This window comes from Pseudomonas indica NBRC 103045 (genome assembly GCF_002091635.1).
In the GTDB taxonomy this organism is placed as follows: domain Bacteria; phylum Pseudomonadota; class Gammaproteobacteria; order Pseudomonadales; family Pseudomonadaceae; genus Pseudomonas_M; species Pseudomonas_M indica.
Map to the genome: position 1 here is coordinate 108,903 of NZ_BDAC01000013.1, position 57,671 is coordinate 166,573.

General features: G+C 61.2%; 48 protein-coding genes and 4 pseudogenes (1 of these 52 only partly in view). 43 read left to right on the forward strand and 9 right to left on the reverse strand.

Annotated features, from left to right (window positions below; translation table 11 throughout):
- Positions 1-191: 191 nt before the first annotated feature.
- A complete protein-coding gene (locus PIN01S_RS16430; protein WP_244505931.1) occupies positions 192-872 on the forward strand; it encodes a polysaccharide lyase family 7 protein in 681 nt (226 codons plus the stop codon).
- A gap of 42 nt (positions 873-914) precedes the next feature.
- Here PIN01S_RS16430 and dapC read toward each other — a convergent pair whose 3' ends face one another.
- From dapC to map, 3 genes are read right to left on the reverse strand one after another with little or no spacing between them, the layout of a single operon-like run.
- Positions 915-2,111 carry a succinyldiaminopimelate transaminase gene (gene dapC, locus PIN01S_RS16435; protein WP_084336963.1) on the reverse strand — a complete coding sequence of 399 codons (1,197 nt, stop codon included), beginning with the start codon at positions 2,109-2,111 and terminating at the stop codon, positions 915-917.
- Positions 2,112-2,166: 55 nt separating this feature from the next.
- Positions 2,167-4,866, reverse strand: a complete 2,700-nt coding sequence (locus PIN01S_RS16440; RefSeq protein WP_084336965.1) for a [protein-PII] uridylyltransferase — start codon at positions 4,864-4,866, stop codon at positions 2,167-2,169.
- Between the two features lie 41 nt (positions 4,867-4,907).
- Positions 4,908-5,690 (reverse strand): type I methionyl aminopeptidase, encoded by a 783-nt coding sequence (map, locus tag PIN01S_RS16445; protein ID WP_084336967.1) that lies wholly within the window; start codon positions 5,688-5,690, stop codon positions 4,908-4,910.
- Between the two features lie 261 nt (positions 5,691-5,951).
- Between map and rpsB the strand changes: the two genes are divergently transcribed.
- From rpsB to ispD, 24 genes are all read left to right on the forward strand, one after another.
- Positions 5,952-6,692: a 30S ribosomal protein S2 gene (gene rpsB / locus PIN01S_RS16450; protein WP_084336969.1), complete on the forward strand. Its 741-nt coding sequence runs from the start codon at positions 5,952-5,954 to the stop codon at positions 6,690-6,692.
- A 122-nt stretch (positions 6,693-6,814) separates the two neighbouring features.
- Positions 6,815-7,684, forward strand: coding sequence for a translation elongation factor Ts (gene tsf, locus PIN01S_RS16455; protein ID WP_084336971.1), 870 nt, complete (start codon positions 6,815-6,817; stop codon positions 7,682-7,684).
- A 213-nt stretch (positions 7,685-7,897) separates the two neighbouring features.
- Positions 7,898-8,641: a UMP kinase gene (pyrH, locus tag PIN01S_RS16460; protein WP_084336973.1), complete on the forward strand. Its 744-nt coding sequence runs from the start codon at positions 7,898-7,900 to the stop codon at positions 8,639-8,641.
- Positions 8,638-9,195, forward strand: coding sequence for a ribosome recycling factor (gene frr, locus PIN01S_RS16465; RefSeq protein ID WP_084336975.1), 558 nt, complete (start codon positions 8,638-8,640; stop codon positions 9,193-9,195). The genes pyrH and frr overlap by 4 nt, the downstream gene beginning before the upstream one ends.
- A gap of 14 nt (positions 9,196-9,209) precedes the next feature.
- Positions 9,210-9,965: a polyprenyl diphosphate synthase gene (gene uppS / locus PIN01S_RS16470; protein WP_084336977.1), complete on the forward strand. Its 756-nt coding sequence runs from the start codon at positions 9,210-9,212 to the stop codon at positions 9,963-9,965.
- Complete coding sequence (locus PIN01S_RS16475; RefSeq protein ID WP_084336979.1) at positions 9,965-10,780, forward strand: phosphatidate cytidylyltransferase; 816 nt, start codon at positions 9,965-9,967, stop codon at positions 10,778-10,780. Before uppS ends, PIN01S_RS16475 begins: the two co-directional genes overlap by 1 nt.
- Positions 10,777-11,967 (forward strand): 1-deoxy-D-xylulose-5-phosphate reductoisomerase, encoded by a 1,191-nt coding sequence (gene ispC / locus PIN01S_RS16480; protein ID WP_084336981.1) that lies wholly within the window; start codon positions 10,777-10,779, stop codon positions 11,965-11,967. The genes PIN01S_RS16475 and ispC overlap by 4 nt, the downstream gene beginning before the upstream one ends.
- A 15-nt stretch (positions 11,968-11,982) precedes the next feature.
- Positions 11,983-13,335 (forward strand): sigma E protease regulator RseP, encoded by a 1,353-nt coding sequence (gene rseP, locus PIN01S_RS16485; protein ID WP_084336983.1) that lies wholly within the window; start codon positions 11,983-11,985, stop codon positions 13,333-13,335.
- Between the two features lie 74 nt (positions 13,336-13,409).
- Entirely contained in the window at positions 13,410-15,773 is a 2,364-nt protein-coding gene (gene bamA, locus PIN01S_RS16490; protein ID WP_084336985.1) for an outer membrane protein assembly factor BamA, read from the forward strand.
- A 33-nt stretch (positions 15,774-15,806) separates the two neighbouring features.
- Positions 15,807-16,310, forward strand: coding sequence for an OmpH/Skp family outer membrane protein (locus PIN01S_RS16495; protein WP_084336987.1), 504 nt, complete (start codon positions 15,807-15,809; stop codon positions 16,308-16,310).
- Positions 16,311-16,312: 2 nt separating this feature from the next.
- Positions 16,313-17,371, forward strand: coding sequence for a UDP-3-O-(3-hydroxymyristoyl)glucosamine N-acyltransferase (gene lpxD, locus PIN01S_RS16500; protein ID WP_084336989.1), 1,059 nt, complete (start codon positions 16,313-16,315; stop codon positions 17,369-17,371).
- 150 nt (positions 17,372-17,521) lie between these two features.
- Positions 17,522-17,962, forward strand: a complete 441-nt coding sequence (gene fabZ / locus PIN01S_RS16505) for a 3-hydroxyacyl-ACP dehydratase FabZ (RefSeq protein ID WP_084336991.1) — start codon at positions 17,522-17,524, stop codon at positions 17,960-17,962.
- A complete protein-coding gene (gene lpxA / locus PIN01S_RS16510; RefSeq protein ID WP_084336993.1) occupies positions 17,959-18,735 on the forward strand; it encodes an acyl-ACP--UDP-N-acetylglucosamine O-acyltransferase in 777 nt (258 codons plus the stop codon). The genes fabZ and lpxA overlap by 4 nt, the downstream gene beginning before the upstream one ends.
- A 3-nt stretch (positions 18,736-18,738) precedes the next feature.
- Positions 18,739-19,902: a lipid-A-disaccharide synthase gene (lpxB, locus tag PIN01S_RS16515; RefSeq protein WP_084336995.1), complete on the forward strand. Its 1,164-nt coding sequence runs from the start codon at positions 18,739-18,741 to the stop codon at positions 19,900-19,902.
- A 12-nt stretch (positions 19,903-19,914) separates the two neighbouring features.
- Positions 19,915-20,556, forward strand: coding sequence for a ribonuclease HII (gene rnhB / locus PIN01S_RS16520; protein WP_084336997.1), 642 nt, complete (start codon positions 19,915-19,917; stop codon positions 20,554-20,556).
- A 166-nt stretch (positions 20,557-20,722) separates the two neighbouring features.
- Positions 20,723-22,141, forward strand: coding sequence for an alanine/glycine:cation symporter family protein (locus tag PIN01S_RS16525; protein WP_084336999.1), 1,419 nt, complete (start codon positions 20,723-20,725; stop codon positions 22,139-22,141).
- Positions 22,142-22,243: 102 nt separating this feature from the next.
- Positions 22,244-25,765: a DNA polymerase III subunit alpha gene (dnaE, locus tag PIN01S_RS16530; RefSeq protein ID WP_084337001.1), complete on the forward strand. Its 3,522-nt coding sequence runs from the start codon at positions 22,244-22,246 to the stop codon at positions 25,763-25,765.
- 127 nt (positions 25,766-25,892) lie between these two features.
- Positions 25,893-26,843, forward strand: coding sequence for an acetyl-CoA carboxylase carboxyltransferase subunit alpha (locus PIN01S_RS16535; RefSeq protein WP_084337003.1), 951 nt, complete (start codon positions 25,893-25,895; stop codon positions 26,841-26,843).
- Positions 26,844-26,940: 97 nt separating this feature from the next.
- Entirely contained in the window at positions 26,941-28,257 is a 1,317-nt protein-coding gene (tilS, locus tag PIN01S_RS16540; RefSeq protein WP_084337005.1) for a tRNA lysidine(34) synthetase TilS, read from the forward strand.
- A 158-nt stretch (positions 28,258-28,415) separates the two neighbouring features.
- Positions 28,416-30,047 (forward strand): CTP synthase, encoded by a 1,632-nt coding sequence (gene pyrG, locus PIN01S_RS16545; RefSeq protein WP_084337007.1) that lies wholly within the window; start codon positions 28,416-28,418, stop codon positions 30,045-30,047.
- Positions 30,044-30,889: a 3-deoxy-8-phosphooctulonate synthase gene (gene kdsA, locus PIN01S_RS16550; protein ID WP_084337009.1), complete on the forward strand. Its 846-nt coding sequence runs from the start codon at positions 30,044-30,046 to the stop codon at positions 30,887-30,889. Before pyrG ends, kdsA begins: the two co-directional genes overlap by 4 nt.
- 154 nt (positions 30,890-31,043) lie before the next feature.
- Positions 31,044-32,333 (forward strand): phosphopyruvate hydratase, encoded by a 1,290-nt coding sequence (eno, locus tag PIN01S_RS16555; RefSeq protein ID WP_084337011.1) that lies wholly within the window; start codon positions 31,044-31,046, stop codon positions 32,331-32,333.
- A 139-nt stretch (positions 32,334-32,472) separates the two neighbouring features.
- Positions 32,473-32,754: a cell division protein FtsB gene (gene ftsB / locus PIN01S_RS16560; protein WP_090257105.1), complete on the forward strand. Its 282-nt coding sequence runs from the start codon at positions 32,473-32,475 to the stop codon at positions 32,752-32,754.
- Positions 32,751-33,458: a 2-C-methyl-D-erythritol 4-phosphate cytidylyltransferase gene (gene ispD, locus PIN01S_RS16565; RefSeq protein WP_084337015.1), complete on the forward strand. Its 708-nt coding sequence runs from the start codon at positions 32,751-32,753 to the stop codon at positions 33,456-33,458. Before ftsB ends, ispD begins: the two co-directional genes overlap by 4 nt.
- A 12-nt stretch (positions 33,459-33,470) precedes the next feature.
- Here the strand turns inward: ispD and PIN01S_RS16570 are convergent, their stop codons facing one another.
- The 3 genes from PIN01S_RS16570 to PIN01S_RS16580 form a co-directional block, all read right to left on the reverse strand.
- On the reverse strand, positions 33,471-34,631 hold the full coding sequence (locus tag PIN01S_RS16570; protein ID WP_084337017.1) for a baeRF3 domain-containing protein: 1,161 nt from the start codon (positions 34,629-34,631) through the stop codon (positions 33,471-33,473).
- A 55-nt stretch (positions 34,632-34,686) separates the two neighbouring features.
- Complete coding sequence (locus tag PIN01S_RS16575; RefSeq protein WP_084337019.1) at positions 34,687-35,001, reverse strand: HPF/RaiA family ribosome-associated protein; 315 nt, start codon at positions 34,999-35,001, stop codon at positions 34,687-34,689.
- 115 nt (positions 35,002-35,116) lie between these two features.
- Positions 35,117-36,010: a LysR family transcriptional regulator gene (locus PIN01S_RS16580; protein ID WP_084337021.1), complete on the reverse strand. Its 894-nt coding sequence runs from the start codon at positions 36,008-36,010 to the stop codon at positions 35,117-35,119.
- A gap of 101 nt (positions 36,011-36,111) precedes the next feature.
- Here PIN01S_RS16580 and PIN01S_RS16585 point away from each other — a divergent pair, with 101 nt between their 5' ends.
- From PIN01S_RS16585 to rpoS, 9 genes are all read left to right on the forward strand, one after another.
- Positions 36,112-37,224, forward strand: a complete 1,113-nt coding sequence (locus PIN01S_RS16585) for an S-(hydroxymethyl)glutathione dehydrogenase/class III alcohol dehydrogenase (protein ID WP_084337023.1) — start codon at positions 36,112-36,114, stop codon at positions 37,222-37,224.
- A gap of 78 nt (positions 37,225-37,302) precedes the next feature.
- Positions 37,303-38,163, forward strand: coding sequence for an S-formylglutathione hydrolase (gene fghA / locus PIN01S_RS16590; protein WP_084337025.1), 861 nt, complete (start codon positions 37,303-37,305; stop codon positions 38,161-38,163).
- A 111-nt stretch (positions 38,164-38,274) separates the two neighbouring features.
- Positions 38,275-38,748, forward strand: coding sequence for a 2-C-methyl-D-erythritol 2,4-cyclodiphosphate synthase (gene ispF / locus PIN01S_RS16595; RefSeq protein WP_084337027.1), 474 nt, complete (start codon positions 38,275-38,277; stop codon positions 38,746-38,748).
- The gene (gene truD, locus PIN01S_RS16600) at positions 38,745-39,803 is read left to right on the forward strand and encodes a tRNA pseudouridine(13) synthase TruD (RefSeq protein WP_084337029.1); all 1,059 of its coding nucleotides are present in this window, start codon (positions 38,745-38,747) and stop codon (positions 39,801-39,803) included. The genes ispF and truD overlap by 4 nt, the downstream gene beginning before the upstream one ends.
- Positions 39,791-40,540 carry a 5'/3'-nucleotidase SurE gene (gene surE / locus PIN01S_RS16605; protein WP_084337031.1) on the forward strand — a complete coding sequence of 250 codons (750 nt, stop codon included), beginning with the start codon at positions 39,791-39,793 and terminating at the stop codon, positions 40,538-40,540. Before truD ends, surE begins: the two co-directional genes overlap by 13 nt.
- A gap of 41 nt (positions 40,541-40,581) precedes the next feature.
- Complete coding sequence (locus PIN01S_RS16610; RefSeq protein WP_170837176.1) at positions 40,582-41,217, forward strand: protein-L-isoaspartate(D-aspartate) O-methyltransferase; 636 nt, start codon at positions 40,582-40,584, stop codon at positions 41,215-41,217.
- Between the two features lie 18 nt (positions 41,218-41,235).
- Complete coding sequence (locus tag PIN01S_RS16615) at positions 41,236-42,174, forward strand: polyprenyl-phosphate transporter (protein WP_084337035.1); 939 nt, start codon at positions 41,236-41,238, stop codon at positions 42,172-42,174.
- Positions 42,174-43,064, forward strand: coding sequence for a peptidoglycan DD-metalloendopeptidase family protein (locus PIN01S_RS16620; RefSeq protein ID WP_084337055.1), 891 nt, complete (start codon positions 42,174-42,176; stop codon positions 43,062-43,064). Before PIN01S_RS16615 ends, PIN01S_RS16620 begins: the two co-directional genes overlap by 1 nt.
- Before the next feature lie 102 nt (positions 43,065-43,166).
- Complete coding sequence (gene rpoS, locus PIN01S_RS16625) at positions 43,167-44,171, forward strand: RNA polymerase sigma factor RpoS (protein ID WP_084337037.1); 1,005 nt, start codon at positions 43,167-43,169, stop codon at positions 44,169-44,171.
- A gap of 581 nt (positions 44,172-44,752) precedes the next feature.
- Here rpoS and fdxA read toward each other — a convergent pair.
- Entirely contained in the window at positions 44,753-45,076 is a 324-nt protein-coding gene (fdxA, locus tag PIN01S_RS16630) for a ferredoxin FdxA (RefSeq protein ID WP_084337039.1), read from the reverse strand.
- Between the two features lie 139 nt (positions 45,077-45,215).
- Positions 45,216-47,789 (reverse strand): DNA mismatch repair protein MutS, encoded by a 2,574-nt coding sequence (mutS, locus tag PIN01S_RS16635; RefSeq protein WP_170837173.1) that lies wholly within the window; start codon positions 47,787-47,789, stop codon positions 45,216-45,218.
- Between the two features lie 118 nt (positions 47,790-47,907).
- Here mutS and PIN01S_RS16640 point away from each other — a divergent pair, with 118 nt between their 5' ends.
- From PIN01S_RS16640 to recA, 3 genes and pseudogenes are all read left to right on the forward strand, one after another.
- Entirely contained in the window at positions 47,908-48,411 is a 504-nt protein-coding gene (locus tag PIN01S_RS16640; protein WP_084337043.1) for a CinA family protein, read from the forward strand.
- A gap of 86 nt (positions 48,412-48,497) precedes the next feature.
- Positions 48,498-49,016 (forward strand): annotated as a pseudogene (locus PIN01S_RS16645) (ImuA'/RecA-like NTPase); the annotation flags it as partial.
- Between the two features lie 103 nt (positions 49,017-49,119).
- Positions 49,120-50,166 (forward strand): recombinase RecA, encoded by a 1,047-nt coding sequence (recA, locus tag PIN01S_RS16650; protein WP_019395734.1) that lies wholly within the window; start codon positions 49,120-49,122, stop codon positions 50,164-50,166.
- Positions 50,167-50,219: 53 nt separating this feature from the next.
- Here the strand turns inward: recA and PIN01S_RS26430 are convergent.
- Positions 50,220-50,359: pseudogene (locus PIN01S_RS26430) on the reverse strand (IS5/IS1182 family transposase); the annotation flags it as partial.
- A 176-nt stretch (positions 50,360-50,535) separates the two neighbouring features.
- On the opposite strand from PIN01S_RS26430, the pseudogene PIN01S_RS16655 reads away from it, so the two are divergent.
- From PIN01S_RS16655 to ltrA, 6 genes and pseudogenes are all read left to right on the forward strand, one after another.
- Positions 50,536-51,132 (forward strand): annotated as a pseudogene (locus tag PIN01S_RS16655) (IS1182 family transposase); the annotation flags it as partial.
- Positions 51,133-51,515: 383 nt separating this feature from the next.
- Positions 51,516-51,974 (forward strand): annotated as a pseudogene (locus PIN01S_RS16660) (transposase); the annotation flags it as partial.
- Positions 51,975-52,458: 484 nt separating this feature from the next.
- A complete protein-coding gene (locus PIN01S_RS16665) occupies positions 52,459-54,882 on the forward strand; it encodes a helix-turn-helix transcriptional regulator (protein ID WP_224429309.1) in 2,424 nt (807 codons plus the stop codon).
- A gap of 49 nt (positions 54,883-54,931) precedes the next feature.
- Positions 54,932-56,089: an NAD(P)/FAD-dependent oxidoreductase gene (locus PIN01S_RS16670; RefSeq protein WP_033864462.1), complete on the forward strand. Its 1,158-nt coding sequence runs from the start codon at positions 54,932-54,934 to the stop codon at positions 56,087-56,089.
- A 348-nt stretch (positions 56,090-56,437) separates the two neighbouring features.
- Positions 56,438-56,599, forward strand: coding sequence for a hypothetical protein (locus PIN01S_RS27170; protein ID WP_019395738.1), 162 nt, complete (start codon positions 56,438-56,440; stop codon positions 56,597-56,599).
- Between the two features lie 511 nt (positions 56,600-57,110).
- Positions 57,111-57,671: the beginning of a group II intron reverse transcriptase/maturase gene (gene ltrA, locus PIN01S_RS16680; protein ID WP_003459714.1), read on the forward strand. It continues 708 nt past the right edge of the window; the window shows 561 of its 1,269 coding nt (coding positions 1-561); the start codon lies at positions 57,111-57,113; its stop codon lies off the right edge, out of view.

The following is a 57,671-nucleotide window of genomic DNA, read 5'->3' on the forward strand; positions in this document are numbered from 1 at the left end:
GATTATGCCACGACATTGTGGCATGCGATGGATTCCCGTCCGCGAGGCGTCTGCGCCGCCGCCCGTCGGCGAGCGGTCAAGAAATCCACGTCATTACCGTTACGTCTGATACCACATTCGCCTCGCCGGGGGTTGGTCGGGGCGTTCTTCGTTGGCTTGCACGTTTTACCTGGATGCAAGGTGCGCAAGCCGTGTCCGTAATCGCCAACATGATCGATCTGAGCACCTGGAATCTGACCATTCCCGAGCAAGTCCCTGCCCAAACCATCGAAACCCGCCTGATGAAAGCCGGCTACCGCAGCCCGTATTTCTATCGTTCCGGCAACAGCCTGTTCTTCTGGGCGCCGGTGACCGGCACCACGACGAAGAACAGTGTCTATCCGCGCAGCGAGCTGCGCGAGACCTTTCCCGACGGCAAGCTGCGCAACTGGCTGTACAGCGAAGGCAACCACAGCCTGAAGGCGTCGCTGGCGGTGACCCAGGTGCCGTCCAGCGGCAAGGTGGTGATCGGCCAGGTGCATTCCAAGGACAACCCGACGCCGTACATCAAGCTGCAATACCGCGTCGAGCGCGGCGTCGGCTATGTGAACGTGGAGTTGCGGAATAAACCGGCGGACGCCAAAAGCCCGGTGGTGATGACCTACAAGAGCATGCCGCTGAATACCCGCTTCAACTATTCGATCGACATCTCTCGCAAGGGCGATCTCAAGGTGGCGATCAACGGCCTGACTTATACCGGCAAGGTCGATCCGGCCTGGGCCGGCAAGCGCTTCTATTTCAAGGCGGGCGTCTACACGCTGGATAACGTCGGACCGGCGACCGAAGGGGGCCGCACGGTCTTCCACCAGCTCAGCGCAACCCACACGAAGTGAGGGAGAACCGGGCGCGGCTGCTCGATTGGCCGCGCCCGAACATCAGGCGTGACGCAGGAAGTCGCGGATACGCTCCGCCGCCTCGACACATTCGGCCAGCGGGGCGACCAGGGCCATGCGCACCCGGCCGGCGCCGGGGTTGACCCCCTCCACCTCGCGCGACAGGTAGGAGCCGGGGACCACGGTGACATGCTCGCGGGCGAACAGCTCGCGGGTGAAGGTGGCGTCTTCCATGGGCGTCTTCGGCCATAGGTAGAAGCTGCCGTCCGGCCGCTGCACATCCAGCACCGGCGCGAGGATATCCAGCACGGCATCGAACTTCTCGCGATACAGCGCGCGATTGGCACGTACATGCACCTCGTCGTTCCAGGCGGCGATGCTGGCCAGTTGGGTGTGCACCGGCATCGCACAGCCGTGGTAGGTACGATAGAGCAGGAAGGCCTTGAGAATGTCGGCATCGCCGGCGACGAAACCCGAACGCAGCCCCGGCAGGTTGGAGCGCTTGGACAGGCTGTGGAAGACCACGCAGCGCTTGAAGTCCTGGCGACCCAGGGCGGCACAGGCGCTGAGCAGGCCGGGCGGCGGGTTCTGTTCGTCGAAGTAGAGTTCGCTGTAGCACTCGTCGGCGGCGATCACGAAGTCGTGTTCGTCGGCCAGGGCGATCAGCTTCTTCAAGGTGTCCAGCGGGACCAGCGCACCGGTGGGATTGCCCGGCGAGCAGAGGAAGAGAATCTGGCAACGCTGCCAGACCTCGGCGGGAACCGCGTCGAAGTTCGGGTTGAAGCCGTTTTCCGCCAGGCAGGGCAGGTAGTGGGGCTGGGCGCCGGCGAGCAGCGCCGCACCTTCGTAGATTTGATAGAAGGGGTTGGGGCTGACGACCAGACCGTCGCGGCTGCGGTCGACCACGGCCTGGGTGAAGGCGAACAGGGCCTCGCGGGTGCCGTTCACCGGCAGCACGTGGCGCGCCGCATCCAACCAGCCGGCGGGTACGCCGAAGCGCCGCTCGCACCAGGCGGCGATGGCTTCGCGCAGTGCCGGCAGACCCAGCGTAGTCGGATAGACCGAAAGCATTTCCAGGTTGGCGGCCAGGGCCTCGGCGACGAAGCTCGGCGAGCGATGCTTGGGTTCGCCGATGGACAGCGCGATTGGCTTTTTCTCTGCCGGTGGCTGGGCGCCGGCGAGCAGGGCGCGGAGTTTTTCGAAGGGGTAGGGCTGCAAGGCGTCGAGTGCGGGGTTCATCATTGTTTTCCTGGCCGCGGGCGGCAGCGGCCTGCCGCCGTGGGTATCTGGCTGTTCAAAAATGGATCCGGGTCGGTGCCGACTGGCCGTTGGCCTCGGACAACTGGGCCACGATGGCCTCCTGCAGGCGCATGCACAGGTCCGGGTCGGACAGCGGTTGGTTGTTCGCGTCGGTGACGAAGAATACGTCCTCGACCCGCTCGCCGAGCGTGGCAATCTTCGCGTTCTGCAACGACAGGTCGAAATCGAGGAATATCTTGCCGATCCGTGCCAACAGACCAGGGCGATCCGGCGCGGTAATTTCCAGCACGGTCACCGGGCGCTGGGCGTCGTTGTGGATGGTGACCTGCGGGGCGAAGGCGAAATGCTTGAGCTGGCGCGGCACCCGGCGCTGGATGATCGCCGGGTAGTCGTCGGGATTCTTCAGCGCGTCGATCAGGCCCTCGCGAATCTGTTTGATCCGCGCCGGGTTGTCGCCGATCCGCCCGCCCTCGGTGTCCAGCACGATGTAGGTGTCCAGTGTGAACTGGCTGGTCGAGGTGATGATCCGGGCGTCATGGATGTTCAGGTTGAGCTGGTCCATGGCTGCCACGGTCACGGCGAAGAAATCGTGCTGGTCCGGGGCGTAGATGAAGATCTGGGTAGCGCCTTCGAACTCGCGCTGGGCGGTCTCCTTGATCAGCACCAGCGGGCCGTCGGTGGCCGGGTGCTGGATGATCGCCTCGGTATGCCAGGCCACATCGCCGGCGGTGTGGCGGAGGAAATAGTCGTCGCCGAGCTGCGACCAGAGCTGCTCGGCATCGTCCGGGTCGATGCCGCTGCGTACCAGGATGTCCAGGGCGGCGCTCTGCGTCTGGCGAATCTGCTCTTCGCGGTCCAGCGGGTTTTCCAGGCCACGGCGCAGGGCACGCTTGGTCTCGGTGTAGAGCTGGCGCAGCAGGCTGGCGCGCCAGGAGTTCCACAGGCTCGGGTTGGTGGCGTTGATATCGGCCACGGTGAGCACGTAGAGATAGTCCAGGCGGGTCTGGTCGCCGACCCGTTGGGCGAAGTCGAAGATCACCTGCGGGTCGGAGAGGTCCTTGCGCTGCGCGGTGGTGGACATCACTAGGTGGTTCTGCACCAGCCAGGTGACCAGGCGGGTGTCCCAGGTCGGCAACTGGTGGCGTACGCAAAAGGCCTCGGCGTCCTGGGCGCCCAGCTCGGAGTGGTCGCCGCCGCGGCCCTTGCCGATGTCATGGTAAAGGCCGGCGAGGTAGATCAATTCAGGCTTGGGCAGCTTGTCGATCAGCTTGCTGGCCAGGGGGAATTTCTCCGCCAGCTCCGGCCATTTCAACTTGCGCAGGTGCTTGATCAGGTTGAGGGTGTGCGCATCGACCGTATAGATGTGGAACAGGTCGTGCTGCATCTGGCCGACGATATGGCCGAACTCCGGCAGGTAGCGGCCGAGGATGCCGTAGCGGTTCATCCGCCGCAGGTTGCGGTGGATGCCCTGGGATGACTTGAACAGCTCGATGAACAGGCTGGTGTTGCGGATGTCGGTGCGGAAATCGTCGTCGATCAGGTGGCGATGGTCGCGCAGCAGGCGGATGGTGTCGGCGCGCACTCCCTTGATTTCCGGGTGCTGGGCCATCAGCACGAAGACTTCCAGGATGGCGAAGGGCGTGCGTTTGAAGACTTTCTCGTGGGTCACTTCGATGTAGCCGTCGCGCAGCTGGAAGCGGCTGTTCAGCGGCTGGGCCGGCCCGCTTTCGCCGGCGCGCAGGATAACTTCCTCGAAGTGCTGGTTGATCAGCTCGCTCAGCTCGGCGATGCCCATCACCACGCGGTAGTACTTCTGCATGAAGCGCTCGATGGCGCGCTTGGGGTCGCTGTCGTCGAAACCGAGCAGGCCGGCCACCTTGCGCTGGTGGTCGAACAGCAGGCGGTCTTCGGCCCGCCCGGCGAGCATGTGCAGGGCGTAGCGCACTTTCCAGAGGAATTCCTGGGAGCTGGAGAGCAGGGCGTACTCGCCTTCGGTAAGGAAGCCCTGGCCGACCATGGCGTGCAGGTTGAGCGTGCCGTACTGCCGGCGCGCCACCCAGAGGATGGTCTGGATATCGCGCAGCCCGCCCGGCGAGCCTTTCACGTTCGGCTCGAGGTTGTATTCGGTGTCGTTGTACTTGGCGTGTCGGGCCCGCTGTTCTTCGCGTTTGGCCAGAAAGAAATGCTTGCTCGGCCACATATGGGCGCTGTTGGTAGTCTCGAGCATTGACTGGCGCAGGCGTTCGGGGCCGGCGATGGTGCGGCTTTCCATCAGGTTGGTGATCACCGTCAGGTCGGCGCGGGCCTCTTCGGCGCACTCCGCCACCGAGCGCACGCTCTGGCCGACTTCCAGGCCGATATCCCAGAGCAGGGTGAGGAAACCCTCGATCGGCTCGCGGAAGATTTCGTGGTCGTCGCTTTCCAGCAGGATCAGCAGGTCGATATCGGAGAAGGGATGCAGCTCCCCACGTCCATAGCCGCCGACCGCGACCAGCGAGATATCGGCGTCTTCGCTCCAGTCGAAGCGATCCCAGGCAGCATTGAGAATCTGATCGACGAACCAGGCGCGATCTTCCACCAGACGGCGGATGTCACGTCCGGACTGGAAGCGCGCGTCCAAGACTTCGCGGGCCTGGCGGATCGCCTTCTTGAACGCGGCGATGGGGCTGGACTTCAAGGCCAGTTCCGCCTGGAACTGCCCGCGGTCGAACAACTCGGGATCCACCTGCGGCATGGCGGGCCTTCCTCTTATATGACGCGATGACGGAGCGGCGATCAGGCCGAGGTGCGCGGAATGGTGTCGTCGCTGCGCAGGGTGAAGATCTCGTAGCCGTCGGCGGTCACCAGGATGGTGTGCTCCCACTGCGCGGACAGCTTGCGGTCCTTGGTGATCGCCGTCCAGCCGTCACCCAGCAGGCGGGTTTCCGGGCGGCCCTGGTTGATCATCGGCTCGATGGTGAAGGTCATGCCTTCCTTCAATTCCATGCCGGTGCCGGCACGGCCGTAATGCAGGACTTGCGGCTCTTCGTGGAAGACCTTGCCGATGCCATGCCCGCAGTATTCGCGGACCACGGAGAAACCGTTCTTCTCGGCGTGCTTCTGGATCACTTCGCCGATATCGCCGAGGCGGGTGCCCGGACGGACCAGTTCGATGCCTTTATACATGCACTCTTGGGTTATGCGGCTCAGGCGCTCGGCCCACTCCGGCACCTTGCCGACCATGAACATCTTGCTGGTGTCGCCGTGATAGCCGTCCTTGATCACGGTCACGTCGATGTTCAGCACGTCGCCTTCCTTCAATGCCTTCTCGTTGGGAATGCCATGGCAGACCACGTGGTTGACGGAGGTGCAGATGGACTTGGGGAAACCCTTGTAGTTGAGCGGGGCGGGAATGGCTTTCTGTACGTTGACGATGTAGTCGTGGCAGATGCGGTCCAGTTCCTCGGTGGTGACGCCGGGCTTCACGTGCTCGCCGATCATCTCCAGCACGTCGGCGGCCAGCCGGCCGGCTACGCGCATTTTTTCGATTTCTTCGGGCGTCTTGATGGTGACGGTCATTCGGACTCTCTGGGCGCTCGGGCGCAAGGCAAAAACGGGGAAAACGCGATTCTAGCAGACCGTGCCCTGCCGGCCACCCTGCCTGCCGGCCATCGCTGCGGGTTTCGCCGGGCGGTCTTCTGTGGTATAAAACGCGCCGCTTTACGGGCAGCAGGCCCTGAAGCCTTAACCCACACACGTATCGACACGGTATCCTGGGTGCCCGCGAGGGTTGGATATTGGGATGCGTGGAGGCCTAACCCGACTTACTAAGGAACGATCATGTCCCAAGTCAATATGCGCGATATGCTGAAGGCCGGTGTGCACTTCGGCCACCAGACCCGTTACTGGAACCCGAAAATGGGCAAGTACATTTTCGGCGCGCGCAACAAGATTCACATCATCAACCTGGAAAAGACCCTGCCGATGTTCAACGAAGCCCTGAGCTTCGTTGAGAAGCTGGCTTCCGGCAAGAACAAAATCCTGTTCGTCGGCACCAAGCGTTCCGCTGGCAAGATCGTCCGCGAAGAAGCCGCTCGTTGCGGTTCGCCGTACGTCGACCACCGCTGGCTCGGTGGCATGCTGACCAACTACAAGACCATCCGTGCTTCCATCAAGCGCCTGCGTGAGCTGGAAACCCAGTCCCAGGACGGCACCTTCGCCAAGCTGACCAAGAAAGAAGCCCTGATGCGCACCCGCGATCTGGAAAAGCTGGAGCGCAGCCTGGGTGGTATCAAGGACATGGGCGGTCTGCCGGACGCTCTGTTCGTGATCGACGTCGACCATGAGCGCATCGCCATCAGCGAAGCCAACAAGCTGGGCATTCCGGTCATCGGCGTTGTCGATACCAACAGCAGCCCGGAAGGCGTCGACTACATCATCCCCGGTAACGACGACGCCATTCGCGCCGTTCAGCTGTACCTGGGCGCCGTGGCCGATGCCGTGCTGCGTGGCCGCCAGAACGCCGTCGGTGGTGCTGACGAGTTCGTCGAGGAAGCCCCGAGCGAGGCCGCTGAAGGCTGAGTCAGGAACGCATAGCGTTACCCGGTGCGCAAGAAGGGGGCTAGGCCCCCTTTTTGCCACCTTCGAATCGAACGCCCGGCCTTGCCCGGGTGGATGGTTAACCATTCAAGAGGATTGCGAACATGGCAGAGATTACTGCAGCCCTGGTCAAAGAACTGCGCGAGCGCACCGGTCAAGGCATGATGGAATGCAAGAAGGCCCTGGTCGCCGCTGATGGCGACATCGAGAAGGCCATCGACGATATGCGCGCTTCCGGCGCGATCAAGGCTGCCAAGAAGGCCGGCAACATCGCCGCCGAAGGCTCCATCGCCGTCAAAGTGGCTGCCGACAGCAAGTCCGCCGTGATCATCGAAGTCAACTCCCAGACCGACTTCCTGGCCCTGCAGGATGACTTCAAGGCGTTCGTCGCCGACAGCCTGGAAAAGGCCTTCGCTGAAAAACTGACCGATGCCGCTCCGCTGATCGTCTCCCAAGAATCCGCTCGCGAAGCCCTGGTCGCCAAGTGCGGCGAGAACGTCAACATCCGTCGCCTGACCCGTGTCGAAGGCGATGTCGTGGGTGCCTACCTGCACGGCCACCGCATCGGCGTTCTGGTCGTCCTGAAGGGCGGTAACGCCGAGCTGGCCAAGGAAATCGCCATGCACGTCGCGGCCAGCAACCCGCAATTCCTCAACCCGTCCGAGGTTTCCGCCGAGGCCGTCGAGCGCGAGAAGGGCGTCTTCCTCGCCCTGAACGAGGACAAGATCAAGGGCAAGCCGGCCGACATCGTCGAGAAGATGGTGGCGGGTCGTATCCAGAAGTTCCTGGCCGAGGCCAGCCTGGTCGAGCAGCCGTTCGTGAAGGACCCGGAAATCAAGGTTGGCGAGCTGGCGAAGAAGGCCGGTGCCGAAGTGGTTTCCTTCGTTCGCTACGAAGTGGGTGAAGGCATCGAGAAGGCGGAAGTCGATTTCGCCGCCGAAGTCGCTGCCCAGGTCGCCGCAACCAAGCAGTAAGACGGTTCCGCTGTCGCCCCCGAAGAGGCTGCCCGCTCACGCGCGCGGCCTCTTCGTCAAATGGGCTCCGTCTCCCGTGCCGGTGCTGGAGCGAGGGGCGGTACGAATTCTGGTACCCCGGTACATGCACTCGGGCACCATTGGCGCTGTCAAAGCGCTACAAACACGGGCTCAACGCCCGTCAGCATTCAAACGCCGCAGGAGAGATACGCAATGGCTCAGCAGGTGAGTGGTCGCCAACCTCGCTATAAACGCATTCTGCTCAAACTAAGCGGCGAAGCCTTGATGGGGTCGGAAGAGTTTGGGATCGATCCCAAGGTACTCGACCGCATGGCGCTTGAAGTTGGCCAACTGGTCGGCATCGGCGTTCAGGTCGGCCTGGTCATCGGTGGCGGCAACCTGTTCCGCGGCGCGGCCCTGTCGGCGGCCGGCATGGACCGGGTCACCGGCGATCACATGGGCATGCTCGCCACCGTGATGAACGCCCTGGCCATGCGCGATGCGCTGGAACGCTCGAATATTCCGGCGATCGTCATGTCGGCGATCTCCATGGTCGGCGTCACCGACCACTATGATCGCCGCAAGGCCATCCGCCATCTGAATGGCGGCGACGTGGTGATCTTCTCCGCAGGTACCGGTAACCCGTTCTTCACCACCGATTCGGCGGCCTGCCTGCGCGCCATCGAGATCGATGCGGATGTCGTACTGAAAGCCACCAAGGTGGATGGCGTGTACACTGCCGATCCGTTCAAGGACCCCAATGCGGAGAAGTTTGACCGTCTGACCTATGATGGCGTGCTGGACCGCAAGCTGGGTGTGATGGACCTGACCGCCATCTGTCTGTGTCGCGACCACAAGATGCCGCTGCGGGTCTTCAATATGAATAAGCCAGGTGCCCTGCTGAACATCGTCGTCGGTGGCGCCGAAGGAACCCTGATCGAGGAGTCGAACGAATGATCAACGAGATCAAGAAAGACGCGCAGGAGCGTATGGGCAAGTCCATCGAGGCCCTGGGGCGCCACTTGGCGTCCATCCGTACCGGTCGTGCGCACCCGAGCATCCTGGACAGCGTCAAGGTCCCGGCCTGGGGCAGCGAGATGCCGCTGAATCAGGTGGCCGCGATCACCGTCGAGGACGCCCGCACCCTGAAGATCGTCGCTCACGACAAGAACCTCAGTGCCGCCATCGAGAAGGCCATCCTGACTTCCGACCTGGGCCTGAACCCGTCCAGCGCCGGTACCACTATTCGTGTACCGATGCCTGCCCTGACCGAGGAAACACGCAAGGGCTATACCAAGCAGGCCCGTGCTGTCGCCGAGGAGGCCAAGGTGGCTGTGCGCAATGTGCGCCGTGATGCCCTGGCCGAGCTGAAGAAGCTGTCCAAGGACAAGGAAATCAGCGAAGACGAAGAGCGTCGTGCCGCCGACGAGCTGCAGAAGCTGACCGACAAGTTCGTCGCCGAGGTGGACAAGGCCCTCGAAGCCAAGGAAAAGGACCTGATGGCCGTCTGAGGCCGGGGCTTTTCATGGAAAAGACCAAGTCAGCGGCATCGCCTGCAATACCCCGCCATGTCGCGATCATCATGGATGGCAACAATCGCTGGGCGAAGAAGCGCCTGCTGCCCGGTGTCGCCGGGCACAAGGCAGGCGTGGATGCGGTGCGAGCGGTCATCGAGGTATGCGCGGAGGCGGGTGTCGAAGTCCTGACCCTGTTCGCCTTCTCCAGCGAGAACTGGCAGCGTCCGGCCGACGAGGTCGGCGCGCTAATGGAACTTTTCCTCACGGCTCTGCGCCGCGAAGCGAAGAAGCTGGATGAAAACGACATACGCCTGCGCATCATCGGCGATCGCACCCGGTTCCATCCGGAATTGCAGGCCGCCATGCGCGAGGCTGAGGCCCTGACCGCCGGGCACCAGCGCTTCATCCTGCAGATCGCCGCCAACTATGGCGGGCAATGGGACATCGTGCAGGCGTCGCAGCGCCTGGCGCGGGAAGTCCAGGCCGGGCATCTGCAGCCGGAGGACATCACGGCTGAGCTGCTGCAGGGGTGTCTGGTCACCGGCGATCTGCCGTTGCCGGACCTCTGCATTCGCACGGGCGGTGAACATCGCATCAGCAATTTTCTGCTGTGGCAGCTCGCCTATGCCGAGCTGTATTTCTCCGATCTGTTCTGGCCCGATTTCAAACACGACGCCATGCGCAAGGCGCTGGCCGACTTCGCTACCCGCCAACGCCGCTTCGGCAAGACCAGTGAGCAGGTGGAAGCAGAGGCAAGAGCCTGATGCTGAAACAACGAATCATCACAGCCCTGGTGTTGCTGCCCATCGCCTTGGGCGGCTTCTTCTTCCTCGAAGGTGGCGCGTTCGCGCTTTTCATCGGGGCGGTGGTCAGCCTGGGGGCCTGGGAATGGGCACGGCTGGCTGGGCTCGTCGAGCAATCCCGGCGGATCGCCTATGCGGTCGCGGTCGCAGTCCTGCTCCTGGTGCTCCACCTGTTGCCCATGATGGCACCGTGGGTACTGCTGTTAGGCGTCGCCTGGTGGCTGGTTGCGGTCTGGCTGGTCATGAATTACCCGGACAGCAGCCGTTACTGGGATGGTCCTCCGGGGCGGCTGGCAATCGGTCTGCTGATTCTTCTGCCGGCCTGGCAGGGGTTGGTACTGATCAAGCAATGGCCGCTGGCCAATGGCCTGATCCTGGCGGTGATGGTGCTGATCTGGGGCGCTGACATCGGTGCCTACTTTTCCGGCAAAACCTTCGGCAAGCGCAAACTGGCTCCGAGGGTCAGTCCCGGCAAAAGCTGGGAAGGTCTGATCGGTGGTCTGTTGGCCAGCCTGGCGATCACGCTCGGTGTCGGGCTCTACCGGGGATGGTCCGCCGTCGAGCTGTTGCTGGCGCTGGGTGGTGCGGCGCTGGTGGTGCTGATTTCCGTGGTTGGCGACCTGACCGAAAGCATGTTCAAGCGTCAATCCGGCATGAAGGACAGCAGCAACCTGCTGCCGGGCCATGGCGGGGTGCTCGATCGTATCGACAGCCTGACAGCCGCCATTCCCTTGTTCGCCGTACTGCTCTGGGCGTATGGCTGGGGCTCGCTGTGAGCGAAGTGCAACGGATAACCGTACTGGGGGCCACGGGCTCCATCGGTCTCAGTACGCTCGATGTAATCTCCCGTCATCCCGGACGCTACCAAGTGTTCGCTCTGAGCGGCTTCAGTCGTCTCGCCGAATTGGAGGTCCTGTGCCTGCGTCATCGTCCTCGTTTCGCTGTCGTGGCGGATGAAGACGGTGCCCGCCATTTGCGTGGTGGTCTGTTGGCAGCGGGCCTGGACACCCGTGTACTGGTAGGGGAGGGGGGATTGTGCGAGGTCGCCGCTCACCCGGATGTGGATGTGGTGATGGCGGCAATTGTCGGTGCAGCGGGCCTCAAGCCGACTCTGGCGGCAGTCGAGGCAGGCAAGAAGGTCCTGCTGGCCAACAAGGAAGCGTTGGTGATGTCCGGTGCGCTGTTCATGCAGGCGGTGCGTCGCAGTGGCGCGGTGCTCCTGCCGATCGACAGCGAGCACAATGCCATCTTCCAGTGCCTGCCGAACGACTACTCACGTGGTCTGGGGACGGTCGGTGTGCGCCGGATCCTGCTCACTGCATCCGGTGGCCCGTTCCGCGAAATGCCGCTGGCCGGTTTGAGCGACGTCACGCCGGAGCAGGCGTGCGCTCATCCGAACTGGTCCATGGGACGCAAAATTTCCGTGGATTCGGCCAGCATGATGAACAAGGGGCTCGAGTTGATCGAAGCCTGCTGGTTGTTCGATGCACGACCGGAGCAGGTCGAGGTTGTCATTCATCCGCAAAGCGTCATTCACTCCCTGGTGGACTACGTGGACGGTTCGGTGCTGGCGCAACTGGGTAACCCGGACATGCGCACGCCGATCAGCCATGCCTTGTCCTGGCCCGAACGCATCGATTCGGGGGTCGCGCCGCTGGATTTGTTCAAGGTCGGTCGGCTGGACTTCCAAGAACCGGACGAGTTGCGTTTCCCCTGTCTGCGCCTGGCCCGTCAGGCCGCTCAGGCGGGCGGCACGGCACCGGCGATGCTCAATGCCGCCAATGAGGTAGCGGTGGCAGCCTTTCTCGAACGGCGCATCCGCTTCACCGAGATCGCGAGTATCATCGGGGAAGTGCTGAATCTCGAGCCGGTCGAAACGGTCGAAAGCCTCGACGTCGTCTTGACGGCCGATGCCAGGGCAAGAGCCTTGGCCGAAGAATGGTTGTATCGCCACGGACGCTAGGTCCGGAGGAAATCGATGAGCGCGCTTTACATGATTGTCGGTACCCTGGTCGCGCTCGGGGTGCTGGTCACGTTCCACGAATTCGGCCACTTCTGGGTCGCACGCCGCTGTGGCGTAAAGGTGCTGCGTTTTTCCGTTGGCTTCGGTACGCCCCTGTTGCGTTGGCATGATTGCCATGGCACCGAGTTCGTCGTTGCTGCCATTCCGCTGGGCGGTTACGTCAAGATGCTTGATGAGCGCGAAGGCGATGTGCCGCCCCAGTTGCTCGATCAGGCTTTCAATCGCAAATCCGTGCGCCAGCGCATTGCTATCGTTTCCGCCGGCCCCTTGGCCAACTTCCTCCTGGCTTTATTGTTCTTCTGGCTCCTGGCCATGCTGGGCAGCCAGCAGGTGAAGCCTGTCATCGGCACGGTCGAGGAGGGCAGCCTGGCAGCCGAGGCGGGCTTGCAGGTGGGTGAGGAAATCGTCTCGGTGAACGGCGAGCCGACCCCCGGCTGGGCGGCCGTCAATCTGCAGTTGGTGCGCCGCCTGGGCGAAAGCGGCACCCTCGATGTGCGAGTGCGCGAGCCCGGCAGTACGCAGGAAAGTCCTCGTCAGGTGGTGTTGCACGAATGGCTAAAGGGTGTCGACAGTCCCGATCCCATCGGTTCTCTCGGTATTCGCCCCTGGCGCCCCGCATTGCCTCCGGTCCTGGCGTCGTTCGACGAAAGCGGGCCGGCCAAGGCCGCCGGGCTCAAGGCAGGTGACCGCCTTCTGGCGTTGGATGGCGCGCCGCTGGACGACTGGCAGCAAGTGGTCGATCAGGTCCGGGCCCGTCCCGGCCAGCGCATCGCGCTCAGTGTCGAACGTGCCGGCGAGCGCCTGGAAATACCGCTGACCCTGGCTGCGCGCGGGGAAGAGAAGGCTCGCACCGGCTATCTGGGGGCCGGGGTGCAGGAAGTCGATTGGCCGGAGGACATGCTGCGCGAGGTCAGCTTCGGCCCTGTGGAGGCGGTCGGCGAAGGGCTCAGGCGTACCTGGGTGATGAGTGTCCTGACCCTTGATTCGATGAAGAAAATGCTCTTCGGCGAGCTCTCGGTAAAAAACTTGAGTGGGCCGATAACCATTGCTAAAGTGGCGGGCGCTTCGGCCCAGTCTGGGGTTGGGGATTTTCTCAATTTCCTCGCCTACCTGAGCATAAGTCTGGGGGTTCTCAATCTGTTGCCGATCCCCGTCCTGGATGGGGGGCACCTGTTGTTCTATCTGATCGAGTGGGCGCGGGGTCGTCCCTTGTCGGAGCGGGTGCAGGCATGGGGGGTACAGATCGGTATCAGTCTGGTCATAGGGGTGATGTTGCTCGCCCTGGTCAACGACCTGAGCCGGCTGTAACGCAACGCTGAATTCCGAATCTGCCGCGCTGAGCGGCATTTTCTTTATTATCAGTTGGAATAAAAAAGGACTTCATGAAACGCTTGCTGCTACCTGCGGTGCTTGCCGCACTCATGATTGCCGAGGTTCACGCCGAGTCCTTCACCATCTCCGATATCCGAGTCAATGGTCTGCAGCGGGTCTCCGCCGGCAGCGTATTCGGCGCACTGCCGCTGAACGTGGGCGAGCAGGCGGATGATCGCCGCCTGGTCGAAGCGACGCGGTCGCTGTTCAAGACCGGCTTCTTCCAGGATATCCAGCTCGGTCGCGATGGCGACGTGCTGGTGATCAATGTAGTCGAGCGACCTTCGATTTCCAGCATCGAGATCGAAGGCAACAAGGCGATCAGCACCGAAGACCTGCTCAAGGGCCTCAAGCAATCCGGCCTGGCCGAGGGCGAGATCTTCCAGCGAGCGACCCTCGAAGGGGTGCGCAACGAGCTTCAGCGCCAGTATGTGGCGCAAGGCCGCTACTCGGCGACCATCGAGACCGAAGTCATCCCGCAGCCGCGCAACCGCGTCGCATTGAAGATCGATATCAACGAGGGCTCGGTCGCTGCCATCCAGCACATCAACGTCGTGGGCAACACGGTATTCCCGGACGAAGACCTGATCGACCTGTTCGAGCTGAAGACCACCAACTGGCTGTCGTTCTTCAAGAACGACGACAAGTACGCCCGCGAAAAACTGTCCGGTGACCTGGAGCGTTTGCGTTCCTATTACCTGGACCGCGGCTACATCAACATGGATATCTCTTCCACCCAGGTATCCATTACCCCCGACAAAAAGCACGTGTACATCACCGTCAACGTCGACGAGGGCGAGAAGTACACGGTTCGCGACGTGAAACTGTCCGGTGATCTCAAGGTGCCGGAAGAGGAAGTCAAGGCGCTGCTGCTGGTCAAGGAAGGGCAGGTGTTCTCCCGCAAGGTGATGACCACCACTTCCGAGTTGATCACTCGCCGTCTGGGTAACGAGGGCTACACCTTCGCCAACGTGAACGGCGTTCCCGAAGCCCACGATGAAGACAACACCGTCTCCATCACCTTCGTCGTCGATCCGGGCAAGCGTGCCTACGTCAACCGCATCAACTTCCGTGGCAACACCAAGTCCGAGGACGAAGTGCTGCGCCGCGAAATGCGCCAGATGGAAGGTGGCTGGGCCTCGACCTACCTGATCGACCAGTCCAAGACCCGCCTCGAACGTCTCGGCTTCTTCAAGGAAGTCAACGTCGAGACCCCGCAGGTGCCGGGTACCGACGACCAGATCGACGTCAACTACAGCGTCGAAGAGCAGCCGTCCGGCTCGATCACCGCCAGCGTCGGTTTCGCTCAGAATGCGGGCCTGATCCTGGGCGGTTCGATCAGCCAGAACAACTTCCTGGGTACCGGTAACAAGGTCAGCATCGGTCTGACCCGCAGTGAATACCAGACCCGTTACAACTTCGGCTTCGTCGATCCCTACTGGACGGTCGACGGAGTCAGCCTGGGTTACAACGCCTTCTACCGCACCACCGACTACGACGAGTTGGATGTCGATGTATCCAGCTATGCGGTGGACAGTCTGGGCGGTGGTGTCAGCATCGGCTACCCGATCAGCGAGACATCGCGTCTGACTTTCGGCCTGACGGCCCAGCAGGATGACATCAATACCGGTCGCTACACGGTTGACGAGATCTTCGATTTCATCGAACAGGAAGGCGACAGCTACCTGAACTTCAAGGCGTCCGCCGGCTGGTCCGAGTCCACCTTGAACCGGGGCGTGCTGGCAACCCGTGGCCATTCGCAGAGTCTGGTACTCGAAACTACGGTACCCGGCAGCGACCTGTCGTTCTACAAACTCGACTATCGTGGCCAGTTGTTCACCCCGCTGAGTGACAGTTACACCCTGCGTTTCCACACTGAACTGGGTTATGGCGACAGCTTCGGCTCGACCTCCGAGCTGCCATTCTATGAGCACTACTATGCGGGTGGCTTCAACTCGGTGCGTGGTTTCAAAGACAGCAGTCTGGGGCCGCGTAGTACGCCCAGCGATGGTTCCAATCCCGGTACCCTGAAGGATCCGGACCAGGACCCGTTGCCCTTTGGCGGTAACGTGCTGGTCCAGGGTGGTGTCGAACTGTTGTTCCCGATGCCGTTCGTCAAGGACCAGCGTTCCCTGCGTACCGCACTCTTCTGGGATGTGGGTAATGTGTTCGACACCAACTGCAGTTCCGCACAGAAGAGCCGGAACGAGCCGGGGTGCGATATCGATTACAGCAATCTGGCCAGCTCCGTCGGTGTCGGTCTGACCTGGATCACGGCCCTGGGCCCGCTGAGTTTCAGCCTGGCCATGCCGATCAAGAAGCCGGACGAAGCGGATACCCAGGTCTTCCAGTTTTCCCTGGGCCAGACCTTCTAACAGCAATCCAACAGGTTTTAGCAGGAGTGCATTGTGCGTAAGTTGACTCAATTGGTTCTGTTCAGCGCTGTCCTGCTGGCAACTCCGGCTTTCGCCGAAATGAAGATTGCCGTGCTGAACTATCAGATGGCCTTGCTCGAGTCCGATGCGGCGAAGAAGTACGCCGTGGATGCGGAGAAGAAGTTCGGCCCGCAGTTGACCAAGCTGAAGACGCTGGAAAGCGACGCCAAGCGCATCCAGGATCGCCTCGTCAAAGAGGGCGAGAAGATGCAGCAGGCCGAGCGCGAGCGCCTCGAGCTGGAATTCAAGCAGAAAGCCCGTGACTTCCAGTTCCAGTCCAAGGAGCTGAACGAAGCCAAGGCCATCGCCGATCGTGACATGCTCAAGCAGCTCAAGCCGAAGCTGGACCAGGCCGTGGAAGAGGTCATCAAGAAAGGTGGCTTCGATCTGGTTTTCGAGCGCGGTGCGGTGATTGATGTCAAACCCCAGTTCGACATCACCCGCCAGGTCATCGAGCGCATGAATCAGCTGCGCTGATCATGACAGCTATCGTGTTTACCCTCGGCGATCTGGCCGAGCGTCTCGGTGCCACCCTGCGTGGCGCTGCGGACAAGCCGATCAGCGGGCTGGCTACCTTGCAAGAGGCTGGCCCCGGAGAGCTGAGTTTCCTCGCCAACCCGCAATACCGGAAGTACCTCGCACAGACCCAGGCCGCAGCTCTGCTGCTCACGCCGGCCGACGCGGATGGCTATGAGGGCGATGCACTTCTGGTGGCCAATCCTTATCTGGCCTATGCCCAGCTTTCCCATCTGTTCGATCGCAAACCGCAGGCAGTACCCGGTGTTCATCCGACGGCGGTGGTCGCCGCCGATGCGCTGGTGGATGCCAGCGCCAGCATTGGCGCCTACGCCGTCATCGAAGCGGGTGCTCGGATCGCTGCCGGCGTCACGGTGGGTGCTCACTGCTTCGTTGGCGCGCGTAGCGAGATCGGTGAAGGTGGTTGGCTGGCTCCGCGAGTGACGCTGTACCACGACGTACGCATCGGCAAGCGGGTGGTAATCCAGTCCGGCGCGGTGATCGGTGGCGAAGGCTTCGGTTTCGCCAATGAAAAAGGCATCTGGCAGAAGATCGCTCAGATCGGCGGGGTCACCATCGGCGATGACGTCGAGATCGGCGCCAACACCACCATCGATCGGGGCGCGCTGGCGGATACCCGCATCGGCGATGGCGTGAAGCTGGACAACCAGATCATGATCGCGCACAACGTGCAGGTCGGCGATCACACCGCGATGGCCGCCTGCGTGGGGATTTCCGGCAGCACCAAGATCGGCAGGCATTGCATGATCGCGGGCGGTGTCGGTATGGTCGGCCACATCGAGGTCTGCGATAACGTGTTCGTGACCGGAATGACCATGGTCACCCGCTCGATCAGCGAGCCGGGGGCCTATTCTTCGGGGACTGCTATGCAGCCGGCGGCCGAATGGAAGAAGAGCGTGGCGCGGATTCGTCAGTTGGATGACATGGCCCGCCGCCTGCAGCAACTGGAAAAGCAACTGGCTGCCGTGACCTCGGGCAGGGATACATCATCTGATGCCTGATTCCTTTTCCATATCGACCGTACCCGGTCGCTAGTGATTTTTCGAACGAACTTGCGCTGCGCGCGGCCATGGCACGTACGGTTGATCTGAAAACGGAATGACTGCGCTCGATGGCGCGCTTCACTTTTCTATAACAGGCTTCCCCGGAACATGATGGACATCAACGAGATTCGCGAATACCTGCCGCATCGCTACCCCTTCCTGCTGGTTGATCGGGTGGCTGAGCTGGATATCGAAGGCAAGCGCATTCGCGCCTACAAGAATGTCAGCATCAACGAGCCGTTCTTCAACGGGCACTTTCCCCAGCATCCGATCATGCCGGGCGTGCTCATCATCGAAGCCATGGCCCAGGCTGCCGGTATCCTCGGCTTCAAGATGCTCGATGTGAAGCCGGCGGACGGCACCCTCTATTACTTCGTCGGTTCCGACAAGCTGCGCTTCCGCTCGCCGGTGATGCCGGGCGACCAACTGATCCTCGAAGCCCGCTTCCTCAGCGTGAAGCGCGGCATCTGGAAGTTCGATTGCCAGGCGAGCGTGGACGGCAAGGAAGTCTGCTCGGCTGAAATCATCTGTGCGGAACGCAAGCTATGAGTTTGATTGACCCTCGCGCGATCATCGATCCCTCGGCCAGGCTGGCAGACGACGTACAGGTCGGTCCCTGGTCTATCGTCGGGCCCGATGTGGAAATTGGCGAGGGTACGGTGGTCGGTCCCCATGTGGTCATCAAGGGGCCGACCCGGATCGGCAAGCACAATCGCATCTACCAGTTTTCCTCGGTAGGTGAGGACACCCCCGATCTGAAATACAAAGGTGAGCCGACGCGTCTGGTGATCGGCGATCACAATGTGATCCGCGAGGGTGTGACCATCCATCGCGGCACCGTGCAGGACCGTTCGGAAACCACCATTGGCGATCACAACCTGCTGATGGCCTATGTGCATATCGGCCACGACAGTGTGATCGGCAATCACTGCATCCTGGTCAACAACACCGCCCTGGCTGGCCATGTTCACATGGATGATTGGGCGATCCTGTCCGGCTTCACCCTGGTGCATCAGTTCTGCCGAATCGGTGCCCATAGCTTTTCCGGCATGGGTACTGCCATCGGTAAGGACGTGCCGGCGTATGTCACCGTCTTCGGCAACCCGGCGGAAGCGCGCAGCATGAACTTCGAAGGCATGCGCCGGCGCGGTTTCAGTGCGGAGGCGATCCAGGCGCTGCGTCGTGCCTACAAGGTGGTCTATCGCCAAGGGCTGACGGTGGAGCAGGCCCTGGAAGAGCTGGCCGAAACGGCTGCACAATTCCCGGAAGTCGCCGTCTTCCGCGACTCCATCCAGTCCTCGACCCGCGGCATCACGCGCTGAACCATGACGCCTCGCTTGCGTATCGCGTTGGTGGCTGGTGAAGCTTCCGGCGACATCCTCGGTTCTGGCCTGATGCAGGCGCTCAAGGCGCGCCACGGCGACATCGAATTCATCGGCGTTGGTGGGCCGCGCATGCAGGCCGAGGGGTTGATGCCTTACTTTCCGATGGAACGCCTGTCGGTGATGGGGTTGGTCGAAGTGCTCGGCCGCCTGCCTGAGCTGCTGTCACGCCGCAAACGTCTGATAGAGACATTGATCGCCGCCAAGCCGGACGTATTCATCGGCATCGACGCGCCGGATTTCAACCTGGGTGTCGAGCTGAAACTACGCCGTGCCGGCATCAAGACTGTGCATTACGTCAGCCCATCCGTCTGGGCCTGGCGGCAGAAGCGCGTACTGAAAATCCGCGAAGCCTGTGACTTGATGCTCACGCTGTTCCCCTTCGAGGCGCAGTTCTACGATGCGCACCAGGTGCCGGTGCGTTTCGTCGGGCATCCCTTGGCGGACAGCATTCCCATGCAGGCCGACCGGATGGCGGTTCGCCGCGAACTGGATTTACCCCTGGACGAGCCGGTGATCGCCTTGCTGCCTGGTAGCCGGGGCGGTGAAGTGGCGCGTCTGGGCGAGCTGTTCCTCGATGCGGCCGAACGGCTGCGCGCGTTGCGGCCCGGCGTACGCTTCGTCCTGCCCTGCGCCAGTCCCGAGCGCCGCGCCCAGTTGGAGCAGATGCTGGCAGGCCGCGACCTGCCACTCAGCCTGCTCGACGGCCGTTCGCATGACGCCTTGGCCGCCTGCGATGCGGTCCTCATCGCGTCCGGTACCGCGACCCTGGAGGCTTTGCTGTACAAGCGGCCCATGGTGGTGGCGTACAAGGTTGCGCCGATGACCTATCGTATTCTCCGGCGCCTGGTGAAAAGCCCCTACGTATCGCTGCCGAACCTGCTCGCCGAGCGCCCCCTGGTGCCCGAGCTGCTGCAGGATGCTGCCACACCGGAGGCATTGGCCCGGGCATTGGTGCCCTTGATCGATGGTGGCCAGGCGCAGACCGAAGGGTTCGACGTGATTCATCGCGCCTTGCGCCGCGATGCCTCGAGCCAGGCGGCGGAGGCGGTGCTCAAGCTGGCACTGCCCGAATCGGCCGCGCCTTGGCAGCAAGCCTTGAACTGACGGAGCGAACGGATGCAACTGGGTCTGGATTTCAATCTGGTCGAAGCCTTGGTCGCCGGGGTCGACGAAGTTGGCCGCGGGCCGCTCTGCGGGCCTGTGGTGACCGCTGCGGTGATCCTCGACCCGAGCCGTCCCATCCAGGGGCTCAACGATTCGAAGAAACTCACCGAGGCCCGGCGCGAGGCGCTGTACGACGAAATCTGCGAGAAGGCCCTGGCCTGGTGCATCGCCCGGGCCGAGGTGGAAGAAATCGACAGCCTGAACATTCTGCATGCCACTATGCTGGCCATGCAGCGTGCGGTGGAAGGCCTGAGTGTCGTGCCGAAACTGGCACTGATCGATGGCAACCGTTGCCCCAAGCTCTCGGTGCCCTCGGCGCCGGTGGTGCAGGGTGACGCACAGGTGCCGGCGATCGCCGCCGCTTCCATCCTGGCCAAGGTCAGCCGCGATCGCGAGATGGTTGCTTTGGACCTCATCTATCCCGGCTACGGCATGGCTGGTCATAAAGGCTATCCCACGCCGGAGCACTTGGGAGCCTTGCAGCGCCTGGGGCCGACGCCTATTCACCGGCGTTCCTTCGCACCCGTGAAGGCCTTGCTGGAAGTATTGGAAACCCCCACCGCTGTCGCATCGGCGAACGCTTTGGTCGTTTGACCGTAAGCCTTTCCCTACCTCGATAGGGGAAAGTGCCGCCCCTTCTGCCAGCCTCGGCTGGCCTCGATCACGACGGACGTCTGCGAACCGCAGGCGTGCAGTCATAGCGGTCTTTATCCCAAGGCCTAACGACAACAAAGTCGCCATAAGCGGCAGGGAGTCATTCATGCAAGAAATCGCCAATCAGGTCGTGGACGTTCTCAATGGTCTCATCTGGGGCAAGGTGCTGATCTGGCTGCTGGTGGGCTGCGGCCTGTACTTCACCGCGCGGCTGGGGCTGATCCAGTTCCGCCACTTCGGTCATATTTTCACGGTGCTCAAGGGCAGCCGCGGCAGCGACGACGCGGGTATTTCTTCCTTCCAGGCGCTCTGTACCTCCCTCGCCGCGCGTGTCGGGACCGGTAACGTCGCCGGCGTCGCCGTAGCGATCACGCTCGGTGGGCCGGGCGCCATCTTCTGGATGTGGATGATCGCCCTTGTGGGCATGGCAACCGGTTTCGTCGAGGCAACCCTTGCCCAGTTGTTCAAGACCCGCGATGCCGAAGGCCAGTACCGCGGAGGTCCGGCCTACTACATGGAAAAGGGGCTGAACGCGCGCTGGATGGGTGTGCTGTTCTCGATCTTCCTGATCATTGCCTTCGGCTTCGTGTTCAATTCGGTCCAGGCGAATACCATCAGCGGTGCGATGTCCGGGGCCTTCGGCATCAAGCCGTGGATGAGCGGCGTGGGCGTGGTGGTGCTGACCGCGCTGATCATCTTCGGCGGGCTGCGCTCGATCGCCCGGTTCTCCGAACTGGCGGTTCCGTTCATGGCCGCCGCCTACCTGCTGGTGGCGATTGCCGTCATCGTGATGAACCTGAGCGAGATTCCGGCGGTGCTGGCCCTGATCTTCAAGAGTGCCTTCGGCCTGCACGAGGCGGCGGCCGGCGGCATCGGCGCGGCCATCATGAACGGTTTCAAGCGCGGGCTTTTCTCCAACGAAGCCGGCATGGGCTCTGCGCCGAACGCTGCCGCTTCCGCTACCCCATACCCGCCGCATCCGGCCTCCCAGGGCTATGTCCAGATGGCTGGCGTGGTCATCGATACGCTGCTCATCTGCACGGCGTCCGCCGCGATCATTCTGCTCGCCGGCGTACCGAGCGGCGACTCCCAAGGCATCATGCTGGTACAGCAGGCGCTGAGCAGCGAGGTGGGTAGCTGGGCGAAGTACTTCCTGTCCGTGGTGATTCTGTTCTTCGCCTTCACCTCGATCGTCGCCAACTATTTCTATGCCGAGAACTGCCTGGTCTTCCTCGAGCACAACCATGCGGCGGGGCTGGTGATCTTCCGCCTGATCGTCCTGGCCATGGTGATGTTCGGGGCGCTGGCCTCGCTGCCGTTCGTGTGGAGCCTGGCGGACGTTTCCATGGGCCTGATGGCGATCACCAACCTGGTGGCGATCCTGTTGCTATCGGACCTGGCGATCAAGCTGGCGCGCGATTACAACCAGCAGCGCCAGGCCGGCAAGCTGCCGACGTTCGATGCCAGCCAGTTCCCGGAGCTGCAGAGCAAGCTGGAGCCCGGTATCTGGGACGACCGCCGTTGATTGTCCGGCCTGTCGGCCTTGCCGCCGAGTAGCCTGTAGCTTTCAGACGGGGCCCGGTACAATCCGGGCCTTGTCGTTTTCGTGTCGCTGAAAAGGATCACCATGGCCGTTTCCTTCGTTCACCTGCGTCTGCATACCGAATACTCCCTGGTCGACGGTCTGGTGCGCGTCAAGCCGCTGATCAAGGCCGTGGCGGGAGCGAGCATGCCGGCCGTGGCGGTGACCGACCAGAGCAACATGTGCTCGCTGGTGAAGTTCTACAAGGCGGCCATGGGCGGCGGCGTGAAGCCGATCTGTGGTGCCGACATCTGGCTGGCCAGCCGCAATGAGGATGGGCCGCTGTCGCGTCTGACGCTGCTGGTGATGAATGCCAAGGGCTACCGCAACCTGACCGAGCTGATCTCCCGTGGTTGGACCGATGGCCAGCGCGATGGGCTGATCATCATCGAACGAGATTGGGTCAAGGAGGCCGCGGAAGGGCTGATCGCGTTATCCGGCGCAAAAGAGGGGGAAGTCGGTCAGGCCCTGCTCAACGGCGACGAGGCGGAAGCGGAGGCACTGCTCGCCGAGTGGATGGATGTCTTCCCCGACCGTTTCTACCTGGAAGTACAGCGCACCAGCCGCCCCAACGACGAAGAACACCTGCACGCGGCCGTCGCCCTGGCCGATCGCTGCGGGGCTCCGCTGGTGGCGACTAACGACGTGCGCTTCCTCAAGCAGGACGACTTCGAGGCCCACGAGACCCGCGTCTGCATCGGTGAAGGCCGGACCCTGGACGACCCGGGCCGTCCGCGTACCTATTCCGACCAGCAGTACCTGAAGACGCCGGAAGAAATGTGGGAGCTGTTCAGCGACCTGCCCGAGGCGCTGGAAAACACGGTGGAAATCGCCAAACGCTGCAACATCGAAGTCCAGTTGGGCAAATACTTCCTGCCCAACTTCCCGATCCCGGAAGGCATGACTATCGATGACTACCTGCGCCAGGTTTCTTTCGAGGGACTGGAAGAGCGCCTGGCCATCCTGCTGCCGCCGGACACGCCGGACTACGAGGCGAAGAAGCAGGTCTACGTCGACCGCCTGAATTTCGAGTTGGGGACCATCATCCAAATGGGCTTCCCCGGCTACTTCCTCATCGTGATGGACTTCATCAAGTGGGCGAAGAACAACGGCGTGCCCGTAGGCCCTGGCCGGGGATCGGGTGCCGGCAGCCTGGTGGCCTATGCGCTGAAGATCACTGACCTCGACCCGCTGGCCTACGACCTGCTGTTCGAGCGCTTCCTCAACCCCGAGCGGATCTCCATGCCCGACTTCGACGTCGACTTCTGCATGGACGGCCGCGACCGGGTCATCGACTATGTGGCCGAGGCCTACGGGCGCAATGCCGTGAGTCAGATCATCACCTTCGGCACCATGGCGGCGAAGGCGGTGGTGCGCGACGTGGCGCGGGTGCAGGGCAAGTCCTACGGTCTGGCCGACAAACTGTCGAAGATGATTCCCTTCGAAGTCGGCATGACCCTGGACAAGGCGTATGAACAGGAAGAGATGCTCCGCGATTTCCTCAAGTCCGACGAGGACGCTCGGGAAATCTGGGACATGGCGCTCAAGCTGGAGGGCATCACCCGCGGTACCGGCAAGCACGCCGGGGGGGTGGTGATCGCGCCGACCAAGCTCACCGACTTCTCGCCGATCGCCTGTGACGCCGAAGGCGGCGGTCTGGTGACTCAGTTCGACAAGGACGATGTGGAGCAGGCTGGCCTGGTGAAGTTCGACTTCCTCGGCCTGCGTACCCTGACCATCATCAAGTGGGCGATGGAGACCATCAACCGCGAGCAGGCCAAGAAGGGCCTGGAACCGGTCAACATCGACTTTATTCCGCTGGACGACAAGAAAACCTACGACCTGTTGCAGAAGGCCGAGACCACTGCGGTATTCCAGTTGGAATCGCGGGGCATGAAGGAACTGATCAAGAAGCTCAAGCCGGACTGCCTGGAAGATCTCATCGCTCTGGTGGCGCTGTTCCGACCGGGCCCGCTGCAGTCGGGCATGGTGGACGACTTCATCAACCGCAAGCACGGCCGCGCCGAGGTGTCCTATCCGCACCCCGACTACCAGTACGCGGGCCTCGAGCCGGTGCTGAAACCCACCTACGGCATCATCCTCTACCAGGAACAGGTGATGCAGATCGCCCAGGTGATGGCCGGCTACACCCTGGGCGGTGCGGATATGCTGCGTCGTGCCATGGGTAAGAAAAAGCCCGAAGAGATGGCCAAGCAGCGCGGCGGCTTCATCGAGGGCTGTGCCAACAACGGCATCGATGGCGACCTGGCGGGCAACATCTTCGACCTGGTGGAAAAGTTCGCCGGCTACGGCTTCAACAAGTCCCACTCGGCCGCCTACGGCCTGGTCTCGTACCAGACTGCCTGGCTCAAGGCCCACTACCCGTCGCCGTTCATGGCCGCTGTGCTGTCCGCGGATATGCACAACACCGACAAGGTGGTGACCCTGATCGAAGAGTGCCGGAACATGAAGCTGCGCATCGTCGCGCCGGACGTGAACAACTCCGAGTTCATGTTCACCGTCGATGACGACAACCGCATCGTCTACGGCCTGGGCGCGATCAAGGGGGTCGGCGAGGGCCCGGTCGAGGCCATCGTCGAATGCCGTGCCGAAGGCGGGCCGTTCAAGGACCTGTTCGATTTCTGCAATCGCGTCGACCTCAAGCGCATCAACAAGCGCACCCTGGAGGCGCTGATCCGCGGCGGCGCGCTCGACCGTCTCGGCCCGTACTTCTCCGACGAAGCCAAGGCCTACCAGGCCAACATCGACCGTAACCGCGCAGTGCTGCTAGCGGCCATGGAAGAGGCGATCCAGGCGGCGGAGCAGACGGCCCGCAGCCACGACAGCGGTCACATGGACCTGTTCGGCGGTCTGTTCGCCGAGCCGGAGGCCGATGTCTACGCCAACCACCGCAATGCCAAGGAGTTGTCGCTCAAGGAGCGCCTCAAGGGCGAGAAGGACACCCTGGGGCTTTACCTCACCGGCCACCCCATCGACGAATACGAAGGCGAGGTGCGGCGCTTCGCCCGGCAGCGCATCGTCGAGCTCAAGCCGGCACGTGATACCCAGACGGTCGCCGGACTGATCGTCAACCTGCGGGTAATGAAGAACAAGAAGGGCGACAAGATGGGCTTTATCACCCTGGACGACCGCTCCGGGCGCATCGAGGCCTCGTTGTTCGCCGATGCCTTTGCCAGTGCCCAGGCCCTCTTGCAGAACGATGCCCTGGTAGTGGTCGAGGGCGAAGTCAGCAACGACGATTTCTCCGGTGGCTTGCGTCTGCGCGCCAAGCGCGTGATGAGCCTGGAGGAGGCGCGTACCGGCCTGGCCGAGAGCCTGCGCCTGAAGGTCGCCAGCGAAGCACTGAAGGGAGATCGTCTGCGCTGGCTGGCCGATCTGTGCAGCCGCCATCGTGGTGCCTGTCCGATCACGCTGGACTACACCGGCCCCGATGCGCGGGCCTTGTTGCAGTTCGGCGAAAGCTGGCGGATCGACCCGGCCGACAACCTGATTCAGGCGTTGCGTGACCAGTTCGGGCGAGACAACGTCTTTTTGCACTACCGCTAGCGACCAGTCCGCGCCAGGACTTCGCTCAGCATATTTTTGTTCGACCTGAACGCGCCTCTCCCGTAAGGTAAGGCGCAAATGGAAACAGCCGCCCGGCCACTTGGCCGTCGACGCAAGACGGATGCCTATGAACCCGAATTTTCTGGACTTCGAACAGCCGATCGCCGACCTGCAAGCCAAGATCGAAGAGTTGCGCCTGGTCGGCAACGACAATGCGCTGAACATCAGCGACGAGATTGCCCGCTTGCAGGAGAAGAGCAAGTCTCTGACCGAAAGCATCTTCGGCAACCTGACCAGCTGGCAGATCGCCCAGATGGCGCGCCATCCGAAGCGCCCCTATACCCTCGACTACATCGAGCACATCTTCACCGAGTTCGAAGAGCTGCACGGCGACCGGCATTTTTCCGACGATGCCGCCATCGTCGGCGGGACTGCGCGCCTGAACGGGCAGCCGGTCATGGTCATCGGCCACCAGAAAGGCCGTGACGTCCGCGAGAAGGTCCGCCGCAACTTCGGCATGCCGCGCCCAGAGGGTTACCGCAAGGCCTGCCGTCTGATGGAAATGGCCGAACGCTTCAAGATGCCGATCCTCACCTTCATCGATACCCCCGGCGCCTACCCGGGCATCGATGCGGAAGAGCGCGGCCAGAGCGAGGCCATCGCCTGGAACCTGCGCGTGATGGCGCGCCTGAAGACCCCGATCATCGCCACCGTTATCGGCGAGGGCGGTTCCGGTGGTGCATTGGCCATCGGTGTCTGCGACCAGTTGAACATGCTGCAGTACTCCACCTATTCGGTAATCTCGCCGGAAGGTTGCGCCTCCATCCTGTGGAAAACCGCCGAGAAGGCGCCGGAAGCCGCCGAAGCCATGGGTATCACGGCTGAGCGCCTGAAAGGCCTGGGCATCGTCGACAAGGTGATTCCCGAGCCGCTGGGCGGTGCCCATCGCGATCCGGCCAGCGCGTCGGAAGGCATCCGCCAGGAACTGACCGCCCAGTTGGACAAACTGCGCAAGCTGGGCACCGATGAGCTGCTGGCTCGTCGTTATGATCGCCTGATGAGCTATGGGGTGGCCTGACGGTCACAGCGGCAAGCCGCAAGCCATAAGCTGCAAGCCAGAAGCTGAGGTTTAGCTTTAAGCTTGTGGCTTGCCGCTTGAAGCTTGCAGCTGCCTTATGACCCTCGAAGACCGCCTGCTCACCTGCCTTGCGCCCTGGCGCGAGGCGCCCGTCTGGCACATCGCCCTGTCCGGCGGTCTCGACTCCTGCGTTCTGCTGCATCTATTGGCCCGCCTTTCCACCCGAGAGGCGCTGCCGCCGCTCTCCGCCATCCACATTCATCATGGCCTGCAGCCTGTCGCCGACGGTTGGCCGGAACACTGCCGGCAGATCTGCGCTGCGTTGGGCGTTCCACTGCAGGTTCGTCATGTGCAGGTGGAATCGGGCGCCAGCCTGGAACGGGCGGCACGTGAGGCGCGTTACGCCGCACTGGCCGCCGAGCTGGGGGAAGGGGCCGTGCTATTGACCGCCCAGCACCGCGACGATCAGGCGGAAACCTTGCTGTTCCGTCTGTTGCGTGGCGCCGGTGTGCGCGGGCTGGCCGGCATGCCTGCGAGCCGCCGACTGGGGCGGGGATGGCTGGTACGTCCGCTGCTGGATGTGTCGCGACGCGAGCTGGAGACTTATGCGCGGGTAGAAGGGCTGAGCTGGGTCGAGGACCCATCCAACCAGGATGACCGCATGGCGCGCAACTACCTGCGTAATCAGGTCATGCCGTTGCTGGCCGCGCGCTGGCCACAGGTGCAGAACAACCTGGCCCGCAGTGCCACCCATTTGCGCGAGGCCCAGGAGCTGCTGGACGATCTTGCCCGGCAGGATCTGGCAGCGGCCCGGCAGGACCCGGCTCCCTTTCCCTGGTTGCCGTTGCCTTCCCTTGCATTGACACCGCTGCTCGGTCTGTCACCAGCCCGTCAGCGCAATGCCATGCGTCATTGGCTGGCGCCGCTGACTCCATTGCCGGACAGCGATCACTGGGCGGGCTGGGTCGATTTGCTGCGGGCTTCTGCGGACGCCGGACCGATCTGGAGGCTGGCGGGTGGCGAGCTGCGGCGATCCGACGGACGGTTGTGGTGGCTCGCCGGTGACTGGCTTCGGCCGACCCCGCCTGCTCAGGAATGGCATGACCCGTCCGCTCCCCTGCGGCTGCCGGGCAACGGCCGTCTGCTTCTGGAGGGTCAGGTACCGTCCGGATCGCTACGGGTTCGCTACCGCCAGGGCGGAGAAGTCCTCGCATTGCCGGAACGAGGGCATCGCGATCTCAAGCGGCTGCTGAATGAGCGAGGCGTGCCGGTCTTCGTCCGCGGCCGTTTGCCGCTGCTCTACCGAGGCGACGAGTTGCTCGCCGTGGCCAATCTTCCGAGCCTGGACGGGCCCGCCGACACGTCCTGGCGATTGGTCTGGGAACCGCCGGCGGATGATCATGGTTTGAGCTGAGGCACCCTTTCGAGTAGACTACGCTCCCGTCTTACTACAGCTTCTGCGGATACCCTTCGGGTGCCCGTGGGAGTTCGCTATTGCCGCCTCGTGCGCAATCGCTCCTTCGCTTTCCCCGGCGGCGCTGACCGCTTAAACGCAGACTTCTAGGGTTTTTCATGACGCGCTACATCTTCGTCACGGGTGGTGTTGTTTCTTCATTGGGGAAAGGCATCGCCTCGGCATCATTGGCGGCCATCCTGGAGGCGCGGGGCCTGAAGGTCACCATGCTCAAGCTGGACCCTTACATCAACGTCGATCCGGGCACCATGAGTCCGTTCCAGCACGGTGAAGTGTTCGTCACCCATGACGGCGCCGAGACCGACCTGGACTTGGGGCACTACGAGCGGTTCATCCGCACGACCATGACCCAGAACAACAACTTCACCACCGGCCGCGTCTACGAAGACGTGCTGCGCAAGGAGCGCCGTGGCGACTACCTGGGCGCGACCATCCAGGTGATCCCGCACATCACCGACGAGATCAAGCGCCGCATCATCAAGGGCGCCGGCGATGCCGACGTGGCCCTGGTGGAAATCGGCGGTACCGTGGGTGACATCGAATCCCAGCCGTTCCTCGAGGCGATCCGCCAGTTGCGCGTGGAAGTCGGTGCCCGCCGCGCCATGCTGATGCACCTGACACTGGTGCCGTACATCGCCACAGCCGGCGAGACCAAGACCAAGCCGACCCAGCACTCGGTGAAGGAACTGCGCTCCATCGGTCTGCAGCCCGACGTGCTGATCTGCCGTTCCGACCATCCGATCGACAACTCCTCGCGCCGCAAGATCGCGCTCTTCACCAACGTCGAAGAGCGTGCGGTGATTGCCCTGGAAGACGTCGACACCATCTATCGCATTCCGTCGGTGCTGCACGCCCAGGGCCTGGATGACTTCGTCGTCGAGCGCTTCGGCTTGGAGTGCAATGGCGCCGACCTCTCCGAGTGGGATCGCGTGGTCGATGCCAAGCTGCATCCGGAGAAGGAAGTCACCATCGCCATGGTCGGCAAGTACATGGAGCTGCTGGATGCCTACAAATCGCTGATCGAGGCGATGAGCCATGCCGGCATCCAGAACCGCACCAAGGTCAACCTGCGCTACATCGATTCGGAAGACATCGAGAACCAGGGCACCGGCTTGCTCGAAGGCGTCGATGCCATCCTGGTTCCGGGCGGGTTCGGCCTGCGCGGTGTGGAAGGCAAGATCACCACGGTGAAATACGCCCGTGAGAACAAGATTCCCTACCTGGGCATCTGCCTCGGCATGCAGGTGGCGGTGATCGAGTTCGCCCGCGACGTATTGGGCTGGACCGACGCCAACTCCACCGAGTTCGACAAGTCCTCGACCCATCCAGTGGTCGGTCTGATCACCGAATGGCAGGATGCGACCGGTGCCGTGGAAACCCGCAGCGAGAACTCCGACCTGGGCGGCACCATGCGCCTCGGCGGCCAGGAGTGCCAGCTCGAGTCCGGCTCGCTGGTGCACGATTGCTACGGTAAGGACGTGATCGTCGAGCGTCACCGCCATCGCTACGAAGTGAACAACAACCTGCTGCCGCAACTGATCCAGGCGGGTTTGAAGATCACCGGCCGCTCCGGCGACGGCGCACTGGTCGAAGTGGTCGAGGCGCCGGATCATCCCTGGTTCGTCGCTTGCCAGTTCCACCCCGAATTCACGTCCACCCCGCGCGACGGCCATCCGCTGTTCAGCGGCTTCGTCAACGCGGCACTGGCACAGAAGGCCCGTAAGGCATGACTCAGAAAATCATTCGCGTCGGCGGCATCGAGATCGCCAACGACAAACCCATGGTGCTGTTCGGCGGCATGAACGTCCTCGAATCGCGTGACCTCGCCCTGAAGGTCTGCGAGGAATACGTCCGGGTCACCGAGAAGCTCGGCATCCCCTACGTCTTCAAGGCCAGCTTCGACAAGGCCAACCGCTCTTCGATCAACTCCTTCCGTGGCCCCGGCCTGGAAGAGGGCATGAAGATCTTCGAAGAGGTGAAGAAGGCTTTCGGCGTGCCGGTCATCACCGACGTGCACGAGCCCTACCAGGCCGCGCCGGTGGCCGAAGTCTGCGACATCATCCAGTTGCCGGCCTTCCTGTCGCGCCAGACCGACCTGGTGGTGGCCATGGCCAAGACCGGCGCGGTGATCAACATCAAGAAGGCGCAGTTCCTCGCCCCGCAGGAAATGAAGCACATCCTGGCCAAGTGCGAGGAAGCCGGTAATGAGCAACTGATCCTCTGCGAGCGCGGCTCCTCCTTCGGCTACAACAACCTGGTCGTCGACATGCTCGGCTTCGGCATCATGAAGCAGTTCGAATACCCGGTTTTCTTCGATGTCACCCATGCCCTGCAGATGCCGGGTGGCCGTGCCGATTCCGCCGGCGGTCGCCGTGCCCAGGTCACCGACCTGGCCAAGGCCGGCCTCAGCCAAGGCTTGGCCGGTCTGTTCCTCGAGGCCCACCCCGATCCGGACAAGGCCAAGTGCGATGGTCCCTGCGCACTGCGCCTGGACAAGCTGGAGCCCTTCCTCTCCCAGCTCAAGCAACTGGACGATCTGGTGAAGAGTTTTTCGCCGATCGAGACTGCCTGAACGGCGCTCGATCCGGTAAAGTGCCGCACGGACATATCCTGACCCGCCAGTCAGAAGAATGGCAGGGTTGGAACTGCCCCGAATTATGGATGTCTGTGCCGGCAGGCTGCGTGTCTGCTGCAGCGTTTTCGTCAACCTTGGAGTGCTAACAACAATGGCAAAGATCGTCGACATCAAAGGTCGTGAGGTTCTCGACTCCCGCGGCAACCCCACCGTGGAAGCCGATGTGATCCTCGACAACGGCATCATCGGCAGCGCCTGCGCGCCGTCCGGTGCTTCCACCGGCTCCCGCGAGGCGCTGGAGCTGCGTGATGGCGACAAGAGCCGTTACCTGGGCAAGGGCGTACTCAAGGCCGTGGCCAACATCAATGGCCCGATCCGCGATTTGCTGCTGGGCAAGGACCCGGTCGAGCAGAAGGCACTGGACCAGGCGATGATCGAGCTGGACGGCACCGAGAACAAGGCCAAGCTGGGCGCCAACGCCATCCTCGCCGTGTCCCTGGCCGCCGCCAAGGCTGCCGCGCAGGCCAAGGGCGTGCCGCTGTACGTGCACATCGCCGATCTGAATGGCACTCCGGGCCAGTACTCCATGCCGGTGCCGATGATGAACATCATCAACGGCGGCGAGCACGCCGACAATAACGTCGATATCCAGGAGTTCATGGTCCAGCCGGTGGGCGCCAAGACCTTCGCCGACGCGCTGCGCATGGGCGCCGAGATCTTCCACCACCTGAAAGCCGTGCTGAAGGCCCGTGGCCTTAACACTGCGGTGGGCGACGAAGGCGGTTTCGCGCCGAACCTCGCCTCTAATGAAGACGCCCTGGCTGCCATCGCCGAGGCCGTCGAGAAGGCCGGCTACAAGCTGGGCACCGACGTGACCCTGGCGCTGGACTGCGCTTCCTCCGAGTTCTTCAAGGACGGCCAGTACGACCTGGCCGGCGAAGGCAAGGCGTTCGACGCCGCCGGTTTCGCCGACTACCTGGCCGGCTTGACTCAGCGCTATCCGATCATCTCCATCGAAGACGGCATGGACGAGTCCGACTGGGCCGGCTGGAAAGGCCTGACCGACAAGATCGGCGAGAAGGTGCAACTGGTCGGCGACGATCTGTTCGTGACTAACACCAAGATCCTCAAGGAAGGTATCGAGAAGGGTATCGCCAACTCGATCCTGATCAAGTTCAACCAGATCGGTTCGCTGACCGAGACCCTGGAAGCCATCCAGATGGCCAAGGCCGCCGGCTACACCGCGGTGATCTCGCACCGTTCCGGCGAAACCGAGGACAGCACCATCGCCGACCTGGCCGTAGGCACTGCCGCCGGTCAGATCAAGACCGGTTCCCTGTGCCGCTCCGACCGCGTGTCGAAGTACAACCAGCTGCTGCGTATCGAGGAGCAACTGGCTGGCAAGGCACCGTACCGTGGTCGCGCCGAGTTCCGTGGCTGATACCGCTGTACCTGGCCAGGCCGTGCTGGATCACTCTCGGCCTGCCTGGCCTTCGCTCGCAACGTTTTCAGCGAGCGGTCGATAAATGGTAAAAGGGGCAGCATTGGCTGCCCCTTTTCATATGGATAGATTCGTTTCGATGCCCAAAGCCCCTTACTGGTTGTTCGTCGTGCTGGTGCTGGTCCTGGCAGGCCTGCAATATCGCCTCTGGGTCGGCGACGGCAGCCTGGCCCAGGTGACCGAGCTGAAGCGGCAGATCGCCGAGCAAAAGGGCGAGAACGAGCGGTTGATCGAGCGTAACCGTATTCTCGAAGCGGAAGTGCTGGAGCTGAAGAAGGGCATGGAAACCGTCGAAGAACGTGCCCGCCACGAGCTGGGCATGGTCAAGGAAGGCGAAACCCTCTACCAGTTGGCCGAATGAAGACACTTCCTTTCTGGGCTGTGGTCCCGGCCGCCGGGATCGGTAGCCGGATGCGTGCCGACCGTCCCAAGCAATACCTGCAACTGGCAGGCCGCACGATTCTCGAACACAGCCTGCATTGCCTGCTCGACCACCCCGGGCTCCAGGGGCTGGTGGTCAGCCTGGCGACGGACGATCCATATTGGCCCGACCTGGCCTGTTCGAAGGATTCGCGCATCCAACGCGCCGACGGCGGCCGCGAGCGCGCCGATTCCGTACTCAATGCCTTGTTGCGCCTCGAAGCGCTAGGGGCTGCTGCGGGCGATTGGGTGCTGGTGCACGATGCCGCCCGTCCCAACCTCGCGCGATCCGACCTCGACCGCCTGCTGGATGAACTGGCCGACGATCCGGTGGGCGGCCTGCTCGCTGTGCCCGCACGGGACACCCTCAAGCGGGTGGGGGCGGATGGCAGGGTGGTGGAAACCGTCGACCGCAGCCTGATCTGGCAAGCCTACACGCCGCAGATGTTTCGTCTCGGGCCGCTACGTGCGGCGCTCGCCGGTGCGCTCGCCGCCGGGGCGACGGTCACCGACGAGGCGTCCGCCATGGAGTGGGCAGGCCAGTCACCGCGCCTGGTGGAAGGGCGCTCAGACAACCTCAAGGTCACCCGGCCCGAAGACCTGCAGTGGCTGGCGCAACGCTGGCATGACCAGGGCCGGGACTGAGCGCCCGTTCGGTCAGAAGCGATAGATAGCCGCCACGCCCGTCTTGCTCGGCATGCGCTCGGGCGGAACCACCAGCACCTCGCCGCCATGCTTCAGGGTGCACTCCATCAGGTCATCGAGCAGATCGTCCACGTTCGGGTCTTCCGACTTGGCCGGCTGGCTGTCGCCGGTTTCCGGGTCGAGCCTGCCCGGCAGATGGCGGTCGGCTTCCACCAGCAGCATCGACACCCGGTTCTCGATGGTGGCATGGCCGATTTCCACCGGGTCGTCGGAGCCCAGCCCGTGTCCGACGGACTCTCCGTATTCTTCGATGAAGCCCTCCAGCCGTTTCTGGAATTGCGGCTGCATGACTTTCCAGCTTTGCTCGCGCAACTGGTCGACATTCAAAGCGCCGGGGTTGAGGTCGATGCCGTGGGGCAGCAGGTACGGGTTATGGCTGATCCGGTGGAAGTGGCCTTTGTATTCCGGCAGCGCAGCCAATATCAGCGGCAGCCCGGATGGTCGCGAGTGGCATTCGGTGATCGCCTTGTCCACGGCCAGGAAGTAACGGTCGCGGTCCATATCGATGTCGTCCTGCTTGCCACTGGGGCCGTGGCGCATGGCGCGGCCGCGTTCGCCGGGGCCGCTGAAACCTTCGGTCAAGCCGCTCTGGTTCTTGTCGGTCATCTCGGTGCCCAGCGCGTCTTCCAGCGTGCGTGGGACGGCGTCCGCCAGATCCACTTCGTCCAGCGCATCGCGGCTGCCCTCGAACAGGCGGACCTTGTTGCGGTCCAGGCACAGCACTTGATAGCGCTCGGCGGATTGGTTGATGCGCACCAGCGGCTTCAGGTGGAAGCTCTGCGCGACCACGGCCAGCGCCGGCACCCGGCGTTGCAGGCGGAACACGCGGAACAGGTCGGGGCCGCCGAACACCGCCAGGCCTTCGAGGTTGTGGGTCCAGAACTCTTCGTTCTCCTGCAGCTCACGGAACGGTCGTAGCAGGGCGGCGATGGATTCTTCGGAATGCGTCTTCTCCAGGGACCGTTGCAGTTCCTCGACCAGATTGCGGAAGCGGATCGGGTCCTGTTGACGATCCGGGAAGGCGCGGTGAGTCGGTTGGTAAAGCGACAGGCACGGAGCCTGGTGATCGGCCAGCAGCTGGATGAGCAGATCGCGATTGATGGGAGCGTTCATGCGGGTCCTCCAGTGAACTGTTGTCGTCGGGATTTCCTTCGGCGAATGTTTTGCGTCAGAGGTTGCGGGATTTGTCGACTACCCGGGCGAGGGCGGAGCCGAGCTTCTCGGTGGCGCCGTCGAGGGCGAGGTTCAGGGATTCGGCATGGTGGGTGACGGAAACCGTATCGCGTCCCTTGATGTGTGCCTCGATCTGGCAGCGCTTGTCGGTCGCGCCGCCTTTCTGGCTGTTCTCGTCGTTGAAGTGCACTTCGATGCGGGTCAGGTGGTCGTCGAAACGCTTCAGCTTGTTGGCCAGATGAGCCTGGACCCTGTCGGCGAATTCCGCGGAGCCATCGATATGGTTATCGCTGTTCACCAGCACTTGCATGGCGTTGTCCTCCTGTTGGCGGGCGTCGACTATCGCGCCTCATGAAATTTCGACGAGGCGAACAGGAGCGGGTTCCCCCTCGTAAGACCCGTGGTAGAGCAGCGCAGCGGCGGAATCAGGCGTATTCGGGGCGCTGCGCCAGGCCTTGCCTGAGTGCCTCGATCAACAGGCGGACCTTGGGCAGCGGGTAGCGTTTCTGCGGGTAGACCGCCCAGACCGCCGTGTTCGGCGGTTGGTTGGCCTCTAGCAGCGAGACCAACTCACCCCGGCGCAACGGTTCGAGGACGTAATAGTCCGGCAACTGACATAGGCCGAACCCCCGCAGCGCCGCATCCAGCACGGCTTCGCCGCTGTTGCAGCGCCAGTTGCCGCTGGGCTTGAAAGGATGCTCGCGGCCGTCCTGCTGGAACATCCAGGTGTCGCCGGTGCCGATCAGGCAGTTGTGCCGGGCCAGTTCCGAGAGCGTGTGCGGCCGGCCATAGCGTTCGAGATAGCTGGGCGCCGCGCACAGGTACATCGCCCGGGGTGCGATGCGCGTGGCCACCAGGCGCGAATCGCTGAGCCGTCCCAGGCGAATGGCGAGGTCGTAGCCTTCCTGGACAAGGTCCAGGGTGCGGTTGGACAACTCGATTTCGACCCGCAGTTGCGGGTGCGCGGCCATGAATTCATTCACCAGCGGCACGATGAAACGCTCTCCATAGGCCACCGCCGCGGTCATCCGCAACAGTCCGGTGGGAGCGCTGTGCAGATCGCTGATGGCGAGAAAGGCTTCGTCGCGCTCCTCCACCAGACGCTGGCAACGGGCGAAGAAGGTGTGGCCGGCTTCGGTCAGCGAGACTCTGCGCGTGGTGCGATAAAGCAGGCGCGCTTGCAGGCGTTCTTCCAGGCGGGCGATCTGCCGGCTGACATGGGACGAGGACACCCGCAGCCGCTCGGCCGCCCGCAGAAAGCTGCCGCACTCGGCCACGGCGACGAACTCGTCCAGTCCTTCCCAGCGGTTTCCGCTCATGATTATCCCTGTATGGCAATAATGTTTTCTCGGTTGGTGCATTATCCCTTTTTGGGCGTGAATTACACTTCTGGCTTTCTCACGCCACCGGGAACACTGTCATGATCAAGTCGCGCGCCGCCGTCGCCTTCGAAGCTAACAAACCGCTGCAGATCGTCGAAGTGGATGTGGAGCCGCCGAAGGCCGGCGAAGTGCTGGTGCGCATCGTCGCCACCGGCGTCTGCCACACCGACGCCTACACCCTGTCCGGCCAGGACAGCGAAGGCGTCTTCCCCTGCATCCTCGGTCATGAGGGCGGCGGTATCGTCGAAGCGGTGGGCGAGGGCGTGACGTCGCTGCAGGTCGGCGACCATGTGATTCCGCTGTATACGGCCGAATGCCGCCAGTGCAAGTTCTGCAAGTCCGGCAAGACCAACCTCTGCCAGGCTGTGCGCGCCACTCAGGGCAAGGGCCTGATGCCGGACGGCACCACCCGCTTCTCCTACCAAGGGCAGCCGATCTATCACTACATGGGCTGCTCGACTTTCTCCGAGTACACCGTGCTGCCGGAAATCTCCCTGGCCAAGATTCCGCAAGAGGCGCCGCTGGACAAGGTCTGCCTGCTGGGCTGCGGCGTGACCACCGGTATCGGTGCGGTGCTGAACACCGCCAAGGTGGAAGAAGGCGCGACCGTCGCCATCTTCGGCCTGGGTGGCATTGGCCTGGCGGCGATCATCGGCGCCAAGATGGCCAAGGCCAGCCGCATCATCGCCGTCGACATCAACCCGGCCAAGTTCGATGTCGCCCGCGAGCTGGGTGCCACCGACTTCGTCAACCCGAAGGATCACGACAAGCCGATCCAGGAAGTCATCGTCGACATGACCGACGGCGGCGTGGACTACAGCTTCGAGTGTGTCGGCAACGTGCAATTGATGCGTGCGGCGCTGGAGTGCTGCCACAAGGGCTGGGGCGAATCGACCATCATCGGCGTGGCTCCGGCCGGCGCCGAGATCAGCACCCGTCCGTTCCAACTGGTCACCGGGCGTGTCTGGCGCGGCTCGGCGTTCGGTGGGGTCAAGGGGCGCACAGAGCTGCCGGGTTATGTGGAAAAGGCCCAGGCAGGCGAAATCCCGCTGGACACCTTCATCACCCACAACCTGCCGCTGGATGAGATCAACGAGGCCTTCGATCTGATGCATGAAGGCAAGAGCATCCGTACCGTCATCCATTTCTAAACGGCGGCAAGTTTCAGCCGCAAGCGACACGTTTCTCTCTCGTAGCTTGTGGCTGCCTTGCAACTGCCCGGAGGGCTTATGACTCTCGAGATCGTCTCCAGCAATAAAAGCTTCGGCGGATGGCACAAGCGCTACCGACATCGTTCCAGCGTGCTGGGCTGCGACATGGTGTTCGCCGTCTACCTGCCGCCGCAGGCCGAGCAGGGCGCCCGCCTGCCAGTGCTGTACTGGTTGTCGGGGCTGACCTGCACCGACGAGAACTTCATGCAGAAGGCCGGCGCCCAGCGGATGGCCGCCGAGCTGGGCCTGGTCATCGTCGCGCCGGATACCAGCCCGCGTGGGCCGGAAGTGCCGGGCGACCCGGACGGGGCCTGGGACTTCGGTCTGGGTGCGGGGTTCTACCTGAACGCCACCCAGGAGCCCTGGGCCCGGCACTACCGGATGCATGACTATGTGGTGGAAGAGTTGCCGGCACTGATCGAGGCCAACTTCCCAGTGTCCGATCGCCGTGGCATCAGTGGTCACTCCATGGGCGGACACGGCGCTCTGGTCTGTGCCTTGCGCAACCCGGGGCGCTATCGCTCGTTGTCGGCTTTCTCGCCGATCAGCAATCCGATCAACTGCCCCTGGGGCGAAAAGGCGTTCTCCCGTTATCTCGGCGAAGACCGCTCGCGCTGGCGCGAATGGGATGCCTGCGTCCTGCTCGCCGAGGCGAAGGAAAAGCTGCCGATCCTGGTTGATCAGGGGGATCGCGACGACTTCCTGGCCAACCAGCTCAAGCCGGAGACCCTGCAGGCAGCCGCTGCGGCTGCCGGGCATCCGCTGACACTGCGTATGCAGCCGGGCTATGACCACAGCTACTACTTCATCTCCAGTTTCATCGAAGACCACCTGCGGCATCATGCGGCTGCCCTGGCGGCCATGAGCCACAAGCAATAAGCGACAAGTAAAAAGCAGAGCTTGACGCCAGAGTGAGCCCAGCCCTCACTCTGAGCCGCTTGCCGCTTTCAGTTAGAATCCCGCCCTGACTTCATCAGGCACTCTTTCCTTATGCGTATTGGCCATGGCTACGACGTACACCGTTTCGGCGAGGGAGACTTCGTCACCCTCGGCGGTGTGCGCATTCCCCACCGATTCGGGCTGATCGCCCATTCCGACGGCGACGTGCTGCTGCATGCGCTGAGCGATGCGTTGCTCGGTGCCGCGGCGCTGGGCGATATCGGCAAACACTTCCCGGATACCGATCCCCGTTTCAAGGGGGCGGACAGCCGCGTCTTGCTGCGTCATGTGCTCGGGCTGGTCCAGGCCAAGGGCTGGAGGGTCGGCAACGTCGACGCCACCATCGTGGCCCAGGCACCGAAGATGGCGCCGCACATCGACAACATGCGGGCCCTGATCGCCGAGGACCTGCAGGTCGACCTCGACCAGGTCAACGTCAAGGCCACCACCACCGAGAAGCTGGGCTTCACCGGTCGCGAAGAGGGCATCGCCGTGCATGCGGTGGCGCTGTTGTTGCCGCTATGAACGAATACGAACTGCTGGGCCCGCGTGCCCATGGCGAGCCCTGCGGGCAGGCGGTACTGAAGGCGGTGGCGGAAGATTTCCAGGTCGATGAAGTCCTGGATATCCCGCTGTCGGGCCAGGGCGAGCACCTTTGGCTGTGGGTGGAAAAGCGCGGCCTGAACACCGAGGACGCGGCGAAACGGCTGGCGCGTGCGGCGGGTATGCCACTGCGTGCCATCAGCTATGCCGGCCTCAAGGACCGTCAGGCACTGACCCGCCAATGGTTCAGCCTGCACCTGCCAGGCAAGGCCGATCCGGATCTTTCCGCCGCCGAAAGCGATAGCCTGCGGATTCTCCAGGCCACCCGGCATTCGCGAAAACTGCAGCGCGGCGCTCACTCGGCCAACGGATTCACGCTTCGGCTGACCCAACTGGCAGCCGATCGTGAGGCCCTGGATAGTCGGCTGGAAAGCATCCGGCAACACGGCGTACCGAACTATTTCGGCCTTCAGCGCTTCGGCCATGGCGGCGGCAACGTCGACGACGCCTTGCAATTTGCCGAGCGTGGCGAGTTGCCGACTCAGCGTAACCTGCGCTCACGACTGCTGTCGGCAGCGCGCAGCTACCTGTTCAATCGGGTACTGGCCGAGCGTGTCGCCGATGGCAGTTGGAATCGGGCGCAGGTCGGCGATCTGCTGGCATTCACCGACAGCCGCAGTTTCTTTCCGGCCGGCGAGGCCGAGTGCAGCGATCCGCGACTGGCGCAGCTCGACCTGCACCCGACCGGGCCGCTCTGGGGCAAGGGAGAATCGCCCGCCGGGGGCGTCGTCCAGGCCCTCGAACAGCGCGTCGCGGCGGGGCAGGAAAAGTTGGCCGACTGGTTAGCCGGAGCGGACATGGCGCACGAACGGCGCATCCTGCGCCTCCCCATCGGCGCCCTGGCGTGGCATTATCCCCGGCCTGACATTCTGCAACTGGAATTCGTCCTGCCGGCTGGATGCTTCGCCACTGCCGTGGTGCGCGAGCTTGTCGATCTGCTGCCGGCGGGGCAGACGGACAACCCATGCGTATTCTGATCGCCAACGACGACGGGGTGTATGCGCCCGGCCTCGCCGCGCTGTATGACGCATTGGCGGATTACGCCGAATGCGTGGTGGTCGCTCCCATTCAGGACATGAGCGGCGCCAGCAGTTCGCTGACCCTGGATCGGCCGCTGCATCCCCAGTACCTGCCGAACGGTTTCATCGGCATCAATGGCACGCCGACCGATTGTGTGCACCTGGGCCTCAACGGCCTGCTCGAACAGACGCCGGATATGGTCGTCTCGGGCATCAACCTCGGCGCCAACCTGGGCGACGACGTGCTCTATTCGGGTACGGTCGCCGCAGCCATCGAAGGCCGTTTCACCGGCCGCGCGGCGTTCGCCTTCTCATTGCTGTCACGCCTGCCGGACAACCTGCCCACCGCCGCGCACATCGCCCGGACCTTGGTCGAGAACCACGAAAAGCTCGACCTGCCGCCGCGCACCGTGCTCAGCGTGAACATTCCCAACCTGCCGCTGGACCACATCCGCGGTATCCAACTGACCCGACTGGGACACCGCGCGCGTGCCACGGCACCGAGCAAGGTGGTCAACCCGCGCGGCAAGGAAGGCTATTGGATTTCCGTCGCCGGGGATGCCGAGGACGCCGGGCCGGGCACCGATTTCCACGCGGTCATGCAGGGCTATGTGTCGATCACGCCCCTGCAGCTCGACCGGACATTCCACGAGGCCTTCAACGGCCTCGACAGTTGGCTGGAGGACTTGCTGTGATGAGCCGCGAGCAAGACGATCTGCTGCGCCGCGGTATCGGCATGACGTCGCAGCGCACCCGTGAACGCTTGATTCAGCGCCTGTACGAAGAAGGCTTGTCGAACGCCCGGGTGCTCGAAGTGATCCGGCGTACCCCGCGGCATCTCTTCGTCGACGAAGCCCTGGCCCATCGCGCCTACGAAGACACCGCCCTGCCCATCGGGCATAACCAGACCATTTCCCAGCCCTACATGGTGGCGCGCATGAGCGAGTTGTTGCTCGCTGCGGGCCCGCTGGACAAGGTGCTGGAGATCGGCACCGGCTCCGGCTACCAGACGGCCGTGCTGGCGCAACTGGTTGAGCGGGTCTTCTCGGTCGAGCGCATCCAGGCGTTGCAGGACCGCGCGAAGGAGCGCCTGAGCGAACTCAATCTGCGCAATGTGGTCTTTCGTTGGGGCGATGGATGGGAGGGCTGGTCGGCTCTCGCGCCGTACAACGGCATCATCGTGACCGCCGCCGCCGCCGAGGTTCCGCAGGCGTTGCTCGACCAACTGGCCCCGGGTGGCCGGCTGGTGATTCCGGTGGGGGCCGGCGACGTCCAGCAACTGATGCTGATCGTTCGGGAAGAGAACGGTTTCTCTCGCCACATGCTCGATGCCGTGCGTTTCGTGCCGCTGCTCAACGGCCCTCTGGGCTGATCCTGACTGGAAGGATCCGTGAAGAAGTACTTTCTGCTTTATGCCAAAGGCATCGCCATGGGCGCGGCCGATGTAGTGCCGGGCGTCTCCGGCGGAACCGTGGCCTTCATCACGGGCATCTATGACGAGCTGCTGGGCTCCATCGCCAGAGTGCCGAATGCCCTGGCGCATCTCGTGCGAGGCCGTGTCGCCGCCGCTTGGCAGGAGGCCAACCTGACCTTCCTGCTGGTCCTGTTCAGCGGCATTCTCACTAGCATCTTCAGTTTGGCGCGGGTGATCACTTATCTCCTGGAAACGCATCCGATCCCGGTTTGGGCGTTCTTCTTCGGGCTGATCCTGGTCTCCAGCCATCTGGTGGCGCGGGAAATCCAGCGTTGGAATTGGAGCCGCGTACTCAGCTTCGTGCTCGGCGGTGCCTTCGCCTACTGGATCACCGTTGCGGCACCGATGCAGTGGGGCAACGACCCCCTGAGCCTGTTCTTCGCCGGGGCGGTGGCCATCTGTGCGATGATCCTGCCTGGTATTTCCGGCAGCTTCATTCTGCTGCTGATCGGCCTCTACCAAGTCGTCCTGGGCGCGGTGAAGGCGCTCGACCTGTCCGTGCTGGCCTTGTTCGCGGGTGGCTGCGTGGTTGGCCTGCTGAGCTTCTCGCGCCTGCTCAACTGGCTGCTGGCGCGCTATCGTGATCTGACACTGGCGTTCCTGACGGGATTGATGCTGGGTTCTCTGAACAAGGTCTGGCCCTGGAAAAAGACCCTGGTCTGGCAGACCGACAGCCACGGCCAGCCAGTGCCGGTGGTTCAGGAGAACCTCTTGCCCGGACATTTCGCCCAGATCAGCGGGCAGGACCCGCAACTGCTCTTCGCGATCCTGCTGGCCGTGGCCGGCATCGTATTGGTGCTGGGCCTGGAGTGGTTCGCCGGACGTCGTCAGCCGCTGGCAGGCTCGACCGAATGATGAGACCTGGACAGAACGAAAGGGAGAGGCGGGTGACAGTCACAGGAACCCTGCAGCGCGTACGTAGCCGGCAAGGGCATCTGCTGCTCGGCCTCATCGTGTCCTTGGCGGCCGGCTGCGCCAGTACGCCGCCGGGCGGCGTTCAGGTGGTCGATCGCAACGGGCAGCAGGCGAGCCAACGCCAACCGGTGACCAGCGGCCACTACGTGGTGCGGCGTGGCGATTCCCTGTACTCCATTGCGTTCCGTTTCGGCTGGGACTGGAAAGCCCTGGCCGCGCATAACGGCATCAACCCTCCCTATGTGATCTACCCCGGTCAGAAGATCAACTTCGGCGGACGGCCTGCGTCCGCACCTCCGGTCGTTGCGACTCAACCGGCGAAAACGCCGCCACCAACCGCGACCAAACCTCCGGCCGGTACGTCACCGGCCACTCCGCCGACAGCCAAGCCACCGCAGGCTTCGCCACCTGTTGCACAGACCCCGGCGACCACGCCCGTCGAACCCGTGACCCGCTCTGCAACGGGCTGGGCGTGGCCTGCCAACGGTCCCTTGATCGGTCGTTTTTCCTCAAACGGTAGTTTGAATAAAGGAATTGATATCGGGGGTGAATTAGGCCAGCCTGTTTTGGCTGCGTCTGCTGGTTCAGTGGTGTACGCCGGGAGTGGTTTACGGGGCTACGGCGAGTTGGTAATCATCAAGCACAGCGATACCTACGTAAGCGCCTACGGTCACAACCGCAGGCTGTTGGTACGGGAGGGACAGCAGGTCAAGGCCGGTCAGATCATTGCCGAAATGGGTTCCACGGGAACCGACCGGGTGAAGCTCCACTTCGAGATTCGCCGCCAGGGCAAACCTGTAGACCCTCTGCAATATCTGCCTCGTCGCTGATCCGCGGTCAGCCCGTTCTTCACGTGGGAAGTACGGGCTCGGGTGCGCCAGGGAACATGGTCCGCCAGAGCTTGTTGTCGAACTCAGCACAGGACAACAACAATGGCACTCGACAAAGAAGCGCCGGAGTTTGACGTCGATGACGAAGTGCTCCTCATGGAGCCAGGCATCGCTCTGGAGGATGTGTTGAGCGAGGAGACCGAGTTTGCCTCCCTCGCCACCAAGTCCAAACATTCGACCGCTCTGAAGCAGCATAAGTACATCGATTACACGCGGGCGCTCGACGCGACTCAGCTGTATCTCAACGAAATCGGCTTTTCCCCCCTGCTTACTCCCCAGGAAGAAGTGCACTTCGCGCGTCTCGCGCAGAAGGGCGATCCGGCCGGGCGCAAGCGCATGATCGAGAGCAACCTGCGGCTGGTGGTGAAAATCGCCCGACGCTACGTCAATCGTGGATTGTCGCTGCTCGATTTGATCGAAGAGGGTAACCTCGGCCTCATTCGCGCGGTGGAGAAGTTCGACCCGGAGCGCGGTTTCCGTTTCTCCACCTACGCCACCTGGTGGATTCGCCAGACCATCGAGCGGGCGATCATGAATCAGACCCGGACCATCCGGCTACCGATCCATGTGGTCAAGGAGCTGAACGTCTACCTGCGCGCGGCACGCGAGCTGACTCACAAGCTCGATCACGAGCCGTCCGCCGAAGAAATCGCCAACCTGTTGGAGAAGCCCGTCGACGAGGTCAAGCGGATGCTTGGACTCAACGAGCGGGTGACCTCGGTGGACGTTTCCCTCGGGCCGGACTCGGACAAAACCCTGCTCGACACCCTCACTGATGAAAGACCTACCGATCCGTGCGAACTGCTGCAGGACGACGACCTGTCGCAGAGCATCGATCAATGGCTGTCGGAACTGACCGACAAGCAGCGCGAGGTGGTGGTGCGACGCTTCGGCCTGCGTGGTCACGAGAGCTGCACGCTGGAGGAAGTCGGCCAGGAAATCGGCCTGACCCGCGAACGGGTTCGGCAGATCCAGGTCGAGGCACTCAAGCGCCTCAGGGAGATTCTCGAGAAAAACGGCCTATCCAGCGACGCACTGTTCCAGTAGCGCCGCGGTTATCGCTAACCGCCCGCAGGCCGAGGGTCTGCCGACGGACTGAATGAATGCCCCGACTGGTTCGGGGCGTTCTTTTTTTGGGGCGTGATGAAAGTGCGATGAAGCCTCGCGAGAGATTGGGCGATTTTGCGATTCTTTTTGTAAGCCATGGCTTACACGTGTTGTAAGCGATTGCTGAAACAGCTAGCCCGAAAGTAGCTGGTCTAGAGAGAGGATTTTCGGTAATTTATTGATTTAATTGTATTTTATTTTTTGTCAAAAGTTCCGTGGAGTCTTGGCGAAGGTATCCCCCGCACTTGCTGCTCTCCGGCATATCGCTAATATCACACCTGTGCCGACGGACTGGCACGGGTTGGCAAGGATGTCGACCGGGACATCGCGGGATGCGATTCATCAGGATGATGAGCAAGGAAATCAAGGAATAGGGACAAAAGAGTGGGCGGGGTTTACCCCGCCCCTTTTTTTGCCTGCGTTTTTTACAAGCCCGCTCGAGCCTGACGTCAGGCGATCCGAAACGGTGGGCGGTAAAAAGCAGAAGGCCCGCATGAGCGGGCCTTCGCAATCGAGCTGAATCAGCGTTCGAGATACTGCAGCTTGTCCTTGACGCCATCCCACTCCTCGGCGTCCGGCAGCGCATCCTTCTTCTCGGTGATGTTCGGCCAAACCTCGGCCAGGTCGGCGTTCAGCTCGATAAATTCCTGCATGTCCTCAGGCACTTCATCTTCGGAGAAGATGGCCTGGGCCGGGCATTCGGGCTCGCAGAGCGCGCAGTCGATGCACTCGTCCGGGTGGATGACCAGGAAATTCGGGCCTTCGTAGAAGCAGTCCACCGGACAGACTTCCACGCAGTCGGTGTACTTGCACTTGATGCAGTTGTCGGTGACGACGAAGGTCATTTTTTAATTCTCTCCTCAGGCGGCGGCTGGGAGCCCGAAGACGGACTCCTCGGCTCGGGAAGTGTTGGCCTCGGCACCAGGCTAAAGGCCGGGACCTCCCAAAAGCGCGCGCGATTCTAACAGCTTGTGCGGGCGCGCGTTAGATTCGCGTCTTCCATGTATATAACAGTTCGAGGGCTTTCCGCGGCGTTAAATCATCCGGATTGATCTTCATCAATTCCTCCAGGACGGGGTGCGGCAGGCTGGCGAACAGGTCGCTCTGCATCGGTGGTGTCGGTTGGCCTGGCTCGGCGCGCGGTGTTTCGTGGGGCAGGCTGGTGGTTTCCAGGCGAGCCAGATGCTCACGGGCGCGCTGAATGACCGCACCCGGCACGCCGGCCAGTTGCGCCACTGCCAAGCCGTAGCTCTGGCTGGCCGGCCCGGGCAGCACGTGGTGCAGGAATACGATGCGATCGTTGTGTTCGGTGGCGTTCAGATGCACGTTGGCCACCACCGGCTCGCTTTCCGGCAGCACCGTCAGCTCGAAATAGTGCGTCGCGAACAATGTGTAGGCGCGCAGCTTGGCCAAGTGCTCGGCGGCGGCCCAGGCCAGGGACAGACCGTCGAACGTGCTGGTGCCGCGGCCGACTTCGTCCATCAACACCAGGCTGCGGTCGGTGGCGTTGTGCAGAATATTCGCCGTCTCGCTCATCTCCACCATGAAGGTTGAGCGCCCACCGGCCAGGTCGTCGCTGGAGCCGATGCGGGTAAAGATGCGATCCACCAGCGATAGCTCGCAGCCGGCCGCCGGCACGAAGCTGCCGATATGGGCGAGCAGGACGATCAGTGCGGTCTGACGCATGTAGGTCGACTTACCGCCCATGTTCGGGCCGGTGATGATCAGCATGCGCGTGGCATCGTCCAGCGTCAGGTCGTTGGCCACGAAGGGGGTGTCCAGCACCTGTTCCACCACCGGGTGACGGCCCTGGCTGATGCGCAGGCAAGGCTCGTCGACGAAGCGCGGGCGGTTCAGGTCGAGGTTCAGCGAGCGTTCGGCCAGGTTGGCCAGGACGTCCAGTTCGGCCAGCGCGGCGGCGGTGTCCTGCAGCGGCGCCAATTGGCCGATGAGCAGTTCGATCAGCTCTTCATAGAGCTGCTTCTCCCGTGTCAGCGCGCGGCTCTGTGCCGACAGCGCCTTGTCCTCGAAAGCCTTGAGTTCCGGCGTGATGAAACGTTCGGCGCCTTTCAGCGTTTGTCGGCGGATATAGTCGGCTGGTGCCTGTTCCGCTTGGACCCGGGGCAGCTCGATGTAATAGCCGTGGATGCGGTTGTAGCCGACCTTGAGGTTGGGCAGGCCGGTGCGGGCTTTTTCCCGTGCTTCCAGGTCCATCAGGAACTGTCCGGCGTTCTCGCTCAGGGACAACAGTTCGTCCAGTTCGGGGTCGTAGCCGCGCTTGAGCACGCCACCGTCGCGGATCACCGCCGGTGGGTTGTCGATGATGGCTTTGGCCAGCAGCTCGGCCAGCTCCGGATAGGTGCGGATGCTCGACGCCAGTTGCGTCAGGTGCGGCGCCACCAGATCGGCCATGGCGTCTTGCAAGGCCGGCAGTGCCGCCAGCGCATCGCGCAGACGCGCGAGGTCGCGGGGGCGGGCGTTGCGCAGGCCAATGCGGGCGAGTATCCGCTCGACGTCGCCGATTTCCTTCAACTGCGGCTGCAGTTTCTCGAAGCGGTAATGCTCGAGCAGGCAGGTAATCGAGTCCTGTCGCGCTTCGAGCACGGCGCGGTCGCGCAGCGGACGATTCAGCCAGCGGGTGAGCAGGCGGCTGCCCATGGCAGTCTGGCAGCGGTCCATGACTGATAGCAGCGTATTGTCGCGCCCGCCGGACAGATTGGTGTCCAGCTCGAGGTTGCGGCGGCTGGCGCCGTCGAGGATGACGGTATCGTCAAGGCGTTCATGGCGCAGGCTGCGCAGGTGTGGCAGGGCGGTGCGCTGGGTTTCCTTGGCATAGCCGAGCAGGCAGCCGGCGGCGCCGATGGCCAGCGTCAGGCTTTCGCAGCCGAAGCCCTTCAGGTCCTGGGTGCCGAACTGCTGGCAGAGGCTCTTGCGTGCGCTGTCGCGGTCGAAGTCCCAGGGCGCACGGCGGCGAGCGCCGCGGCGTTTCTCGGCCGGCAGGCCCTGGGGCCAGTCGTCGGGGATCAGCAGTTCGGCGGGGTTGAGGCGCTCCAGTTCGGCCAGCAGATTCTCCCAGCCCTGGATTTCCTGGACGCTGAAACGGCCGCTGGTGATGTCCAGCACGGCCAGGCCGAACAGGCGTTCGTCCCCCAGCACGGCGGCCAGCAAGTTGTCGCGCCGTTCATCGAGCAGGGCTTCGTCGCTGACGGTGCCGGGGGTGATGATACGCACCACCTGGCGCTCCACCGGGCCCTTGCTGGTGGCCGGGTCGCCGATCTGCTCGCAGATCACCACGGACTCGCCCAATTTGACCAGCTTGGCCAGGTAGCCTTCGGCGGAATGGAAGGGGATGCCCGCCATCGGGATGGATTTTCCCGCCGACTGGCCACGGGCGGTCAGGGTAATGTCGAGGAGCTTCGCGGCTTTCTTGGCGTCTTCGTAGAACAGCTCGTAGAAGTCGCCCATGCGGTAGAACATCAGCTGGTCCGGATGCTGGTTCTTCAGCTTCCAATACTGCTGCATCATCGGTGTGTGGTCGGAAAGGTCGCTCTGACTCATGGCCTGGCCTTGCGCACAAAAGCGGCTAGTGTACGGTATCCAACCGCCCGGCTTTAAGCGTTGATTCCCGTTTGCGATGTGTTGGGTTTGCCGGGCATGCCTCTGGACAGGAGAACCCATGGAAGACGACATCACACGGCTCGCCGTCCGTCTCGGCGAGCGTTTGCTGGCCTGCGGCGCGCAGGTGACCACCGCCGAATCCTGCACCGGTGGCGGCATCGCCGAGGCCATCACGCGTATTTCCGGCAGCTCCGCCTGGTTCGAGGCGGGCTACGTGACCTATTCCAATGGCCAGAAGACCGCCCAGCTCGGTGTGCCGGCCGATCTCTTCCCGCAGGTCGGGGCGGTCAGCCGCGACGTGGTGGAAGCCATGGCGCGCGGTGCGCAGGCACGCAGCGGGGCGCGCTTCGCCGTAGCGGTGAGCGGTATCGCCGGGCCGGACGGCGGTTCGGCGGAAAAACCGGTGGGCACGGTCTGGCTGGCCTGGGCCGACGGCGAGCAGGTGTTCGCCGAACGCCGTCTGTTCGGCGGAGATCGCGCCGCCGTCCGCCGACAAACGGTAGAGGCCTCCCTTGAGGGGCTGCTTCGACTGTCCGTCGGAGAAAATCCGCGACAGGGGTAGGCGAGCGACTTGCCCTATGGAATAATACTGGCTACTTATACAGTTGTTGGTGGCCAGACGGCCCTCTTGAATACGCGAGGACTTCGATGGACGAGAACAAGAAGCGCGCTTTGGCGGCGGCCCTGGGCCAGATCGAGAAGCAGTTCGGCAAAGGCGCGGTGATGCGCATGGGCGATCATGATCGCCAGTCGATCCCGGCCATTTCCACCGGTTCCCTGGGGCTGGACATCGCGCTGGGCATCGGCGGTCTGCCGAAGGGCCGCATCGTCGAAATCTACGGCCCGGAGTCCTCCGGTAAAACCACCCTGACCCTGTCGGTCATCGCCGAAGCGCAGAAGCAGGGCGCCACCTGTGCCTTCGTCGACGCCGAACATGCCCTCGACCCGGATTACGCCGGCAAGCTCGGCGTCAACGTCGACGACCTGCTGGTCTCGCAGCCGGATACCGGCGAACAGGCCCTGGAAATCACCGACATGCTGGTGCGCTCCAACGCGGTGGACGTGATCATCGTCGACTCCGTGGCCGCGCTGGTGCCGAAGGCCGAAATCGAAGGCGAGATGGGCGACTCCCACGTCGGCCTCCAGGATGCAGTATTAGCCACTGCGGCATAGTTTAGGTTCACTTAGGAGGTATCCCTTTCTCATTAGGGAAACGCCCTAAGCTAATCAGTAAGACCCGATTAATTATTAATTTAAATGGTCATCAAGAATGGATCAGGCAAAAAGCAAAGCGTTAGAAGCGGCTCTTTCTCAAATTGAGAAGCAGTTTGGTAAGGGTTCCATCATGCGGCTGGGCTCCGACCGCACTATGGATATAGATGTTATATCGACTGGCTCACTCGGCTTGGACATCGCCTTGGGGGTGGGTGGGTTGCCGCGCGGCCGTATCGTTGAAATCTATGGGCCGGAGTCTTCTGGTAAAACCACGCTTACGCTGTCGGTGATTGCTGAAGCGCAGCGTCAAGGTTTGACTTGTGCATTTGTCGATGCTGAGCACGCGCTTGATCCGATCTACGCAGCCAAGCTCGGCGTTAATATTGACGAACTCCTGTGCTCACAGCCTGACACTGGTGAGCAGGCACTTGAAATCGTAGACATCTTGACGCGTTCTGGGGCAGTCAATCTTATTGTCGTTGACTCTGTTGCTGCTCTTGTTCCGAAGGCTGAGATTGAAGGCGAAATCGGGGATTCCCATGTAGGTCTTGCCGCCCGAATGATGTCGCAGGCGATGAGGAAGATCACTGGTAACCTGAAGAACTCCAATACTATGTGTATCTTCATTAACCAGATTCGTATGAAGATCGGTGTAATGTTTGGCAACCCGGAAACCACCACCGGCGGTAACGCCCTGAAGTTCTACGCCTCGGTGCGCCTGGACATCCGTCGTACCGGCGCGGTCAAGGAAGGCGAGGAAGTGGTGGGCAGCGAAACCCGTGTGAAAGTGGTCAAGAACAAAGTTGCTGCTCCATTCAGGCAAGCAGAGTTCCAGATCGTTTACGGTCAGGGTATTAGCAAGGCGGGTGAGATCGTTGACCTCGCTGTTGCTAACAACTTTGTTGAAAAGTCAGGCGCTTGGTACTCCTTCGAAGGTAACAAGATCGGCCAAGGTAAGGCCAATACCATGAAATGGCTGTTGGAAAACAAACCTACTATGGACAAGCTGGAAGGTATGATTCGCGAAAAGTTGATGTCTAAGCCTCAGGCTGAAACCTCTGCACGTCTCGCAACCCAAGAAGAACTGGCTGACGACTATTGATATCTCGTGGCGGTCTAAGGTCGATGCTGACAATCGATAGTTAAGTTTCTACCCCATATAAAGCCTAGGGATGGTCTGAAGTAGAGCATGCCCTCAACCGTCATCCGTAGATCTGGCTTGTGGTAAACGCTTGTTGAAGCAGAATTTTTTCCATCTTCGACCAAAGCTCGTCACTGAGCATCGATCGGGGCATTGCAAACCCGCAGGGTTACTGGTGTAGGAACCTCGATTCTGCGGGTTTGCTCTTCTTCCTCAATGCCCCCGCCGCAAAACGTCAACAGCCCCTAGGAGCCTGTCGGACTTTCTGACTCTTCCTTGCGTTGAAAGTATTCGTGACAATCGGGGCCCTGCCACTGAGAGTCCTTGCCGATGAGCCGTTTCGTCCCCGCTGACCGAGACACTGCGTACCTGCTGTCGCCCTCGGTGGACGAATGGCTGCCGGCTGATCACCTGGCACGGTTCGTGGTCGAGGTCATCGAGCAACTCGATCTGAGCGAGCTGACCGGCCAGTACGCCGGCCGGGGTTCGGCCGTGCTCCTGGGGCTGCTGATCTACGGCTACGCCAACGGCATGCACTCCAGCCGCAAGATCGAACGCGCGACCTATGACTCGGTGGCGTTTCGCTATGTGGCGGCCAACACGCATCCTGATCACGACACCCTGGCCACGTTCCGCCGGCGCTTCCTGAAAGAGGTCGAGTCGCTGTTCGTCCAGGTGCTGATGCTGGCGCGCGAGATGAAGCTGCTCAAGCTGGGTCATATTGCGCTCGACGGCACAAAGATCCAGGCCAACGCCAGTAAGCACAAAGCCTTGTCCTGGGCGCACGCCAACAAGATCGAGGCGCAGTTACGCCAGGAAGTCCAGCAGTTGCTGGCGCTGACCGAGAGCAGCGACCGTAGCGCCATCCCCGATGGCATGGAGGTGCCGGCGGAGAACATCAAGCGCTTGCATGTGCTGCGCGCGATGTGACACGGCCAAAAAGTACGCCCCGGCGGTTGCCCAAGCAGTCGCTCGGGTGTGCTGACACACCGTCCCAGGGCCGTGCCAACCAACTCGGATGCCTGAACGGAACAGCCTCGCACCCAAAAACTCCCTGATCCCGCCCTGGCGGTCCTTGCCGAGTTAAGTCCTACAGGCTCCTAGGTTCAGTTGCATCATGGCTCTCCTGTTCCGTCTGGCGCAGCAACCCGTTTGATCCGGCATGGACGTTTTACCTTGAGCGCCGAAGAGCGCGTCGTCTGGTAGCCCGGTCGTATTCAGGCTGTTGGAAGGCTCGAGCCGTATGAGGGGAGACTCTCAAGTACGGTTCTCAGGGGAGGCAGGAGTGGTAACACCCCTGCTTTACCCGACTGAAGGTCCACATCGGTGCCGATGCCGAGTCCGTCTTGGTGCATAGCGTGGTGGGTACGGCGGCCAACATGGCCGATGTCACCCACGTCGACCAACTGCTGCACGGCGAGGAGAACGTGGTCTGTGCCGACGCCGGTTATACCGGAGTGGAGTAGCGGCCCGAGCATGATGGACGTGCGGTCATCTGGCAGATCGCGGCGCGGCGTAGCACCTACAAGAAGCTGAGCAAGCGCAGCGCCCTGTACAAGGCCAGGCGCAAGATCGAGAAGGCCAAGGCTCAGGTGCGTGCCAAGGTTGAGCACCCGTTCCGCGTGATCAAGCGGCAGTTTGGCTACACCAAGATGCGTTTCCGGGGGCTGGTGAAGAACACCGCACAACTGGTGACGCTGATCGCCCTGTCCAACCTGTGGATGGCCCGCCGACATTTGCTGACGAATGCAGGAGAGGTGCGGCTGTAATGCAGGAAATGGCTGCCGCGAGCTACTCGCGACGGCTGAAAGCACCGAAATGAGCGAGCTATCTGGTCGATTTTGACCCGGTGCCCGTCTTCAAAATCGGCGAAGGCCGAAGTCGGCCAGAAATAGCGGCCTACTTCAGACCTTCCCTAGTAAATATTTTGCACCACCGATCATGCCGACTACACTTAAGTGTAGTTTTAATATTTAACACCGTAACCTATGGTGAAAATTTCCAGTCAGCTGGCGCGAGAATAGCATAATGAAAATAATAATAAATAATGATTTCCCGGTCGCTAAGGTCGGAGCGGATCAAATTACGACTCTAGTAAGTGCCAAAGTTCATAGTTGCATATATCGGCCAAGATTGAGTATCGCGGATGGAGCCGCTCCCAGAGTATGCCTTTACAGAGCCCCACCTGGATATGGGAAAACCGTTGCTCTTGCGTTCGAGTGGCTACGCCACAGAACAGCCGGACGTCCTGCAGTGTGGCTTTCTTTAAGAGCCAGTTCTTACAGTGAATTTGATATCTGCGCAGAGATTATTGAGCAGCTTGAAACTTTCGAAATGGTAAAATTCAGCCGTGTGAGAGAGGGTGTGAGCAAGCCTGCGCTCTTGCGAGACCTTGCATCTAGTCTTTGGCAGAGCACCTCGAATAACGAGATAGAAACGCTAGTTTGTTTGGATAATATTAATCATGACTTAGACTTGCCGTTGTTGCACGCACTTATGGAGTTTATGTTAAATACACCAAAAAATATCAGGTTTGCAGTTGCAGGCAATACAATAAAAGGGTTCTCGCAGCTTAAACTTGCAGGCGCTATGCGGGAGTACACCGAGAAAGACTTGGCCTTTAGCGCAGAAGAGGCGGTGGCGTTAGCGGAGGCAGAGTCTGTTCTTGGAGTTCCTGAAGAACAGATAGAGACCTTGGTGCAAGAAGTTGAGGGGTGGCCTGCTCTTGTAGTTTTTTTGTTAAAGCGTGAGTTGCCGGCCAAGCATATTTCAGCAGTAGTTGAAGTAGACAATTACTTTAGGGATGAAATATTTGAGGCGATTCCCGAGCGCTATCGTGTTTTTCTTGCAAATTCTTCATTGCTCGATTTCGTGACGCCTGATCAATACAATTATGTATTCAAATGCGTCAATGGGGTCTCATGTATTAAGTATTTAAGCACTAATTACATGTTGCTTCGCCATGTGAGCGGTGAGCCAGCGCAGTTTACACTGCATCCAGTACTGCGTAATTTTCTACGAGAAATTACTTGGACTGAAAATCCTGCTAAAAGATCCTACCTGCTTAAGCGTGCAGCTTTCTGGCATTGGCGTAGAGGTGAATACCAGTATGCAATACGAATATCCCTACGGGCGAATGACTGTCGCTGGGCAGTCAGCATGTCTGAGAGAATAATTTTAGATTTGTCATTTCGTCAGGGCGAAATAGATGCGCTGAGACAGTGGCTGTCAGAGCTGCCGAAGCAGGCCTGGCACAAAAAACCCATAGTGCTTATTAGTTACGCGTGGGTATTGTATTTCAGTCAGCAAGGCGCGCGAGCAGAGAAGTTAATTAAAGACCTATCTTCACAATCCGATAAAAAAAATAAATGGCAAGAAAAGGAATGGCTGCAGCTTGTGCTTGCAATAGGTAAAGCAACGAAAGATGAAATGCTTTCGAGTGAGGAGCTCTGTAATAAGTGGATTAGTTTATTTGGGGATTCAAACGCAGTTGGAAAAGGGGCCGCGCTAACCTGTTTGGCTTTTATTTTTGCCAGTGAGTATAGATTTGCAGAGTTGGAGAAGGTGCTGGCTCAGGCCCAAGCCGTGAATAAATTTGCAAAACAAAATTTTGCTTTTGGTTGGCTGTATGTCGCGAGGTTTCAACAAGCCCTAGCAAGCGGAAAAATGGGCTGGGCGAGGCAGATTATAACTCAAGCACGCACAGACAGTCGCGCGCAGATGATGGAATCCGAGTTTACTTCGAAAATGTTTGACGCTCTAGAGCTTGAGTTACATTATGAATTGCGCTGCTTGGACACCTCAGAAGAAAAGCTCTCCAAAATTTTAGAGTTCATTTCCAATCACGGGGTGACAGACGTGTTTTTTTCCGTATGCCGTGCTGTGTCAGCTTGGCGGCTTGGAAGGAGTGACCTAAATGGCTCCATTGAGATATTGGAGTGGGCGAAGGCGCATGCGGTTGAAAAAAATCTACCAAGATTGGAAGTTATGAGCCAAATTGAGATCTATCAGCGCTTAGTCTGTCAAGGCATAACGGGCATAAATAATTTAAAAACTCTTGAAGATCATAAGATTTTCTCCGGACAGCACTCAGCCCCCCTAAAAGCACGCCTGCTGCTTGTTCAATCACTAGTGCTTTCCCGAGATCGGAACTTTCATAGTGCCGCGCACAGAGCGTTATTGGCTATTCAGCAAGCCCGTAAAATTAACGCGGGCCAGCTGGAAGTCCGTGGATTATTGTGTTTGGCCGGAGCGCAGGCAGGTGCCGGTGATTTAAAAAAGGCTCAGCTTAACATTGTTTATGCAGTGGAGATAGCAAAACAGCTTCAATGCTTTCAAACAGTTCTTGATGAAGTATGTTTAATTGAGCGAATAATACCGGCTTCATGTGAAGCCTTCACAGCAGTTAATTTAGATCAAGCGATTGGGGCTTTTAGTCTTCCGCGAATAGTTGAGATTGGAAAGTCCGCAGAGAATAAAGCTGACGCTTTATTGACACGGAAGCAGATTGCTGTCTTGAGGCTTGTAAAAGAGGGGTGCTCAAACAAACAAATAGCAACAAATATGCATGTCACCGAAGATGCTATAAAGTGGCATATGAGGAAAATATTTGCCACCTTGAATGTAGTGAATCGCACGCAAGCAACAATTGAAGCTGAGCGTCAAGGAATTATCTAAAATAATCGGCATTAAGTGATATAGTGAAAAGTATACCGGAGAGAGAATTATGGCAATCGTTGTTGTTGGCGCTGGTACAGCTGGAGTAAATGCTGCGTTCTGGCTTCGTCAATATGGTTATAAAGGGGAAATTAGGATTTTTAGCAGGGAGTCTGTGGCGCCTTATCAGCGGCCTCCTCTATCCAAGGCTTTTCTGACAAGTGAGATTGCAGAATCCGCAGTGCCATTAAAGCCAGAAGGTTTTTATACGAATAACAATATTACCATTTCGTTAAATACACCGATTGTATCAATCGACGTGGGGCGTAAGATAGTTTCTTCTAAAGATGGAAAAGAATACGCGTATGAAAAATTGATTCTTGCAACAGGTGCTAGCGCACGTAGGTTAACCTGCGAGGGGTCTGAACTGTCTGGGGTCTGCTATTTACGCAGTATGGAAGACGCCAAAAATTTACGTAGGAAACTTGTGGAGAGTGCGTCTGTTGTTGTGTTGGGCGGCGGAGTAATCGGGCTTGAAGTCGCCTCAGCTGCGGTGGGCTTAGGGAAGAGGGTCACAGTGATAGAAGCCGCCCCGCGTGTAATGGCGCGCGTGGTTACGCCGGCAGCAGCAAACTTAGTCAGAGCCCGCCTGGAGGCTGAAGGAATTGAGTTCAAGCTGAATGCGAAATTAACGTCTATAAAGGGCAGGAATGGCCATGTTGAACAATGCGTACTTGAAAGTGGAGAAGAAATTCAGGCGGATCTGATTGTAGTTGGAATCGGTGCTATCCCAGAGCTAGAGCTGGCAACTGAGGCGGCCCTTGAAGTGAGTAATGGTGTTGTGGTCGATGATCAGATGTGTACATCGGATACAAGTATATATGCAATCGGCGACTGCGCAATGGCTAGAAATCCTTTTTGGGGAACGATGGTACGTTTAGAGACAATTCATAATGCGGTTACACACGCTCAAATTGTCGCAAGTAGCATCTGTGGCACATCAACACCAGCACCAACCCCACCACGGTTCTGGTCTGATCTTAAAGGGATGGCGCTGCAAGGACTTGGTGCTCTAAAGGACTACGATAAACTCGTTGTTGCAATTAATAACGAAACTCTTGAACTAGAAGTCCTTGCGTACAAGCAGGAGCGACTGATTGCAACTGAGACAATAAATTTGCCTAAACGTCAAGGTGCGCTTGCAGGGAGTATAAAATTACCTGATTAGCAATGATGCTCAGCCACTCGAACCAACGGTCGCGATAGGGACGGCAGTTACCTGCCGCCCCCCGCACTCCGTACGTGCGGAACTACCGCGTAAAATGTGGCCCAGGCTGTTATGTGGCGCTTGGGCGGGGAAGTATTGCCATATTTGGTGATGACCGTTTTCTACGCCACATAAATCGGTGGTGGCTATGGTGGGATTTCCCTTGCTGAAATGGGAGATCCGATCATGTTCGAGCTCTTATTCAAATACACTGCTGTGTTGGCGGTAAGCGTTCCATAAGCTCCACCTTCAACTGAGCTATCCGTTTCTGGACGCTGGGCGCCCTGTTTTCCCCAGTGGGGCCCCGCCATGATGCGTCCCGACACCAAGGTGCAGAAGGTCTGCCTGTATCCAAAGCCCGTCGACTTCCGCAAATCCATCAACGGCCTGCCGTTGCTGTTCGTGTTCCTCAATCGCACCCGTAGCCAGGACAAGATCCTCTACTGGGGTGTGTCACGAACGCTGGCGTAAGCCAGCGATGCTGTATCAAAGATGGGAGTAGGCCTTCCGGAGTCTGCTTGCAGGAGCTGGCTCCAAACCACCCGGTGCTGCTGCGTTCAAAAGGCGTGGTGGTGAGCGACCGTTGGAAAAGGCGCCGATAACGGCGTCAGGTAAGTATTGAGAAGATGAGCGAAAGCAAACCGTCCGAAGACGCATCGTTAAGTATTCAAGTGCTGTCAAAACTGAGGTCGCCCAGTAGCCTCAGGACCAGTCTGGAGGATACCTGTCTACTGTCCAGATGGCAGCCGGTGTATAGGCGGCATGAGCTCAATACAGGCTTTGATATGGAACGTGAGAACCTCGCCTTTGATGCCAAGGGAAATGACAAGCGGCTACCACCGCGAGGAAGAATACCGATGCAAAGGCCGAGGGGCGGAGCCATTCGTAGTAGTGATGAAGTTCTTGTAATGAGGATGGAGCGAAGGGGTGGCGTTTCCCAGCTGGCTTATGTCATCAACCTGCTTCGGCGGGGAGGAGTGGTATGAGCACAGCAAAGTCGTACAGCATTTCCAAACTGACAGTTTGGGAGGCCTACCAGCGTGTGAAAGCCAATCGAGGAGCCGCTGGGATAGATGAACAATCTATTGCCCAGTTCGAGCAGAAGCTGCAACGGAACCTTTACAAGTTGTGGAACCGGATGTCATCAGGTTCTTATTTTCCGCCGCCGGTTCGGCAGGTGGAAATTCCGAAGCAATCAGGAGGCAAACGCAAACTGGGTATTCCAACAGTAGCTGATCGGGTGGCCCAGACCGCCGTGAAGCTGCTTATAGAGCCGCGTCTGGACTGTCTTTTTCATTCGGATTCCTATGGATACCGACCGGGAAAATCAGCCAAACAGGCGGTCGAGATCACTCGCAAGCGCTGCTGGAATATGAATTGGGTGGTGGAGTTTGATATCAAGGGGGCTTTTGATCATATCGATCATGAGCTGCTGCTGAAAGCGGTAAGGCATCATGTGAAGGACGACTGGATTCTGTTGTATATCGAACGGTGGCTTAAAGCGCCGTTCGAGACTGCTGACGGCGTTCAGGTACCGCGTGAA

Coding starts and splice junctions, on each gene's coding strand:
- dapC (WP_084336963.1), bottom strand. CDS start 2,111: ATGAACCCCGCACTCGACGCCTTGCAGCCCTACCCCTTCGAAAAACTC.
- PIN01S_RS16440 (WP_084336965.1), bottom strand. CDS start 4,866: ATGCCGCAGGTGGATCCCGAGTTGTTCGACCGCGGGCAGTTCCAGGCG.
- map (WP_084336967.1), bottom strand. CDS start 5,690: ATGACCGTCACCATCAAGACGCCCGAAGAAATCGAAAAAATGCGCGTA.
- rpsB (WP_084336969.1), top strand. CDS start 5,952: ATGTCCCAAGTCAATATGCGCGATATGCTGAAGGCCGGTGTGCACTTC.
- tsf (WP_084336971.1), top strand. CDS start 6,815: ATGGCAGAGATTACTGCAGCCCTGGTCAAAGAACTGCGCGAGCGCACC.
- pyrH (WP_084336973.1), top strand. CDS start 7,898: ATGGCTCAGCAGGTGAGTGGTCGCCAACCTCGCTATAAACGCATTCTG.
- frr (WP_084336975.1), top strand. CDS start 8,638: ATGATCAACGAGATCAAGAAAGACGCGCAGGAGCGTATGGGCAAGTCC.
- uppS (WP_084336977.1), top strand. CDS start 9,210: ATGGAAAAGACCAAGTCAGCGGCATCGCCTGCAATACCCCGCCATGTC.
- PIN01S_RS16475 (WP_084336979.1), top strand. CDS start 9,965: ATGCTGAAACAACGAATCATCACAGCCCTGGTGTTGCTGCCCATCGCC.
- rseP (WP_084336983.1), top strand. CDS start 11,983: ATGAGCGCGCTTTACATGATTGTCGGTACCCTGGTCGCGCTCGGGGTG.
- bamA (WP_084336985.1), top strand. CDS start 13,410: ATGAAACGCTTGCTGCTACCTGCGGTGCTTGCCGCACTCATGATTGCC.
- lpxD (WP_084336989.1), top strand. CDS start 16,313: ATGACAGCTATCGTGTTTACCCTCGGCGATCTGGCCGAGCGTCTCGGT.
- fabZ (WP_084336991.1), top strand. CDS start 17,522: ATGATGGACATCAACGAGATTCGCGAATACCTGCCGCATCGCTACCCC.
- lpxA (WP_084336993.1), top strand. CDS start 17,959: ATGAGTTTGATTGACCCTCGCGCGATCATCGATCCCTCGGCCAGGCTG.
- lpxB (WP_084336995.1), top strand. CDS start 18,739: ATGACGCCTCGCTTGCGTATCGCGTTGGTGGCTGGTGAAGCTTCCGGC.
- rnhB (WP_084336997.1), top strand. CDS start 19,915: ATGCAACTGGGTCTGGATTTCAATCTGGTCGAAGCCTTGGTCGCCGGG.
- PIN01S_RS16525 (WP_084336999.1), top strand. CDS start 20,723: ATGCAAGAAATCGCCAATCAGGTCGTGGACGTTCTCAATGGTCTCATC.
- dnaE (WP_084337001.1), top strand. CDS start 22,244: ATGGCCGTTTCCTTCGTTCACCTGCGTCTGCATACCGAATACTCCCTG.
- PIN01S_RS16535 (WP_084337003.1), top strand. CDS start 25,893: ATGAACCCGAATTTTCTGGACTTCGAACAGCCGATCGCCGACCTGCAA.
- tilS (WP_084337005.1), top strand. CDS start 26,941: ATGACCCTCGAAGACCGCCTGCTCACCTGCCTTGCGCCCTGGCGCGAG.
- pyrG (WP_084337007.1), top strand. CDS start 28,416: ATGACGCGCTACATCTTCGTCACGGGTGGTGTTGTTTCTTCATTGGGG.
- kdsA (WP_084337009.1), top strand. CDS start 30,044: ATGACTCAGAAAATCATTCGCGTCGGCGGCATCGAGATCGCCAACGAC.
- eno (WP_084337011.1), top strand. CDS start 31,044: ATGGCAAAGATCGTCGACATCAAAGGTCGTGAGGTTCTCGACTCCCGC.
- ftsB (WP_090257105.1), top strand. CDS start 32,473: ATGCCCAAAGCCCCTTACTGGTTGTTCGTCGTGCTGGTGCTGGTCCTG.
- ispD (WP_084337015.1), top strand. CDS start 32,751: ATGAAGACACTTCCTTTCTGGGCTGTGGTCCCGGCCGCCGGGATCGGT.
- PIN01S_RS16570 (WP_084337017.1), bottom strand. CDS start 34,631: ATGAACGCTCCCATCAATCGCGATCTGCTCATCCAGCTGCTGGCCGAT.
- PIN01S_RS16575 (WP_084337019.1), bottom strand. CDS start 35,001: ATGCAAGTGCTGGTGAACAGCGATAACCATATCGATGGCTCCGCGGAA.
- PIN01S_RS16580 (WP_084337021.1), bottom strand. CDS start 36,010: ATGAGCGGAAACCGCTGGGAAGGACTGGACGAGTTCGTCGCCGTGGCC.
- PIN01S_RS16585 (WP_084337023.1), top strand. CDS start 36,112: ATGATCAAGTCGCGCGCCGCCGTCGCCTTCGAAGCTAACAAACCGCTG.
- fghA (WP_084337025.1), top strand. CDS start 37,303: ATGACTCTCGAGATCGTCTCCAGCAATAAAAGCTTCGGCGGATGGCAC.
- ispF (WP_084337027.1), top strand. CDS start 38,275: ATGCGTATTGGCCATGGCTACGACGTACACCGTTTCGGCGAGGGAGAC.
- truD (WP_084337029.1), top strand. CDS start 38,745: ATGAACGAATACGAACTGCTGGGCCCGCGTGCCCATGGCGAGCCCTGC.
- surE (WP_084337031.1), top strand. CDS start 39,791: ATGCGTATTCTGATCGCCAACGACGACGGGGTGTATGCGCCCGGCCTC.
- PIN01S_RS16610 (WP_170837176.1), top strand. CDS start 40,582: ATGACGTCGCAGCGCACCCGTGAACGCTTGATTCAGCGCCTGTACGAA.
- PIN01S_RS16620 (WP_084337055.1), top strand. CDS start 42,174: ATGAGACCTGGACAGAACGAAAGGGAGAGGCGGGTGACAGTCACAGGA.
- rpoS (WP_084337037.1), top strand. CDS start 43,167: ATGGCACTCGACAAAGAAGCGCCGGAGTTTGACGTCGATGACGAAGTG.
- fdxA (WP_084337039.1), bottom strand. CDS start 45,076: ATGACCTTCGTCGTCACCGACAACTGCATCAAGTGCAAGTACACCGAC.
- mutS (WP_170837173.1), bottom strand. CDS start 47,789: ATGAGTCAGAGCGACCTTTCCGACCACACACCGATGATGCAGCAGTAT.
- PIN01S_RS16640 (WP_084337043.1), top strand. CDS start 47,908: ATGGAAGACGACATCACACGGCTCGCCGTCCGTCTCGGCGAGCGTTTG.
- recA (WP_019395734.1), top strand. CDS start 49,120: ATGGATCAGGCAAAAAGCAAAGCGTTAGAAGCGGCTCTTTCTCAAATT.
- PIN01S_RS16670 (WP_033864462.1), top strand. CDS start 54,932: ATGGCAATCGTTGTTGTTGGCGCTGGTACAGCTGGAGTAAATGCTGCG.
- PIN01S_RS27170 (WP_019395738.1), top strand. CDS start 56,438: ATGATGCGTCCCGACACCAAGGTGCAGAAGGTCTGCCTGTATCCAAAG.